Here is a 55,081-nt window from a genome sequence, read left to right as displayed (position 1 = left end):
GAAGCTTGACAGCCAATGGTCCTTTTTGTGAAACAGGTGCTGGACAGCTTACTTTTACTGCGAGTGCAGGAACAGGACCGTTTACAGTTGTATATAATGATGGAACAGCGAACCGAACTGCCAATAATGTTGTAAGCGGTATACCATTTAGTACGGCTGTTACACCAGTCACAGCGACAACCACATATACGCTGGTTTCAGTAACTGGTACCAATACCTGTTCGAGAACTACTAGTTTTACAGTCGGTTCAGCTACAATTACCGTAAATCCATTACCACAGGGAAGCTTGACAGCCAATGGTCCATTCTGTACAACAGGTGACGGCCAGCTGACTTTTACAGCAAGTGCAGGAACAGGACCATTTACAGTTGTTTACAATGACGGAACAGCGAATCGTACGGTCAATAATGTTGTAAGCGGTACACCATTTAATACGGCTGTTACACCAGTCACAGCGACAACCACATATACGCTGGTTTCAGTAACTGGTGCCAATAGCTGTTCGAGAACTACTAGTTTTACAGCCGGTTCAGCAGTGATTACCGTAAATCCATTACCGCAGGGAAGCTTGACAGCCAACGGTCCTTTTTGTGAAACAGGTGCTGGACAGCTTATTTTTACTGCGAGTGCAGGAACAGGACCATTTACAGTTGTATATAATGATGGAACAGCGAACCGAACTGCCAATAATGTTGTAAGCGGTACACCATTTAATACGGCTGTTACACCAGTCACAACGACAACCACATATACGCTGGTTTCAGTAACTGGTGCCAATAGCTGTTCGAGAACTACTAGTTTTACAGCCGGTTCAGCAACGATTACTGTAAATCCATTACCGCAGGGAAGCTTGACAGCCAACGGCCCATTCTGTGGAACAGGAGCTGGACAGCTGACCTTTACAGCAAGTGCAGGAACAGGAAATTATACAATAGTTTACAACGACGGAACAGCTAACCGTACAGTTAATAATGTGGTAAGCGGTACGCCATTCGCAGTATTTACAACTCCGGTCACAAGTACAACAACATATACTTTGGTTTCGGTCACTGGTGCTAATTCTTGTGTCAGAAGCAGCGGGTTTACTGGAGGCTCTGCAACAATTACAGTAACTCCATTGCCTTCTGTACCTGTAATTGGAACAGTTACACAGCCAACTTGTATAACTCCAACCGGAAGTATTGTTTTAACCGGTTTATTTCCAACACCAAATTCTATAATTACTCAATATGGAACTGTTTCTCAAACTCATACATCATCAGGAACAACTTTTACTATTTCAAATTTGAGCCCAGGAAGTTACAATTTTACAATTCAGGAACCTTCTGGTTGTCCTTCAATGCCAACAGTAAATGTAGAAATCTTAGCTCCAGTTACCAATACATGGAATGGAACAGCCTGGTCAAAAGGAAGTGAACCAGTATTAACAGATGCTATTCGGTTTTCAGGAAATTATTCAACAACGGGTGACTTAAATGGTTGTTCTTGTACGGTAGATTCTGGTGTAAATGTTACAGTAAATTCTAATCATACCTTGACGATTACAAATGCGGTTACGAATAGTGGAGGAACATTGACTTTCGAAAATAATTCAAGTTTAGTGCAGACCGCAAATGTGGTGAATACAGGAAATATTATTTATAAAAGAGATACTAAGCCAGTAAGACGTTACGATTTTACGCATTGGTCAACTCCTGTTAAGAGAACCCCAGTTTTTACTTTACATGATTTAACGCCAAATACATTAGCGGATAAATACTTTAAGTTAGATCCTGTAACATTGTGGGTGACGATCTATAACGGAGCAGAAGAAATGGAACCAGGAAGAGGATACAGTGTGAGAGCGCCTCAGTCTTATGATTTAGATGTACCTTCTGTCTATAATTCTCAGTTTATTGGAGTTCCTAATAATGGTGATATTTTAGGACCACCTCCTGTTGCCGATAAATACAATCTTGTAGGAAATCCGTATCCGTCAGCCCTTTATGCAGATCGATTTATTAATGATAATCAGGCGAATATTTATGGAACCATTTATATTTGGACTCACAATACGCTTCCAAAACCATATAATCCTGGAAATGGTTTTTATTATTATAGTAATGATGATTATGCGATTTATAACTTATCGGGAAGTGTCGCAATTGGAATTCCGTCACCAAATCCAGGAAACCAAAGTACCCCGAGTGGTTATATTGCAAGTGGTCAAGGATTCCTTGTAAGAGCAAGAACAAATCAGAGAGTCATTTTTACCAATGCAATGCGGGTACCGGGAGAAAACAGTCAGTTTTTTAGAACCAGTTCTGCAGCTGCCATAGAAAAACACAGGGTTTGGTTAAACTTATCAAACAAAGAAGGAGCGTTTAAACAACTTTTATTAGGATATATAACAGGAGCAACAAATTCCTGGGACAACAATTTTGATGCCGTGAGTCTTGATGCGCATCCAGATATAGATTTTTACAGTGTAAATAATAACAGAAAACTTGTCATTCAAGGTAGAGCACTTCCATTTACAGTGTCAGATACCATTCCATTAGGGTATAGATCTGCTTTAAAAGGTGAGTTCACAATAGCTATAGATCATACCGATGGAAACCTGAGCGATCAGACGATTTACCTACAGGATAATATGACAAAAAAAGTACATAATCTTACTACAGGAGGTTATACTTTTACAACAGAAATAGGAGTTTTTCAAAAACGATTTGTTTTACGATACACCGATCCTAATGGAACTTTAGGAAATGAGGACTTTACAAATTCTGAAAGAAATATTGCTGTTTCTGTGAAAGACAAAAATATAAAAGTCCAATCTTTTTCAGATAATGAAAATCTGGAAGGAGTCTCGGTTTATGATGTTTCAGGAAAATTATTATATGACAAAAAAGGAATTGACAATAAAGAATGGCTCATCACGAATTTAAGGTCTGGACCACAAGTTCTCTTGGTCAAAATAACTTTGGATAATGGTAAAAATGTTACCAGAAAAATAATCTATAACTAATAAAAAAGGCGGTTGAAATTTAAAAAATCAACCGCCTTTTTTACAATTATGCCGTACGTCTCAAATTTTCATTTGTATTGGTAATGGCCTTTTCGTTTTTATAATCAATCCATTTTTGGCCTTTTATTTTTCGCATCATGATATCAAAATGACGCATGATAAAAACATTGTAGGCGGCTTTAGATAAATTAACGATATTTCTTGGAAATGCACGAAGACTCATCGAAAATCCTGGAGTTAAATATTTCATATAATGCCAATAACCTTCAGGCATATACAACATTTCGCCGTGTTTTAGATTGGTAACAAAACCTTCAGCATTTTTTAGAGCGGGAAATTTGTCGTAATCAGGATTGTCAAAATCAATATCTTCTCTCGAGATTAAAGCATGAGGAACTTTGTACATATATTTGGACTGATCTGGTGCAAAAATCATACACTGCTTTTCTCCATGAAAATGAAAATGCAAAATATTAGAGTAATCAATATCATAATGCATAAAGACTCTCGCATTTTCTCCACCAAAAAATAACATGGGTAATTGCTTAACCAATTTTAAACCAATATCCGGCCATAAAAAGTCATTTTTTAAGGTTGGCACCTGTTTCATTAAATTATAAAGAAAAATACGGTAATTGGTAGGTTTTGATTCTAAAAGAGTAATATAATCGCTCATTTTCATTTCTAAATGAGCTTGGTTAAATCCTTCTTCGTGGTTGACAGGACGATCATCGTACAAAGGAACAGTGATGTCTCCTGCAATATCATTAATATAGGATAATTTCCATTTTTGATAAGCGGGCCAGTCTTCAGTCAGCTCTTCAACAACAACTGGAATTTGTTTTTTTACATATTGGGAAATAAAGTCTTCTTTAGAGATTTTTTTAACCCGTTCGATCTGTTTTAATTTCATTTTCTAAATAAAAAAATTGCTTATAACTCTGTGCTACAAGCAATTTAAGAATATTTATTGAGATTTATGAGCTCTATAGACTAAATTTTTGATCTAATCGAAGCTTCAATGTTTCTTTCAATTGTATGTTTTGGTCTTGACCATTTTGGTTTTTCTCCTAAATCATTGAATTGAGAATCTGCCGCTTCAACGGTTTTAGGTTGCATAATTTTTATAAAAGGCTTTTGTGCAACCATTCCTAAAGTTTCAAACATTTTCATGTCGTCATTTACATCCGGGTTTGGTGTTGTAAGTAATTTGTCTCCTGCAAATATAGAATTTGCTCCTGCGAAGAAACACATGGCTTGACCTTCTCGTGACATATTGGTTCTTCCGGCAGACAATCGAACTTGTGTTTCGGGCATCACAATTCTTGTGGTTGCGACCATTCGGATCATTTCCCAAATTTCTACTGGTTTTTCTTCTTCCATAGGAGTTCCTTCAACAGCCACTAAAGCATTAATCGGAACTGATTCTGGTTGTGGATTTAAAGTGGAAAGTGCCACAAGCATACCAGCGCGATCTTCTACACTTTCTCCCATTCCGATGATTCCGCCGCTACAAACGGTTACATTTGTCTTGCGGACATTTTCTATAGTTTGCAAACGATCTTCGAAACCTCTGGTCGAAATAACATCTTTATAATATTCTTCAGAAGTATCCAAATTGTGATTGTAGGCATACAAACCTGCTTCTGCCAAACGTTTTGCCTGGTTCTCAGTCAACATTCCTAGAGTGCAGCAAACTTCCATGTCTAGCTTATTTATAGTTCTAACCATTTCTAAGACTTGATCAAATTCTTCTCCATCTTTTACATTTCGCCAGGCTGCACCCATGCATACACGAGAAGATCCGTTAGATTTTGCTCTTAAAGCCTGAGCTTTTACTTGACTTACAGTCATCAAATCATTTCCCTCAACGCCAGTATTGTATCTTGCCGCCTGAGGACAGTAGCCACAATCTTCAGGGCATCCGCCTGTTTTTATAGAAAGTAAAGTAGAAACCTGAACTACATTTGGGTCATGCTGTTCTCTGTGAATTGTAGCAGCTTCATAAAGTAAATCCATCAAAGGTTTATTGTAGATGGCAATTATTTCGTCTTTTGTCCAGTTGTGTTTTTTAATGCTCATGGATAAATTGTTTTTTGGAACATTAAAAGTAAGTAAATTATGATAACACCTGCCGTACGTGTTTCGAAATGAAGATTTGTGAATCTTTTTCAAAAAAGAAACACTCTAAAATCATAAAATTTCTTAATTCTATGATTTTAGAGTGTCTAAATATTTGTTTTTATTGACTAATTAATCGGCTGCATATTTATTATTCCAATACAACATCATCATTAACGTAACAATTACTGATGAAGCAATTCCTTCAAACAATAAACAAATACAGTAAGTTGGTACAGATGGATTGCCTCCAAACATAAATGTTTCGGATAAAGTTTTTACATAAGCGTCTCCGCCTCGAGCATAACTATAGACTAATAATCCAAATACGCTCATAGATACTCCAACAACAGAAGTTGTCATTGCAGAAACAGCGTTAGATACAAAATTGGTTTCTCCCTCATGAAGGTTCATTTGCATTGTCCTATTGACACCATAAAATATAAAGAATACATTAAGTGTTCTTAAGTAAAACAAATCTGCTAAACCCAAAACATTCATTAATAAAAAATAAATGCCAATTCCGAGAAAAATCAAAAAACCATTGGTAATTTCTTTAGGTAGTTTCATAGTGGTTACTTTTAAAGAAGTTAATAGTAAATGTTTGAAAAACAGTACTCTAAATTTACTAAAAAAATAACTACAATGATTTAAAAATAATAAAAACTATACAGCTTATTTTTTCTAAAGAAGGTTTACAAAGGCCAAAGATTCGGTCTGATCTTGATGAAGCTGAGCTTTCAACGCATCTACTGAACCGAATTTTTGTTCTTCACGAATATAATGAAGTAAGGAAACTTTTATATTTTGCTCGTAAATATCTTTGTCAAAATTAAAAAGATGAACTTCTATAGTTTGTTTTTCTCCATTAACAGTCGGATTAAAACCAATGTTCATCATTCCGTAAACCGTTTCTTCATTCACTAAAGCTTTTACCACATAAACGCCAATTTTTGGAATCAGTTTATAATCTTCTTCAATATGAATATTTGCAGTAGGAAAACCAATCGTTCTACCCAGTTGTTTTCCTTTTACAACTGTACCGTTTAAGAAATATTCGTATCCCAAATATTTATTTGCCAAAGCCATATTGCCTTCATTTAAAGCTTTTCTGATTTTGGTTGAACTTACCGAAACATCTTGAATTTCTTCGGCCGAAATTTGTTCTACTTCAAATCCATATTCTTTTCCAAAAGCAATTAAATCATCGATATTAGCTGTTCGATTACGACCAAAACGATGATCGTGTCCTATAATTATTTTATGAATTTGAAATTTATCTACCAAAATGGTGTGAACAAATTCTTCTGCGGTCAATCGTGAAAAACTTTCGTTGAACGGATGAACCACCAGATTTTCAATTCCAGTAGCTTCAAGAAGTTCTATTTTTTCATTGATGGTATTAAGTAATCTTATTTCCGATTTTTCCTGAAGAACCATTCTTGGATGTGGAAAAAAGGTAAGAACGAGGCTTTCGTATTTTCCGTTTTCAGTATTTTGTGTAATTCTTTCCAGAATTTTTTTGTGACCAATATGCACACCGTCAAAGGTTCCAAGAGTTAAGATTGTTTTCTTGGTTGACTGAAAATCGTTTATAGAATGAAAGAGCTTCAAAACAAATTATTTAAGATGCTGCAAATTTATACTATTCTGTTTTAAATTTAATACTGCTTAAATTGAATTTTAGTCAAGTTGTAATTTCTTTTTGTGAAAATGAGCCAACTCGTCGATCAAATTACATTAATTGTCTTATATATTGCACAATCTAAATTAATTGAAGTAATTTTGATGTTATATCCTACTAGTATGAAAAAACGATTACTTTATATACTTTTTATTTTCTGCAGTTTGTCCATAAATGCTCAAAATGACATTTTATGGCAGAAAGTAACTTCTTCATCATCGCTAGCGCGAAAAGCAAACAGTTCGGATTCAAACAAATTGTATTATAAATTAAATGCCGATTTGTTAAGCGCTAAATTGGCCTCAACGACAAGTAAATTTTCTTCAAAAGCCGAAACAGAAATTACGATTCCAAATACAGATGGTACACTGGAACGTTTTTCGGTTTGGGAATCTTCTAATTTTGATCCGGAACTACAGGCTAAATATCCCGAAATCAGAGCTTATTCAGGAAGAGGGATAGATGATAAAAGTGCTAAAATTCATTTTAGTGTTGCACCACTCGGAATGCAGACAATGGTTTTTCGTGCAGCCAAACCAACAGAATATATTGAACAAAATCCCGATAATAAATCAGAATATGTAGTCTTTAAATCGGCAGATAATGCAGATTCAAAAATGCGTTTAGAATGTAAAACGGCTAATACAATTTCTGAAAATAAAACTTCAACTACTGCAAAAACGGCATCGAGTGCTAAACAGTTTAAGACACTTCGTTTGGCCTTATCCTGTACAGGAGAATATACCGCTTATTTTGGCGGAACAAAAGCAGGAGCATTAGCCGGAATGAATGCTACATTAACAAGAGTAAATGGAGTTTTTGATAGGGACCTTTCTGTAAAAGTAGTTTTAATAGCAAATAATGATGCCATTATTTATTTAGATTCTAGAACAGATCCTTATTCTGATGCTGCCGATGGAGCAAAAGACGGCGGAACCTGGGGTCAGCAAGTTCAGTCTACTTTGACCAGTATAATTGGTAATGAAAATTATGATATTGGACATTTGTTTGGCGCTTCTGGCGGAGGTGGTAATGCACATTGTATTGGATGTGTTTGCGTCGATCCAACGGCGAGTGTGCCTTATGGAAAAGGAAGTGCGTTTACTTCACCAGCAGATAGAAGACCACAGGGAGATACTTTTGATATTGATTTTGTTGCGCACGAAATGGGACACCAATTAGGAGGTTCTCATACTTTTTCGTACGCGCTTGAAGGATTGGGAACAAGTTATGAACCAGGCAGCGGATCAACAATAATGGCGTATGCGGGTGTGACAGATTATGATGTTCAGGATAATTCTGATGATTATTTTTCATATGCAAGTATAAATCAGATTCAGAATAATCTGGCGGGTAAAACGTGTCCTGTAACAACACCAATAGATAATAATCCTCCTGTTATAAATGCAGGAACCGATTATACGATTCCAATCAGCACAGCTTTTGTTTTAAAAGGAACAGGCTCTGATCCAGAAGGAAATCCTATAACGTATACTTGGGAACAATATGATAATGCCACTACAACTTCTGGAGCAAATAGTATCACGTATGCAACAAAACCAAACGGACCAATGTTTAGGTCATTGCCACCAACCAATTCTCCAGTTCGTTATATGCCAGCACTGAGTTCGGTTTTAAATAATACTTTAACAACCAAATGGGAATCGGTTTCTTCTATAGCCAAAACAATGAATTTTACTTTAACAGGAAGAGACAATGCTGCTGAAGAAAAATCTCAAACTGGCGCAGATGCGATGATAGTTACCGTTAGTGCTTCTGCAGGACCTTTTGTAGTAACCTCACAAAATACAGGAGATATTTCATGGGAAAAAGGATCAGCACAAACCATTACTTGGGGTGTCAATAATACAAATACACTTCCTGGTTCTTCAAATGTTAATATAAAATTATCTTTAGATGGTGGATTGACATTTCCCGTTACTTTGGCTGCCAATACTTTAAATGATGGTTCAGAAACTATATTGGTGCCTTCAGATATTGAAGCCTCTACCAATTGTAGACTTTTGATAGAACCTGCAAACAATATCTATTATGCAGTAAACAGTACTTCTTTTGCAATAGGATATTCGGTAGCAACAACTTGTTCAACTTATAATTTTACAGGAGCGTATTCTACAGGTAACAGTAGTACTTATATTAACAGAACAGTTACAGTGCCGGCTTCAACAGGAACAGTTTCAGATGTCAATGTTTCGGTGAATGTTACACACGAAAGATTCTCAGATCTTGAAATGCAAATTACAAGTCCGAAAGGAACAGTAGTAAGTTTATTTAATAAAAGCTGTGGAAATACAAATTCTACATTAGCACTTCAGTTTGATGATAGTGGGGCAAGTTTAAACTGTAGCACAACAACGAGTCAAATTGTGGTTCCTGCGAGTGCATTGGCAGCTTTTAATAACGAAGATCCTCAAGGAACATGGACTTTTGGAGTTCGTGATACTACCACCGGGGCTTTAGGAACTATCAATTCAGCTTCAGTCAATATTTGCAGCAAAACATATACGCTCGAAAATTCCGATTTTGAAAATATTAGTTTTGCCTTATTTCCAAATCCAAATAAAGGAAGTTTTACGATTCAATATGACAGAAATTCTACAAAAGAAGTCAAAGTTTATGTTCACGATATTTTAGGAAAATATGTCTATAGTAATACTTTTGGAGGTTCAGGATATTTTATTCAGGATATTCAATTGCCAAATGTACCGTCAGGCGTTTATTTGGTAACCGTTACAGATGGAGAAAAACGAACGATAAAGAAAATCATTGTGAATTAAAATTTAATGCGCCATTGCCATACAAAGCACACTGACTTTAGCACCAGGAATTTTTAATAAAGCTCTAGAACAAGCTTCAATAGTTGCTCCGGTTGTGAGTACATCGTCTACAATCAGGAAATGTTTGTTGTGATCGGTTTCATCGAATTCGACATCAAAAATATTTTCGATATTTTCAGAACGGCCTAAAAGGTTTTTCTTGGATTGGGTTTTGGAATATATTTTTCGCAAGAGAATTTTTTCGTTAAAAGGAATTTCAAAACCAGAAGCAATTGCCTTTCCAAAAGTGGTAATCTGATTATATCCTCGTTCCTTAAATTTCTTTTTATGAAGCGGAACCGGAATGACATTATCAAATGGAATTTTGAATGGGATTTCTTTTAAATCTTCGACACACCAGTTCCCTAAAACAGTTCCAATTTCTTGATGACCTTTGTATTTTAAATTATGAATGAGTTCCTGCACCATTCCCTTTTTATTAAAATATAAAAATGCTGCTGCAAATTGCATATCCACTTTACCGTAGAACTTTTTTATAGCTTCATTTTTGGGATCTAAATGATATTGAGTGAGAGGCATTTCGTGACGACAGCCAGTACAGAAAACATTTTCATTTTGAAGTAAAATAGAACGGCATCCGTCACAGACTTTAGGGAAAAACAAATTTATTATATAATTAATCACAAAAAGGAAGATTTTATTTACAAAAGTAACAAAATCAATACTTCAATCTTTATTATTTTTCTTTTTTTTAAAGGTACTTTTTATATTTTTGCATCACTATGGCAAAACAAGAAGATATATTTAAGAATGTGGTTTCGCACGCAAAAGAGTACGGATTTATTTTTCCGTCAAGCGAAGTTTACGACGGATTGAGTGCTGTTTACGATTATGCACAAAATGGTGTCGAATTAAAAAAGAATATCCGTGAATATTGGTGGAAATCAATGGTTCAGATGAATGAAAATATCGTCGGCCTTGATGCTGCAATATTGATGCACCCAACTACCTGGAAAGCTTCGGGCCACGTTGATGCATTCAATGATCCATTAATTGATAATAAAGATTCTAAAAAGAGATATAGAGCTGACGTTTTGGTTGAAGATTTCGCTGAAAAAATTCACCAAAAAGCACAAAAAGAAATTGACAAAGCAAAAGCTCGTTTTGGCGATGCATTCAACGAACAGGAGTTTATTACAACAAACGCTCGTGTAATTGAATATTTGGCTAGAGAAAAAGAAATTAGAGAGCGTTTAGGACGTTCTTTAGGAAACGGAGATTTAGAAGATGTAAAAGCTTTGATTGAAGAGCTTGAAATCGCTGATCCTGAAACGGGTTCTAAAAACTGGACAGACGTTAAGCAATTCAACTTAATGTTCGGAACTAAATTAGGTGCTTCTGCAGAAAATGCAATGGACTTATATTTACGTCCAGAAACGGCTCAAGGTATTTTTGTGAACTTTTTAAATGTTCAAAAATCGGGTCGTATGAAAGTTCCTTTCGGAATTGCTCAGACGGGTAAAGCGTTCAGAAACGAGATTGTGGCAAGACAATTCATTTTCCGTATGCGTGAGTTCGAACAAATGGAAATGCAATTCTTCGTTCGTCCAGGAGACGAAATGAGATGGTACGAGCACTGGAAAACAACTCGTTTAAAATGGCACTTATCTTTAGGATTAGGAAAAGAAAATTACCGTTTTCACGATCATGAGAAATTGGCTCACTACGCAAACGCAGCGGCTGATATCGAATTCAATTTCCCATTCGGATTTAAAGAATTGGAAGGAATTCACTCTCGTACAGATTTCGATTTAAAAGCACACGAAGAATATTCTGGAAGAAAATTACAATATTTTGATCCTGAATTAAATGAAAACTATGTTCCTTATGTAGTAGAAACTTCTGTAGGTTTAGATCGTATGTTTTTGGCTGTTTTCGCCACTTCATTAAAAGAAGAAACTTTAGAAGACGGTTCAGAAAGAACAGTTTTAAAATTACCAGCAGTTTTAGCGCCAACTAAAGCAGCAGTTTTACCATTAGTTAAAAAAGATGGTTTACCAGAAGTTTCAAGAAAAATTATTGAAGATTTGAAATGGGATTTCAACGTGGCTTATGATGAGAAAGATGCTGTAGGACGTCGTTACAGAAGACAAGATGCTTTAGGAACTCCATTCTGTATCACAGTAGATCACCAAACTCTTGAAGACGAAACAGTAACTATTCGTCATAGAGATTCAATGAAACAAGATCGTGTAAAAATTACCGAATTGAGAGGTATTATAGAAAACGAAGTTTCGATGAAAAACTGGTTAATGAAAATGTAATCATTTCAAACTATATTATAAATCCCAAATTCCGTAAAAGGAGTTTGGGATTTTTGATTTTTAAAAACAGGCATTTTATCGATGTTTTTTGCATTTCATCATTTTGTATCAACATTTTGGTGTAATGTGTTAACAATGAAATGTTTAAAATTTGAAAATCCGTATTTTTAAATGCGGAAAAATGTCAAAACCAAAACCTTTCGCAAAGGATCCTATTGAATTGTTTTTTTGATTGTGATTGTGAAGTGAGAAAAGCAACAAAACCAAAATTTGAAAAAGTACTCGTATATTATTATTGATGATGATGCTGAAAGTATTTTGAAGACCAAAACAACCGCTTCAGGTTTTTCAGAATTATCTTTTACGGCTTCTGCATCAAATTTTCAAGAGGGTTTGAATTTGGTTTTAGAGCATAAACCGGCTTTAGTTTTTCTGGAAATTGATCCTAAAAACAATGCGAGTCAATTATCTCTTTTATTTATTAGTGAACTTCACCGCTTTTTTCAAGAGATTCCTAAAATTATTATTACTACTCATAAAAAAGACAAAGCTTTTGATGCCATTCAATACGGCGTCTTTGATTATATTTTAAAACCGTTGTCGAATGTTGATCTTCTAAAAACGGTTTTGAAGCTTAAAAAAGCCAATTTAGATACAAAATCAGCTCCGTTTAAAGAAGAGCAGACTTCTATTGTTATTGATAATGTAAATAACGTCACAATTCCTCAGAATATCGAAAAACCATTAACCATTTGCATAAAATCATACGGTGATTACCGGTATTTGAATGCAGATGACATTTGTTATTTTCAGGCCGATAATAATTCGACAGATATTTATTTGAATACTGGTGAAATGATTACGGCATTTAAAACGTTAAAGCATTTTGAGAGTGTTTTAACGTATCCTTTTATCCGGATTCATAACAGTTACGTAATCAATCGAAATTACATTTCCCGAATTCATAGCGGAAACTCAATCTGTTACATAAAAAACTCTTCCAAGAAAATCCCTTTCTCTAAAACCTACAAAGCTAATGTAGATCTGATAATTTCCGATTTTGCTGCAGGAAATTACTTAGAAATCTAAAAACCAGACGTTTACATGGATTTGCTACCCATTGACTATCAATTGGGTATGATCTACCATAAACTCAATTTTTCGTATAAATTTTTTTCGACCTCCGTATTAGTTTTACACCATGATTCGCCAGCAAACAGCGATCATTTTCCAAAAAAAATTAAACGAACATTTAAAACCTCAGGTCATGAAAAAAACAGCTTTAACAATCGGACTATTTTCTTTAGTAATGGTAGCAACTTCTTTTGCAAACCCGGAAGTATCTTCTAAATTATCAGCTTCAATGGCGAAAATTGATCCACCAGTAATGGGTAGTGGTAGTGGAGGTAGCGGTGCTACAAATCAAGGAAGAAAAAAAGTTGATTTTGCTGCAGTTGGAAATGATGCTAACGTAAATAGTCATTTAAGCAGTTTTGATTCAGACAGTCAATCAAAAAGAATGTCTGTAAAAATTGACTAAGAAAAATCAGATATAAATAAAAAAGCTGCCCATTTTGGGCAGCTTTTTTTTTGTGTCTATAGTTTTATTATTTTTGGTAAAACTCTTAGACGATATTGAAAAATACTTTTATAATATTATTTCTTTTTTGTTTTGTTTTTATTGGCTGTGTTGATAAAAATAAAGATCTTAAAAGTTCAGAGCAACAGAAAGATAGTCTTGATATTTATTTATCTATGGCTAGCGATGCCAATTTAACTCGTACAAGTAAAAAGAAATATAATACGAAAGCATTTGATATCATTGTAAATCAGAAAAACGATTCACTAAATAAAGTAAATTTATTTAAAGTAGCTAATCGATATTACAATCTGGATTACCTCAAAGAATATCTTCAAACTACAAAACTGATTTTAGAGAAATCAATAAACTCGAGAGATTCTGTTAATATGGCTAAGGCCTATAGTTATCTCGGAGATTATTATGTCTCACAATCGGTTTCGGATAGTGCTTTCCTGAATTATTTTAAAGCAGAAAAAGTTTACCTAAATCTAAATGACAGACATAATCTGGCAAAGACTTTTTTGAATAAGGCAAATCTTCAATTTAATGGTCGTGATTATTTTGAAAGTGAAACTAGTGTTTTTAAGGCACTTCGAATTTTAAAACAGGAAAAAAATGTTAATGATCTGCTTTACGACTGTTATAATTTATTAGGATTGTTATATAATGAACGGGAAGAATTTGAAAAAGCGATAGACTTTCATAATGAAGCTTTAAGTACTCTTGATGATAAATCAATTCCGTCCGAATATCAATTAAAAGCCACTTCTTTAAACAATATTGGCTTTGTGAATTTAAAGAAAAAAAAATATGGGACTGCAAAATTATATTTTAAAAAAGCCTTAAGTGAACAAAACTTATATAAACAGAATACACTTTTGTATGCTATAATTTTAGATAATTTAGCGTATTCCAGATTTCAATTAAGAGAACCGCAAGATCTATCAGGACAATTTGAAGAAGCATTAAAAATAAGAGATAGTCTCGGCCTTGGATCGGGAGTAGTTTTAAGTAAAATACATCTTTCAGAATATTATGCTTTTAAAAAAGATACTTTTAAAGCTATTCAATATTCTAAACAGGCACTGGAATTATCCCAAAAATCAAATCAGATTAGTAATACACTCGAAGTACTTAAGCAAATTGCTCTTGTGGATCCTGGAAATTCATCTGTTTATTCAAAACAATATATTGAACTGAACGATCAAATGCTTAAAGCAGAACGTAAAATGGGAGAAAAGTTTTCCCGTATTGAATATGAAACCAACGAAATAAAAGATCAGAATTCCAATCTTCAGGAAAAAAACAAAACCTTGATTTATGTTTTTAGTATTTGTACATTGCTCGGATTGTTTTTTTATGTTTACAAAACACAGCAGGCTAGAAACAGAGAGTTACTTTTTAAACAGGAACAGCAGATTGCAAATGAAAATATTTACAATTTGATGATTTCACAACAAAATGAAATCGAGCTTACCCGAATTAAAGAAAAGAAAAAAGTGGCACAGGAATTACATGACGGAGTTCTCGGGCGTATGTTTGGTATTCGTATTAGTTTAGATAGTTTGGACAAGATTGATGAAGCTGAAGCAGCGTCTAAAAGAAAAAAATATCTTGCAGAACTTAAGAATATTGAACAGGATATCCGTGAAATTTCTCACGATTTAAACAGAGAAAAATCGGAATTAATTAATAATTTTGTTGCTATTCTGAATAAATTATTTGAAGATCAGAGAAATACATATAGTTCTAAGTTGATTACCTCTTTTGATTCTGATGTTAAATGGGAATTAATTAGTAATATTGTTAAAATCAATTTGTATCGAATTATTCAGGAAGGACTTCAGAATTGTAATAAGTATGCTAATGCAGATATTATTAAAGTAGAGTTTAAGAATGTCAGCGATAGTTTGATCTTAACGATCGAAGATGACGGAGTTGGGTTTAATACCAACAGAACCAAGAACGGAATTGGTCTGCACAATATCGAATATAGAGCGACAGAATGTAAGGGTACAGTTACTATAAAATCTGCCAAAGGAGAAGGAACGATCCTTATTATAAATATCCCAATAGATCCAAATAATAACCTGCAACATAATGACATTTGATTTAACAGCTCCGGTTCCGCAATTAGTTAAAAAGAATATTTTAATAGTAGATGATCATCCATTTATTATTGAAGGGTATAAAAATGCAATAACTCGTTATAATCCAAAACAATACGAGTTTTTAATTTCGCAGGCGAATGATTGTAAATCTGCTTATGATATAATTGAAAGCAGCAACAAGACAGTGTTTGATATTGCTTTTTTGGATATCAGTATGCCTCCTTATGAAGAAAAAGAACTTTATTCTGGCGAAGATCTGGCGAAATTGCTGTTGACCAAAATGCCTTCTTGCAAGATTATTTTGCTGACGATGTATACTGAACTTCTAAAAATTAAAACCATTATTAGAACTATTCAGCCCAACGGACTTATCATTAAAAATGATCTTACTTTTGACGAATTGCTTTTGGCTTTTGATAAGGTGATGAAAAATGAAAAATATTACAGTCAGTCTGTAGTAAAAATGCTAAATCAGACTACTCATAATGCTATCGAAATTGATCAGTACGATAAGCAGATATTAATTCATTTATCAAAAGGAACAGCTGTTCATGAAATGCTGCAGAATGTTCCGATTTCTCTGAATGCCATCGAAAAAAGAAAAAAACATCTGAAAGAGTTACTGAAAATCAGAAGTGGTTCTGATGATGATTTGATTAGAGAAGCCAAAAGTAAAGGACTTTTCTAAAGATTTTAGATTTTAGAATATAGATTTCAGATTTTAGATTGAATAAAAAAAATACCTAACAGATTTAAAAATTCTGTTAGGTACTGTAAACTGAAACTGCGGCTGAAAACTACTCTGTCAAAGCATCCCATCCGCGGGCTTTTAATGCAATTTTTGTGTTGGCACGGGTTACAAGATGTATTCCTTCATTTTCTTCTGCCATATGACCAATTACAGAGAAATTTGGATTTCCTTTTATCTTATCGAAATCATTGATGTCAATTGTAAATAAAAGTTCATAATCTTCGCCGCCGTTTATGGCAACTGTTGTGCTGTCAATATTAAATTCTTCGCAAGTCGAAATAAACTGAGGGTCTAAAGGCAATTTATCTTCATACAGATTACAGCCTACTTTAGATTGTTTACAGATGTGCATAATCTCAGATGATAATCCGTCTGAAATATCAATCATGGCAGTTGGTTTTATTTCAAGGGCATGCAAAAGTGTACGAACATCTTTTCGCGCTTCTGGCTTTAATTGGCGTTCTACCAAATACGTGTAAGGATCTAAATCGGGTTGATTGTTTGGATTTACCTGAAAAACTTGCTTTTCGCGTTCTAAAACCTGTAATCCCATATAAGCAGCACCAAGATCTCCGGTTACAACAAGTAAATCGGTTTGTTTGGCTCCGTTTCTGTAAACCAATTCATTTTCATCAGCTTCTCCAATTGCAGTAATGCTGATAATCAAACCTTTTTGAGATGAGGTTGTGTCTCCTCCAATAACATCAACTTTATATTCTTTTGCAGCATGAGTAATTCCCGCAAATAATTCTTCTAAAGCTTCAAGCGGAAAACGATTTGAAACCGCTACCGAAACTGTAATTTGAGTTGGTTTTGCGTTCATGGCGCAAATGTCAGAAACATTTACCACAACGGCTTTATAACCTAAATGTTTCAAAGGCATGTAAGCCAAATCAAAATGAACACCTTCAATTAATAAATCAGTAGAAACTACTACTTTTTTCTCCTTAAAATCAAGAACAGCTGCGTCATCGCCGATACTTTTTAAAGTCGATTCCTGAGTAACGTCAAAATTTTTGGTCAAATGGTCAATTAATCCAAATTCGCCCAATTGAGCAATACTAGTTCTCTGCTGATTTTTATCTTCAATCATTTCTGTTAAGTTCCAAAGTTATTAAGGTGCAAAGGTACAAAGGTTTTTTTTAAAGTTGCTAAGATTCTGAGACGCTAAGGTTCTGAGTTCTTTTTCTGACGTTTTTATTTTTTAGAGAAGCATTACAATGTGTCTTAAATTGTATTTTTAAGGATTAGCGCTTTAAAGTAAAATGCGCTTTAAATTCTTCAATTACGCCATTTTGGGTATAGGTTGCTCGAAACCAATAATCTGAAGAAGGAAGTGCAGTACCATCAAAATTACCGTCCCAACCGGCGCCAGAAGGTTTAATCATTTTTATGAGTTTGCCATATCGGTCGAAAATAGTAATTACGACATCTGGCTGATCTGCGAGATCTGGAATGTTCCAAGTGTCGTTGTAACCATCACCGTTTGGTGTGAAAAATTTGGGGTATTTGAGCACTTTGGCAAAAAGAATAAGATTGTCGCAATTGGCTTTTATATCTCTTATCGTAATAGCATGTTCTCCAGATTCTACATCCTGAAATATATTGTTTGTTTGAAAATCGCCATCATCCAGCTGGTATTCGTAAGTTCCAAAACCATTTGTGAGATTTACGATGATATCGATATTGTCTTTAAAAGCATCGGAAACCGAAACTGTTGCAACTGCCTGACTGGATTTTCCGACTGTAACAGTGGTCGGATTGTAACCACAATCATTACCAACATCGGGTATGTTTTTGACTGGTACAACGGTATAAATTCCCTCTTTAGTTGCGGTGTAAGTTGGACCTGTGCCTATTTTATTGCCTTCTAAATACCACTCGACTGTATAATCTGGTGAATTTATTCCAGAATTTAATTGTGCAGAATGCCGTAAAGCACCTGTTTGGTAATCGACACAAATAATTCCGTTTGGTACTGAAAAATTCTTAAGAGGATAAATAGTGATATTAAAATCATCCTGAACAAAACAACTTGAATTTGCAGTTGCTGCCGCATAAATGTACATTTTTTGGCTGGAAGTTATTTTTTGCCCTGCCGAATATTGAGTCCCAGTTGCGTTAGGTTCGCTGTAATAATTTCCGACAGTTAGAGTGGGTAAAGTGTAGCTTCCGCAAATAGCAACATCAGGAGTACTGACCAATATTGGAGTTTTGGAAATTGTAATCGAGAAACTCTTTTCGCTAACACAAGTTAAACGTGTACCAACTATAGCGTAAACATATAGGGTCTGCGAATTGGTTATAACAGTTCCAGCCGGAATGATTGCACCTTTTCCTCCAGGTTGAGTATAATAATTTCCCAATTTTAATGGGGGCAAAGTATAACTGTCACAAACGTTTATATTGCTAAAATTACCAACATCAATTCCGTTGTAATTGACTTTGAAAAAGGTTTCGTTGCTGCATGAAGTAAAATCTGCCCATTCGTTATAAATATAAATAGTTTGGGTTGTGTTAATGATGGTTCCTTCGGCAAGTTGAGTTCCTAAACCCTTTGAGCCTCCAGTAGCAGTGTAGTACTTACCATTTCTTAATTTCGGAAGTTTAAAATCGTTGCAGGTTACTACATCGGTAAAACTGTCAACGGGAGGAAGAGGTCTGATTTCGACAGTAAAACTATGTTCATTTGTACATTTCGGCCCTACCGAATAAATGTAAATAACTTGCGTTGAAGTAATAATATCTCCTGCTTTTAATTGTTTTCCTTTTCCTTTGCTTTGTGTAAAATAGTTACCATTTGTTAATGGCGGTAAAACATAACGATTGCATTCTAACCTATTGGCTGGTGTATCTACTAATGGAAGTGGATCTATGGTAATGACATATTTAAGATTTTCGGTGCAATTGGGCGAAGTGGTAGTAGCAGCATAATAATATACGGTTTGCGAATTGGTAATAACAGTTCCAGCAGGGATATTTTTACCCTGACCACCAGCATTTTCATAATAACCACCAACGGCAATTGGAGGTAAAGTAAAACTTCCACATCTCGTAATCGGAACAAAAATGGGTGAATTAATGATGTCGATTTTAAAAGAATTTTCATTTGTACATCTTCCATCATTTGCAAAAACAAAAACGGTCTGGCTCGAAGTTATTTTGTCTCCAGCTTTGAGTGCTTTTCCTAGACCTCCAGACAAAGTAAAATAATTACCGTTTGTCAAAGGAGGTAGCGTATAAGAATCGCAAGTCACAACATTATCAGGTTTATCTACCAGAGGCAAAGGATAAACAGTAAAAGGTACGGCGATGTCACGACAGACTGCTCCATCGATTACGACATAATAATAAATGGTTTGGCTAGTTGTAAATACAGTTCCCTGTGGTATTGAATCTCCTTGTCCTCCTGATTGTGTGAAAAAACCGCCAGCAGGTACTCGCGGGACAACATACTGACCGCAGGCTTCTTTTTTAAAACCAATTTCATAAATCAGGATTACATTAAAAGTACTTTCATTGGTACAATTGTTTGTATTGGGACCTTTGTAAATATAATATAGACCACTTTTGGTAATAACATCTCCAGGATTTAGTTTAGTTCCTGTTCCGTTTGGCGCTGTATTGTATTCCCCATTTTGAATCGGTGGCAACGTATAACTATTACAGGCAACCACATTCGGAATTTGATCTACAACTGGAAGTGGATTGATAATAATATTGAAACTAACTGTGGCATAACAAGACGCGCTCGAAATATTTTCAATTCGAACCCAAATTGCTTTTGGTGATTGTAATAAAGATGTTCTGAATGCTTTTGGATCTGAAATCTTGTTTGTGTTATTGTTAGCATCAGTTTCACTATTGTAATAACTGATTCTATATTCAGCAGAATTTAATCCGTTCAAAATGGTGGTTTCCTGAGCCGTTAAATCGAAAGTAACATTTTTAGCTAAGTCATCGCAACCACTTAAATCTGGTGGCTTTACAACGTTGATAGGTTGAGTTACCAATAAATTGAATGAAGCGATATTGTTACAAAAGAAAGTTTTATCATAAATCGGAACTGCTTTTATGTATATGGTTTGATTACCAGAACTTGCGTACGATTTTAATTGATTTTCGGGTATAAACGGAGCATTTGCATTAGCTGAAGCTAAAGAATCAAAATAATAAATAGCATATTTTGCAGGATCAATTCCTAATGAAGCTAAGTTATTAACCGTTAAATCATATTGATAAGTACCATTGGTGTTGTAACAAGCCGTCAAGTTTTGAGGAGGTTTAATAATTAGCTGGTCAATAACTACTTCATCTTTAATAACGCAACCAGAAAGTGTTGCTGTAACGCCATAAGTTCCAGGTTTATCAACGGTTAGAGAATTACTGGTTTCATCTGGAATTATTGTTCCATTTAATGTCCACACATAACTGAAATTACCCACAATATCAGATTTAAGAGTGATTTTTTCGCCCTCACAAATTGTTCTGTCTGGACCTAAATTCATCGTAGTCATAAAACTACCTCCTTTTATAAAAACTGCCGAGTCATAATTACTGTCATTGTAATCACCGATAGCGAGTTTAATTCGATAAGTTCTGTTCGGAATTACCGTTGAAGCCGCAGTCAAAACTTTGGTTTCGCCTCTCATGTTAATTGGCGATTGAGTAGGATCGTTAACATTGTAACGATCAAACAAATTAGCATTAGCAGATAAACAGGACGAATTATATTGTTGGTCTCTAATGTTTTTGACAGAAACAGGCGTAGTTGTTCCCGGAACTACCGCAAGATTTGTAGAAGTTCCCGTCGTCAGATCCGTCAATATAAAGGCAAAAACATCACTGAATCCGCATTGAAATTCTCCATATTCATTTGAAGCAAAAAGAAAATCAAAACTGAAATTACTGGATAAAGGAGTAAAATCAAATTGAAGAAAACTGACATCTGTAACCGGTACAGTTTGTCCGTTGTTATCACTGATTACCTGTAGATCACTGTCTGTTGAATTGTTTAATTTGCTGCTTTCATTATTTCCGTTGTACGGACCTTCTGTGTATTTGGCGATTCCGTTTCGTATAATGATTCCGCTTGAAATAGGGAAGTTTGGATTGGTGTTGGTGAATTTACCGATACCCTGATGTGAAGAGAATTTGAAATTACTTTCGTTTGAACAGCCATTTTGCATCAATTCCGTTCGTACCAGTTCAGGTATGCTCATAGTTGTAGTGTCGACTACAATTCCTTGTGATGAAGATAAGGTCGAATACAATAATAAAAGTAGAAATAGAGCAGCTCTCATAATTCATGTTTTATTAGTCCATTATCTTAAAGGTACGAATTATTTTATTTTAATTTTTTGATTATCAGTATTTTATGATTTATTTAATGTGATTTGACCAAAAATTCAGAATAAATTAAATTTTGTTAAAATGAGAAATTTTAGCAGTAATTGTAAAATTATTTTTCCTACTGACAAACTGTTGTCACCGGCCCATTCTACTTTTGAAGTATAGAAATTTAAAACCTTAAAATCATGAAAACATTAGAAGCACAAGTAATCAGTTCAGAAGATTTATTGAAACATTGGCAAGGTCACCGCGCCTTAACACGTCGTGTAATTGAAGTGTTTCCTGAAAAAGATTTCTTCGAATTTTCGATAGGAGGAATGCGAACTTTTGCCAAATTAGTTGACGAACTTCTAGCAATTGGAGGTCCAGCCATGAAAGGAATTGTAAACAGAGATGCTCAGCCGTATACTGAAGGAACAGAAAAACTGATTTTCAAAGCGCAATATCTTGAAAAATGGGATGAAGCTACAGAAGAAATCAATAAATATTGGGAGCAATTATCTGTTGAAGATTTCAACGAAACTTTTAATTTGTTTGGTCAGTATGAATTTCCAATCATTCATAATATTTTATATTTTATTGATAATGAAGTGCATCACCGTGGGCAAGCTTATGTGTATTTAAGAGCTTTAAATATTGAGCCACCGTTTTTCTGGGAAAGATAATTCTCTGAAATGCCAATAAAAAAACTCTCAAAGAAGAAAATTCTCTTTGAGAGTTTTTTTATATAAGTCTTTGTCTGTTGATTTCGAGTAATTCTAAAATTCTTTTTTTTAAACTTTCTGGTTCCAGGATTGTTGCATAATCACCAAACATTAAAAACCATCGCGGAAAACCGTCTTCCATGCTACGACACATAAAAGTCATCTCGATTTTATCATCAACTTCTTTTTCTGCTACAAAACCATGATACTTTCTTTCAGATGTAAGATATCTTGCGATTTTCTTTTCGACTAAAATCCTAACTTTTGTTGTCGGACAATTTTCTGTTTTGTTTAAATAAGTTTCTAAAGCTTCATGTTCGATTGTAAAATCTAACTCTGTTTTTTTCAGGTTTTGAATTCGGTCTGCTCTAAACTGTCTGTAGTCTTTTCTTAAATGACAATATCCAAGAAAATACCAATTGTTATTATCATGAAAAATACCAACAGGTTCCAGATTTCGTTCTGTTAATTCGTCTTTTCCGAAAGTTTTATACGAAAGTAAAATCTGTTTTTTCTCAGCAATACTTTCAAACAAAACGGCGAGCGTATTGGGCGAATTATCATTAAACATCGGTTCTGCATCTTGCATTACAATTCTTGATTCGATGTTTGACAAATAATCTTTATCGTTGCTTCTTAAAACCGATTTCAGTTTGTACATCGCCGAAGCATAATGTGTTCCCAAAGAAGGATCGGTAAATTTTTGCATCAGTTTTTCGGCCGCAATAAAGCTGCTCACTTCTTCGCGTGTAAACATAACTGGCGGAAGTCTATATCCGTCCATTAAAGCATAACCCACTCCAGCTTCACTATAAATAGGAACTCCAGAAGCTTCCAAAGTTCGAATATCTCTGTAAATCGTTCTCAAACTACACTCAAAACGATCGGCTAATTCTTGTGCTTTTACAATTTTTTTAGATTGCAATTGAATAAGAATAGCTACAATTCGGTCAAATCGTTTTGGGGTTTCGTCGAGCATTTTTTTTAAGATTCTAAGATTCTGAGTTGCTGAGGTTCTAAGTTTTTTAATTGAAAACGAGTCAAAGATACAAATGAAAAAATGATGAGAAATAAAAAAAGCTGTCCCAAATTGAGACAGCTTTTGTTTTATAGATTGAATAAACGAATTAGAATCTGTACAACAATCCGAATTGTGGTTGATCGAAGATGTTTTCAAATAAATTGATATTCAACTGAAAAGTATCTGATGACGGACCGTTTTCTGGAGAAACGCTGTTGTAAGAAAGCATATTGGCTAACACAAAAGTAACAGCGACATTTTTGGTAATAAAGTAATTTAAACCAACATTAATATCTGCTGTTATGCTATTTGTAGTATCGTCCAAAACATCACTTTCGTATTTGTTTCTTCCAAATCCTAAACCAGCTTCAGCGTATGCTTTGAAACGCTTTTTATCTAGTTCTAAGAAATAGTAACGAGCAAAAGCACCTACGCCAAATACATTTGTTTTTTCATACGGTGTTTCTTGTTTAATACTAGCATAATCTAATTTTGCTCCGACAGCAAATTTATCATTTAAAAAATAGCCAAATTTTGGACTAAACCCGTAATAATCTTCTTCACCGCCCGTACTTATTTTTATAGAACCTTCAAGAAACATATCTCCTTGCGAAAAAGTAACGCCTTTTGCAGAATTCATTTCAGCTTCTGCCTGATATTCCTGAGCGTTTGCAAAACAAAAAGTAAATAGGGCTAAAATAACTGATAATTTGGTTTTCATAATCTTACATATTTAATTGTTTGTAAGATTAAAATTAGTTTTCTCTAATAAAAGAAGCCAAATATTTGATTTATCGCGTTAAAATTGAGTTAATCAAGTTAATATTTTGATAATTTTGTAAGTTTTATCTTTTTAATTTTTAAGTATAAATCAATAAAAAACCCGATAACGAAAGTTATCGGGTCAGTCTATATTCTATTTTCTGTCCTCTCTTTTCTTAAAAAAGAATTAGTCATTCAGTTTCAAAACAGCCATAAATGCTTCTTGCGGAATCTCAACGTTTCCTACTTGACGCATACGTTTTTTACCTTTTTTCTGTTTTTCCAGCAATTTACGCTTACGCGAAATATCTCCTCCGTAACATTTTGCGGTAACGTCTTTACGAAGTGCTTTAATCGTTTCACGAGCAATGATTTTAGCTCCAATTGCAGCCTGAATCGGAATATCAAATTGCTGTCTTGGAATTAACTCACGTAATTTCTCGGTCATTTTTTTACCGATGTTATAAGCGTTGTCTTCGTGAATCAATGCAGAAAGTGCATCAACAGTTTGTGCATTTAGAAGAACGTCCAGTTTAACCAATTTTGAAGTTCTCATTCCTATTGGCGAATAATCAAAAGAAGCATAACCTTTAGAAACTGTTTTTAAACGATCGTAAAAATCAAATACAATTTCTGCCAAAGGCATATCAAAATTCAATTCAACTCTTTCTGTTGTCAAGTATGTTTGGTTGGTAATTAAACCACGTTTTTCGATGCATAAACTCATTACGTTTCCAACGAAATCAGCTTTTGTAATAATGGTAGCTTTAATAAATGGCTCTTCAACTCTGTCTAATTTTGAAGGCTCTGGTAAGTCAGAAGGGTTGTTTACAATTAACGGAGTTTCAGGATGTTTCTTTGTGTAAGCCAAATACGAAACGTTAGGAACTGTTGTAATTACCGTCATATCGAACTCACGCTCTAAACGTTCCTGGATAATTTCCATGTGAAGCATTCCTAAGAATCCACAACGGAAACCAAATCCTAATGCTGCAGAACTTTCAGGAGTAAAGACTAATGAAGCGTCATTCAGCTGTAATTTTTCCATAGAAGAACGTAAATCTTCGTAATCTTCTGTGTCAACTGGATAAATTCCGGCGAATACCATTGGTTTTACATCCTCAAAACCAGTAATCATATTGGTTGTTGGCACTTTTGCATCTGTAATCGTATCACCTACTTTTACCTCGCGTGCTTCTTTAATTCCAGAAATCAAATAACCAACGTCTCCTGCAGAAACTACAGTTTTAGGAACTTGATTTAGTTTTAAAGTTCCAATTTCGTCAGCAAAATATTCATTGTCTGTAGCCATAAATTTAATTTTCTGGCCTTTTTTGATTTCACCGTTTACAACTCTAAAGATTACTTCAATTCCACGGAATGGATTGTAAACTGAGTCAAAAATCAAAGCTTGTAATGGCTCTTCTGGATTTCCTTTTGGAGCTGGAATTTTTTCGATAATAGCAGCAAGAATGTTCTCTACACCAAAACCTGTTTTTCCAGATGCGTGAATAATATCTTCTAGTTTACAACCAAGTAAATCAATGATGTCATCACTAACTTCTTCTGGGTTAGCACTTGGCAAATCGACTTTGTTTAAAACCGGAATGATTTCTAAGTCGTTTTCAAGAGCTAAATATAAATTTGAAATCGTTTGTGCTTGAATACTTTGTGCAGCATCAACAATCAAAAGAGCTCCTTCGCAGGCAGCAATAGATCGTGAAACCTCGTATGAAAAGTCAACGTGTCCAGGAGTATCAATTAAGTTTAAGATATATTCTTCGCCTTTGTATTTGTATTCCATCTGAATGGCATGACTCTTAATGGTAATTCCACGTTCACGCTCCAGATCCATGTTGTCAAGCAATTGTGCTTTTTCTTCACGGGCTGTCACAGTTTGCGTTGCGGCTAGTAATCGGTCTGCCAATGTACTTTTACCGTGGTCAATGTGTGCAATAATGCAAAAATTACGTATCTTCTTCATTTGTATATATCAGTTCTCTAAAACGAGTTTTAAGTATTTTTGGGTGTAAAAACAGACTAAAGCAATTGCTTTAAAGCATGTTATTAAGGCGCAAAGATAGCGCAAAGTTTTGGATTCTGGAATGTTGATCTACGATAGTTGATGGGAATGAATTAAAATCAAGTCTAAAATTCAAAATTGAATCCTTTTTCTGTTAATTTCTTGTACATTTCGGCGTCAAATTTGTAAAGTTTTGCTGCTCTGTGCGAAACATCTTTTTGCTTTTCATCTAATGCTGTGAGGAGTTTCATATGAAGAATTTTTCGCCTGAAATTTGATTTGTCCAACTCGATTCCTAAAATTTCTTCATACAAATGCATCAATTGCAATAAAGTGAATTTTTCGGGTAAAAGATTAAAACCAATTGGCGCCTGACGAACTCTGTTTCGCAATTGTAATAAACTGAAATCCAGAATTTCATTATGGTCAAAAATTAAATCTGGAATTTCATTTATTTTATACCATTTGGCTTCAAAGACTTTCAAACTGGCCTTAATATTGTAATCTTCTCTGTTGACCAAAGTATAATAACCAATGGTAACAACGCGTCTTTCGAGAACACGTTTCGGATTTGTGAAAGCTTTTAATTGTTCGAGATAAATATCTTCAAGTCCAGTAAGTTCGTATAAAATTCGTTGTGCAGCATCATCGGCGCTTTCTTCGAGTTGTAGCCATCCTCCAAGAAGTCCCCATTTTCCTTTACTTTCGCCTTGAGCGTGCTGAACCAGAAGAACTTCGAGACTCTCCTTATTAAATCCGAAGAAAACACAGTCAATTGTGATTCCGTCAACAGCTGGTTTAGTATTAGTAGTTATTTTTGTCAATTTATTATAGTATTTTGAAGTATAAAAAGGCTTTTGATTTATTATAAATGAAAAAAATCAGAATTCAAAATTGAAACCTTTTTCAGTTAATTTTTCATAGATTTCAGGATCAAACTTATACAATTGCGCAGCTCGATGCGAAACATCTTGTTGTTTTTCGTCCAAAGCGACCAAAAGTTTCATATGAAGAATTTTTCTTCTAAAATTGGGTTTGTCCATTTCAATTCCTAAGATTTCTTCATACAACCGCATCAGTTGTAATAGCGTGAATTTTTCAGGAAGCAGATTAAATCCGATTGGAGTTTGACGCACTCTGTTTCTAAGATGTTTTAAGCTATAATCTAAAATCTCATTGTGATCGTAAATCAAATTCGGAATGTTGTCAATTTTGTACCATTTAGCATCTGAAGCTGTAAAACCTGCTTTGATATTGTAATCTTCTCTTTTTACTAAAGCATAATATCCAATGGTAATAACGCGTCGCAACGGAAAACGATCCGGATCTCCAAACGCTTTCAATTGTTCTAGATAAATATTATCAAGACCAGTAAGTTCATTCAATAAACGATGAGCCGCTGCATCTGTACTTTCTTTTTTATAAATCCATCCTCCAGGAAGACCCCATTTTCCTTTGCTGATCCCTTCTCCGTGTTGTACCAAAAGTACTTCGAGACTGCCTTTATCGAAACCAAAAATTACACAGTCAATCGTGATGGCATTCATGGCACTGTGCTCGTTTTTCGAAGCAGTTTTATCATCTACATTTTCAACCATATTCAAGATAAATTTTGACAAATTAAATAAATAAAATGATTATTAGCCTTCTTCAAAGCCTTATATTTTTTTTAACGAAACAAGAAATTGATAATCAGTGAATTAAAAATGTGTTGAAAAATGGCTTCAAAATCTATAATTCTTAAACGACTGATTGTCAATTTTATAAAACGTTGGTTTTTCTATATTTTTTATTTCATTTTCAATTTGCTTTTTGCGGCATTGATAAAAATGAATTGGTATTTATTAGAAATGAAAAAAATTAACCTTAATATTTTGTTAATATAGAAAATTTGTTTTACACTTGTAGTCAAATTTACCATAAGATAAATTCAAATTGACCATAAGTAAAAAAGAACAAAGCTACGCTTAACTTAAACTTACCACAAATGTTTTTTTAGAAATTGATTTAAAAAGCTTTTTTTGTTGAGATTATCGCCCTTCAATTTTGCAAAAGAATCGATTTTGATGTTTTAAAAACATCTGCTTATAGTCAGCAAGTACTAAATGTTGGAAATGAGATTCAGGCCCTCATTTTTAGCATGACCTGCTTGGGAAGTTTTCCAAAGTTTCTCTTAGGGTAAAAATTACTAACTATAACTTAAACTTAATCAATTCTTATTATGAAAAGCAAAAATTGTATTAAAACAACAAAGCTGTCGTATTTTATGACGGTGCTGCTTAGCGTATTTATGATGCAGTTTGGATTCGCACAAGAATCTAAAACTGTAAGTGGAACAATCACTTCTGCCGAAGACGGATTTGGAGTTCCCGGAGCAACTGTACAAGTACAGGGAACAAAATCGAGTACTGTTACCGATTTTGATGGAAAATATAAAGTGGAAGCCAAAACAGGCGATGTTTTAGTGATCACTTTCGTGGGATTTAAAACACAGAATATTACGGTTGGAACTCAAAAAACAGTCAATGTAGTTTTGAGTCCTGAAACTGCAGAACTAAAAGAGATTGTAGTAATTGGTTATGGTACTCAAAAGAAGAAAGTGAACACAGCTGCAACTTCTTTGGTATCGGGAAAAGACATTCAGCAAGTAGCGAGTCTTGATGTTGTAAATGCTTTACAAGGTCAGGCTTCAGGGGTTTCTGTAACTTCTTCTTCTGGTCAGCCTGGTGCGAATATGGTGGTAAATATTCGTGGTGCGGGTACAGCAGGAAACAGTGATCCGCTTTATGTTGTAGACGGTGTTGTGGTAGATAACGGAATCGGATATTTGGATCCTTCTGTTATTGAAAGGGTTGACGTTTTAAAAGATGCTTCTGCCGCTTCTATCTACGGAGCAAGAGCAGCAAACGGAGTTATCTTAGTTACTACTAAAAAAGGAAAAGATGGCAAAATGAATGTGTCTTTAAGTTCTTATACAGGTTTTCAGCAGATTGCTAAAAAACTGGATTTGATGAATACACAAGAATACACAACGATTATTAACGAAGCTCGTGTAAACTCTGGTTATGCACCATTGTATACAAAAGCTCAAATTGCTGGATTTCCAAATAATGACTGGCAGAAAGATTTGTTTTACGAAGGAGCAATCAAACAAAACCATTCTCTTTTAATTACAGGTGGTGACGAAAAATCTACTATTGCGACTGGTTTATCTTACTATGGACAAGATGGTATGATTGGAGGTTCTACTAACCAATCTCAATACGATCGTATAACTTTTTCTGTAAATTCTACTTCAGAAGTTATTAAAGGATATTTGAAAATTGGTGAAAACTTTACTTTGTCAAACATCAAATCTAAAGGTGTTGCAGATGATGGTATTTACGGAAATGCAATCAGAAGTTTCTTAAATGCCGCTCCAATTGATCAACCTTATGACGAAGATGGAAATTTTGCTCGTTCAATTGTTTCAAATGACGTAACAAATCCAGTTGGATCTTTATACTACAATAACTTCAATCAAACAAAAACAAATCGTTATGTCGGAAATGTTTTTGCTGAATTGAAAGTTATAAAAGATTTGACTTTTAGAACAAGCTTTGGTGTTGATATGACAGACAGTAACTACCGTGCTTTTAGACCAGTGTACTCTCTTTCTTCAAATGATAACAATACTGTTTCTAGTGTTACTCAAAGTGCGACCAAATCTATGGGATGGATTTTTGAAAATACACTTCAATACAAATTCGATATCGCAGGTTCTCATAATTTTGATGTATTGGCAGGTACTTCTGCAAAAAAGAATACTTCTGATTACATGGAAGGGCAAGGAAGAAACTTAATTTTTGACGATTTCGAACATGCTTATTTGGATAATGCAAAAGATCCTACATCAAATGTGGTAAAAGGAAATCGTAAAGATTATGCCATTCAGTCTTACTTCGGACGTTTATTGTATGATTACAACAACAAATACTTGTTTTCTGCAACAGTTCGTCGCGACGGTTCATCAGAATTTGGTCCAGATAATAAATATGCTATTTTCCCTTCGTTCTCTGCGGGATGGAATTTAGATAAAGAAGCTTTCTTCAAAGAAAATAAAGTTTTAAATAGTTTCAAATTAAGAGCAAGCTGGGGACAAAATGGTAACGACCAATTTGGTAGAAGATTTGCATACTTATCAACTGTAAACTCAACAGACAAAACATATCATTTCGGAACAGGTGACGAAACTTTATTAGTAGGTTCAAGCCCTGATCAATTAGCAAACCGTAACTTAAAATGGGAAACTTCTGAGCAGTTAGATTTAGGTTTTGATGCTACCTTGTTCAATAATTTTATTTTAACGTTCGATTACTACGACAAGAAAACTAAAGATTGGTTAGTATTGGCTTCTATTCCAACTTATGCTGGAGCAACTGCACCATATGTTAACGGTGGAGATGTAAGTAACAAAGGTTTTGAGATTGGATTATCTTACCGTACTCGTATCGGACAAGATTGGAATTTTGCAGTAAATGCTAACCTTTCTCGTAACCAAAATCAAGTGTTGAGAATTGCAAACAACGAAGGTATTATTCACGGAGAAGCAAATATTTTATTTCAAGGTTTAGACGAAATGAACCGTGTTGAGGTTGGAAAACCAATGGGTTATTTCTACGGATTAAAAACAGCTGGAATTTTCCAAAATGCAGCTGAAGTTTCGGCAGGAGTTCAGCCAAATGCTGTTCCTGGAGATGTTCGTTTCGTAGATTTAAATGGTGACGGCAAAATAGATGCAAATGATAAAACTCAAATTGGAGATCCAAATCCAGATATTAACTACGGGATTAATTTAGAATTATCATACAAAGCTTTTGATTTTTCTATTAATACTTATGGAATCGCCGGAGGACAGAACGTTTTCGGAATTCATGACTACACTCGTGCTTACACAAACAACACTACAGATGTGTTGAACAGATGGACAAGTGAAGGAACTTCAAACAGAATTCCTAGAGTAACTTATGGGACAGATGATAACGGTAACTACACTAAATTCTCTGATTTGTATATTCAGGATTCAGATTTCTTCAGAATTAAAAATGCAACAATCGGATGTGATTTAACAAAGTTAACAGACAAATTAAAATTCTTCTCTAAATTCAGATTGTACGTGGCAGGAAATAACATTTACACTTTCACGAAATACAAAGGAATGGATCCAGAGATTGGTTTCGGAAACGTAAATCAATCTTGGGCAAAAGGAATCGATGTCGGATATTATCCACAGCCAAGAACCTACATGATGGGTCTAAATGTTAACTTTTAATTTTTAAAAACGATGAAAACATATATAAAATTATTTGCTCTTTCAAGCCTTCTTGTTTTAGGTTCTTGTTCGGAGGATTTTTTAGAAAACGAGCCATATACAGATAAAGTAACAGAGAATTTTTATAAAACTCCATCTGATGCTTTTGAAGGTTTGGTTGCCGTTTATGACGTATTGCAGAGAGAAGCTTATGGTACACAATTGATTGTAAGCGAGCAGGCATCTGATAACTGTTTCGGTGGATTTGGTCTTGCAGATCCAACAGTAGATTTACAATGGGACCGTTTTCAGTATAATACAGATAAAGATATGAACGCTCCAACATGGACAAATTCTTATCTTGGAATTTACAGAGCTAACATTTTACTAGAAAACTTAGACAAAGTAAATTGGGGAGCCGATGCTGCATTGAAAACACGTTACGAAGCAGAAGCTCGTTTTTTAAGAGCTCACTTTCACTTTCAGGCTGCAAAAATGTTTGGTGATATTGTTCCGTTAGATCATACCGTAACCACAAGCGAATTCCAATTACCAAGACAAGCACCAGAAGTTACTTATGCTTTAATTGCTAACGATTTGAAATTTGCTGCAGATAACTTAAATAATGACAATTATTCAAAAGCGGGAAATGCCAACTTCGGGCGTATTACAAAATGGGCTGCAGAAGCATATTTAGCTAGAACATTCTTGTTTTACACAGGAGCTTACAACAAACCAGATTTAGCTGGAGTAATTACAAAAGCACAGGCAACAACTTATATTAATGATGTTGTAAGTAATAGTGGTCATGATTTAGTTCCTGATTTTGCTAATCTTTGGCTGGCTGCTTCTTTAGATAATTTTGTTGGAGAAGATAATACAGAAATGGTCTGGGCCGTACGTTTTAATGGTTCAGGAAAAGGAAACTGGGATCTTCACGAAGGAAACCGTTTTCAAGTAAATATTGCACCACGTGGAGGAGCAATTGGAAGATATGCTACAGGATGGGGAGGAGCAACAGTAAACCCGAAATTGGTTGCAGCGTATGATCTTGCTGATACCAGAAGAAAAGCCTCATTTATAGATTATGCTGGAGAAGGATTAAATTTTGATCCGCAAGCTAGAGAACAACGCCAATATACTGGATATTCTTGGAAAAAATATTGTCCGATTACCAATGCAGCAGGAACAGCTGTTGTAGAAGCAAATGGAGGAAACTTTCAAATTGACAACTACCAAGATTACGCTATTATTCGTTTTGCAGATGTTTTACTTATGGCTGCTGAATTGAATTTAGATGGAAACGCAGGTTTAGCCCAGACAGATTTAGACAGAGTTCGTGATCGTGCTTTTAAAAATACAACTCACAGAGTTACGGCAACAAAAGCCAATATTATGGAAGAGCGTCGTTTAGAATTAGCCTTAGAAGGATCGCGTTATTTTGACTTAATCAGACAAGGAATGGGAGTTATGAAAGCGGCAATCGATAATAATACAGGAGATTCTCAGTTTGCTGTAACCTTCAGACCAGAAACTCTAGGTTGGTTTGCTTTACCACAATCGCAAATCGTACTTTCAAATGGTACGATTCAGCAAAATCCAGGTTGGAATTAATATTTAAACTAATTGATTATGAAACGTATATTATATATAGTATTAGCGGCTGTAACAATCAGTTCGTTTTTATTCTCTTGCGAGCCTGTTGAAGATCGTGAAAGTTTGCCAGCAGTAACACTGACACCAGAAACACTTAAGTTTTCTATTACACAAAATACAGCAAAAAAGAATGAAGTAGTTTTAAAGAATGATGACCCAACGGTAATTCCATTCTGGAGATACGTTGATGGTAATGGAAATGAACTGGGACATTCTAACAAAAGTGACGATAAAGTAACTTTTCCTTTTGCTGGAAAATACACTGTTTTTTATACCGCTTTCGTACGCGGAGGTTCTGTTGAAGCAGCTCCAGTAACAATAGATGTCCCTGAAAATGACAATGCCTTTTTCAGCGATCCAAGATGGAACAAATTGACAAACGGACAAGCGGGAAAAACTTGGGTATTGTACATGACTGCTCCATTAGAATTTATTGGAAATACTCCTAGTTATGTAAATAGAGCGGTTAGTGGTCCAGGTTGGTGGCCAAATCTTACTGATATTTCTTGGGCTGGTTTAGAAAACAAAGATTGGGGAGAAATTACTTTTAATCTTGATGGAGGTTACAATGTTTCGGTAACGCAAACAAATCCGACATTAGGAAGTACAGCTAAAACAACAAAAACGGGAACATTCAATTTTAGTTTGACAAATGGTGAAACAAATGATAGAATTTCATTTAACGGAGGAACAGAAATGCTTCATCCAAATGAATCAAGTTACTTTAGTCCATCGTTTAGTTTTACTAATGTAAAAATTGTTGAACTGACTGATACAAGTTTATGCTTTATCGCCATTAGAGCAGATAACGATTACTTGATTTATCATTTAGTTCCAAAATCGTAAGTTAGTTAGTTTGAAGTCTCAGTTTTAAACATGTGCATCTAACGTGCTTTAAAACTGGGACTTAAATTATTTTAGTGAGGAATAAATGAAATCGATTTTTATTTCTATCTTCAAATTCCAAAAAATAAAAATGTACCTATGCATATTAGAAAAAACATAAAAAACATAAGTTTATGGGCGCTTACGGCCGGAGTTCTTTTCTTGAATTCTTGCGTAAAAAAAGAAGATGCATTTGTAAATCGAAAAGTTTCTTTCAATTCAGATTGGAGTTTTCATCTTAATGATAGTTTGGTTGACAAAGACACTATCGGAACTGCAACAAAATGGAGAACTTTAGATGTTCCACATGATTGGAGTATCGAAGGAAAATTTGATGAAAAAAGTCCTGCAGGTTATGGCGGAGGATCGCTTAACGGTGGTTTAGGCTGGTACAAAAAAACATTTAAAGTTGCTTTAGAAGACAGTACAAAAATAACTTCAATCACTTTTGATGGCGTTTACAGAAACAGCGAAGTTTGGGTAAACGGTCATTATTTAGGAAAACGTCCAAACGGATATATTGGTTTTCAATATGAAATTTCTCCATACTTAAATTACGGAGATAAAAACAACGAAATAATTGTTAAGGTTGACAATTCAAAACAACCGAATTCACGTTGGTATTCGGGTTCAGGAATTTTTAGAAATGTCTGGCTAGAAACTACAGATAAACTTCACGTTGGACAATGGGGAACGTATATTACAACTCCAAAAGTTACGGCTGAAAAAGCTTCGGTAAATATTGAAACAACGATAAAAAATCAATATGCAGAAAGTAAAAAAGCAAAAGTAACGACAACTATTTTTAAAGAAGACGCAAAAGTAACATCGGTTACTCAAGATATAACAATCAACGCAAACGGAAATCAAATTGTGAAGCAATCCGCTGAAGTTGAAAATCCTGCTTTATGGTCAGATGAAAATCCAGAATTGTACACGGCAGTTACGGAAATTTCGCTTGACGATAAAATCATTGACCAATACAAAACCACTTTCGGAATTAGAGATTTTAAATTCGATTTGAACAAAGGTTTTATTTTGAATGGAAAACAAGTCAAAATAAAAGGAGTTTGTATGCACCACGATTTAGGTCCTTTGGGATCTGCAATCAATACGCGCGCTATCGAACGTCAGTTGGAGATTCTGAAAGAAATGGGCGTAAACGGAATCAGAACTTCTCACAATCCGCCTGCTCCAGAACTTTTACAGCTTTGCGACAAAATGGGTTTCATCGTTATGGATGAAGCTTTTGATATGTGGAAACAAACGAAAACCAAATACGATTATGCAAATGATTGGGACAAATGGCACAAACAAGATCTAATCGACCAATTGTTACGCGACCGCAATCACGCCAGTATTTTTATGTGGAGTATTGGAAACGAAATTCCAGAACAATGGAATGAAACAGGTATCGAAATCGCAAAAGAATTAGCTACAATCACACGTCAATACGATAAAACTCGTCCGCTTACTGCTGGAATGAATCCGCCAGTAAATATGAATATTGATGAAGTGACTTTGCAATTCGAAAAAAAGAATGTTTCGATTAATCCGCTTGCTGGATCTGGAATTTTAGATTTGATCGGATACAATTATGCGCATCAAACATTCGAACATCATTTGAAAAATTTCCCAAAAACCCCTTTTATCGCAACCGAAACTACTTCAGGTTTACAGACAAGAGGATATTATGATGCTGTTTCAGACACTATAAAAAAATGGCCTGTTAGTTGGGATAAAAAATTTGATGGAGGAAATCCAGGAAACACTGTTTCAGCTTACGATCAGGTGCAAACGCCTTGGGGATCTACGCACGAAGCTACTTGGAAAATCATTAAAAAACACGATTTCTTAGCAGGAATGTACGTTTGGACAGGTTTCGATTATATCGGAGAACCAACTCCATACGAATGGCCATCAGTAAGTTCGTATTTCGGAATTGTTGATTTAGCTGGTTTCCCAAAAGACGTGTATTATATGTACCAAAGCGAATGGACAAACAAAACAGTTCTTCACGTTTTCCCACATTGGAACTGGAAAGCCGAACAAACTGTTGATGTTTGGGCTTACTATAATAATGCTGATGAGGTTGAACTTTTCGTAAACGGAAAATCAGTTGGAAAAAGAGCTAAAAAAGGAGATGATTTACACGTAATGTGGAGAATTCCTTTTGAAGCAGGAACTTTAAAAGCTATTTCTAGAAAAGGCGGAAAAGTAGTTCTAGAAAAAGAAATAAAAACAGCTGGAAATCCTTCACAATTAAAATTAACGGCTGACAGAAGTACTATCAAAGCAGACAAAAATGATTTGTCATTTGTAACGGTAGATATTTTAGATGACAATGGAACAATAGTGCCAAATGCCAATAACGAAATCAACTTTTCATTAAAAGGAAATGGAAAAATCGTAGGCGTTTGCAGTGGAGATCCAGTAAGTCACGAACCGTACAAAGGAACAAAACATACGGCATTGGCAGGAAAATGTTTGGTGATTGTACAATCTGGAGATAAATCTGGAAGGCTGGAACTGACGGCAAGTGCAAACGGATTGAAATCATCAACAATCGTAATTACAACAGAATAAGTTTTCTAATTTTTGAAATTTTAAATATAGATACAGTTTAAAAGATTTTATGCTCTCGCAGATTTAGCAGATCATGCAGATTATTTTTCCAAATCTGTGACAAAAAATAGCCACAGATTAAAGGATTAAAAAGATTTAAATCTGCTCAATCTGCAAAATCTGCGAGAGAAAAGAAAAAAAATCCTTTCGAATCTTTTTAATCTGTGGCAAAAAAATAACTAACTAATGAAAAAATCACATTTAAAAACCTTGCTTTCGATTTGCGCTTTTGGACTTCTTACGATTCCAAATGCCTCAGCGCAGATTCAAAATGCAGATGTGCTGAATGCACCAATCGATATTAGTAAAGATTTTCAGAACTATCTGAACACTTTTTATTTCGCAGACGAACTCGCTTCTTTTGATCCTGCAACAGGAAAAGGAACAATTAAATATTTGAGATACAACTATAAAACACGTCAGGCTTTCAACAACATGATGATGAAACCAGATGTAGAAAAAGCAAACGAGTTCCCAACAACAGAATATGCAGAATCTCCGGTTTTGCCATTCGAAATTCAGTTTGTTTCAGACAGAACCCTTCGTATCAAAACAACTTCTGGACCACAATTTCATCCACAGGCAGCATCTTTAATGTTGGTTGACGGAGTGGCTCCGAATCACCCGGAATTATGGAAATATGCTAAAATTGAAGGCGGTCACAGCTATACAAGCAAACACGGAAGAGTCGAAATTTTGACCAAACCTTGGCACGTAAAAATCTACGATGAAAAAGGAAAATTGCTAACAAGCACGCTTCACGATACTGATTTTAAAAGTACCTATACGCCAACACTTCCGTTTTCTTATGTTCGCAGAAACAGCGATTATTCAAGAAGTATGGGCGCTGCGTTCAGTTTAGAACCAGACGAAAAAATATTTGGATGTGGAGAATCATTCACACAATTCAACAAACGCGGTTCAAAAGTAGTTTTATGGGCAGATGATGCAAACGGAATCCAAAATGAAACGATGTACAAACCGATTCCGTTTTATATGAGTAGTCGTGGTTATGGAGTTTTCATGCATCACTCAACTCCAATCACAGTTGACTTCGGAAAATATTTCTCAAGTGCTAACGAAATGTACATTGGAGATGACGAAGCCGATTTGTTTTTCTTCATCGGAGAACCAAAAGACATTTTAGATCAATACACTAATTTGACTGGAAAAGCTGCCATGCCACCACTTTGGTCGTTTGGTTTTTGGATGAGCCGTATTACCTATTTCTCAGAAAAAGAAGGACGCGACGTTGCAAGAGATTTGCGTAAATATAAAATTCCAACAGACGTAATTCACTTTGATACAGGTTGGTTTGATGTAGATTGGAGAAACAATTACGAGTTTGCAAAATCTCGTTTCCCAGATGCCACAAAAATGATGTCTGATTTAAAGAAAGACGGTTTCCAAGTTTGTCTTTGGCAATTACCTTATTTCACGCCAAAGAACACTTTGTTCCCAGAAATTATGGATAAAAACTTGGCAGTAAGAGACAGAAAAGGAAATCTTCCGTACGAAGATGCGGTTTTAGATTTCTCAAATCCTGAAACAATTTCTTGGTACCAAGGAAAATTGAAAAAGTTATTTGACGAGGGAGTTGCGGTTTTCAAAGTAGATTTTGGAGAAGCAGCACCGCCAGAAGGAATCTATCATTCAGGAAGAACAGGCTTTTATGAGCACAATTTATATCCATTACGATACAACAAAGCTGTTGCTGAAATCACTCAGAAAGAAAAAGGATATACTTTAATCTGGGCTAGAAGTACTTGGGCAGGTTCTCAGCGTTATCCTTTGCATTGGGGAGGAGATTCTGAAACCACAAACGGGGCAATGTCGGCAGAATTACGCGGTGGACTTTCATTAGGTCTTAGCGGATTCAGTTTTTGGAGCCATGATGTTGGAGGTTTCGCAACTAAATCGCCAGAGAATATTTACAGAAGATGGACACCATTCGGAATGTTTACTTCACACGTAAGAAGCCACGGAGAACCGCCTCGCGAACCTTGGTTGTACAGCAAAGATTTCTTGGAAGGATTTAGAAAAGCAGATAATATGCGTTACGAATTAATGCCATATATCTACGCTCAAGCAAAAGAAAGTTCAGAAAAAGGATTGCCAATGATGAGAGCTTTATTTGTTGAATATCCAAACGATCCAGGAGCCTGGTTGGTTGATAATGAATATTTATTTGGTTCAAGCATGTTGGTTGCACCACTTTTCGAAGAAGTGGAAGAAAGAGATGTTTACCTTCCAGAAGGAACTTGGATTGATTACCAAACTAAAAAAGTATACCAATCAGGCTGGCATAAAATCAAAGCTGGCGAAGTGCCAATCGTAGTTTTAGTAAAAGACGGAACAGCATTGCCACACATCGGTTTAGCGCAATCTACAAAAGATATGGATTGGAGTAAATTGACTTTAAAAGTATTCGCTAGCGATAAAACAACTTCGGCTTCAGCCAAAGTTTATTTACCAAGCGGAGAGGCGCTACAAGAAATAAAAGTGACAAAAACAGGAAACAATTTTGAAGTAAAAACAAATCCATTAAACGGAAAAACCACTTTCAAAACCGAGTGGGCTAAGTAAAAAAGTTAGCCACAAATTACACGAATTTCCACGAATTGAATTTGAGATAATTTGGGGAATTTGTGGTGAAAAAAAATAATGCCACAGATTAAAGGATTAGAAAAGATTAAAATAAAATCTGTAAAATCTGCGTGAAAAAATAAACGTAAAAAAGAGAAAAAAATCCTCTCTAATCCTTTAAATCAGTGGCAAAAAAATAAAAATTTAAACACATAGAAACATAGGTTTTTGTTTGTGAATAAAAGAACTGGGAAAGAAACTAGTTTCTAACACATAGAATACTATGTGAATTGAAGTAAGTGAAACGCCTTTTTTTTAAGACTCCAATAAGCTATGTTTCTATGTGTTAAAAAAAACGCAACCACAAATTGCACAAATTTCCACAAATTCAATTTGTGGAAATTCGTAGGATTCGTGGCAAAAAAATCATAATACCAAAAAAACATGAAAAACTATCTAATTCTCCCAGCCGTTCTGTTTTCAATAACAATTGGCTACAGCCAAAAAACGAAAAGCGCTTACGAATTGGCATCGCCAAACGGACAAAACAAAATCAAATTTGAGTTGGTGAAAAACGCTCCAAAATATGCTGTTTCTCACGGAAAAACCGAAGTGATTTCTCCATCAGAAATGGGATTTGTATTAAAAGGAAACGAAGACTTAAGCACCAATTTCGAAATCAAAGGAGCCAAAACTTCTACGTTTGACGAAACTTGGGAACAAGTTTGGGGAGAAAAGAAAAACATCAGAAATCACTACAATCAATTGGTAGTTGATTTACAGCAAAAAATTGGAAACAAAAGAAAATTACAAATTCAGTTTCGTGCTTTTGATGATGGAGTAGCTTTTAGATATGTTTATCCAAAACAAAATGTAAAAGACAGTATTTTCATCATGGATGAAAAAACGACTTTCAACTTAAAAGAAGACGGAAAAGCATGGTGGATTCCGGCAAACAGAGAAAACCGCGACGAATATTTATTTGAAGCAGCGCCAGTAAGTAAATTAGATACCGTTTTAACGCCACTGACAATCGAAAGTAAAAGCGGATTGGCTTTGAGTTTTCACGAAGCAAACTTGTACGATTTTGCAAGTATGACTTTGGTAAACACAAAAGGAACAGAATTAAAATCGGATTTAGTGCCGTGGGCTGACGGAGTAAAAGTTCGTGTGAAAGATTCGTTTACTTCTTCTTGGAGAACCATCCAGATTGGAGAAAATCCAGGAGAATTAATTACTTCTTATTTGGTTTTAAATTTGAACGAACCGAACAAATTAAAAAATACAAACAGCTATTTCAAACCATATAAATATTTAGGAATTTGGTGGGGAATGCACATTGGGAAATATACTTTCTGGGAAAGCGACAAACAAGGTGCCACTACAAAACACGCTGAAGAATACATGGATTTTACAGCAAAAGAAGGTTTCCATCATTTACTAATCGAAGGATGGAATAAAGGTTGGACTCCGGGTTGGTACGAAAACCGTATGCACATGTTCAGTTTCACAAAAAACGCTGACAATTTCGATTTAGAAAAAGTTGTGGCTTACGGTAAAAGCAAAAACATCGAATTAATCGGATATCATGAAACAGGTTCAAATTTAATTAACTACTTAAAAGAAGTTGATGAAGGATTTGCTTTATACAAAAAATTAGGAATCCACACGGTAAAAATCGGTCATGTTGGTTCTAAATTAAATATGAAACAAATGCATTTCGGACAATTTGGAGTGAATTATTTCAGATACATTTTAGAAAAAGCAGCACAATACGATTTAGCCGTTTTATACCATGAATCAATTAAAGATACAGGAGAAAGAAGAACGTATCCAAACATGGTTTCGAGAGAAGCAGCACGTGGACAAGAATACAACGCTTGGAGCGAAGGAAATCCGCCAAACCATTTAAGCATTATTCCATTCACAAGATTACTTTCTGGACCAATGGATTTCACGCCTGGAATTTTTGATGTTGAGGTAAAACAAGGTTATCCAGGAAAAAGAATTCAAGGAACAGTTGGGCAGCAATTGGCATTGTATGTTACGATTTATTCTCCAATCCAGATGTTAGCCGATCTTCCTGAAAACTACGAAGGAAAACCAGCTTTACAATTCTTAAAAGATGTTCCAACAGATTGGGAAGACACAAAAATCTTAGAAGGAAAAATTGGCGAATACATCACAACAGCAAGAAAAGACAGAAACAGCGCCGATTGGTATTTAGGAACTTTGACAAATGAAAATCCAAGAAACGTAAATGTTTCATTATCATTCTTAGATCCAAATGCAACTTACGAAGCTCAGATTTATGTGGATGCAGAAGGAACAAATCAAAAGAATAATCCGGAAGCTGTGGCAATTTCTAAGAAAACAGTAAAATCTACAGATTCTCTAAAACTGAATTTAGGTGGTGCTGGCGGTGGAGCAGTGAGATTTAAGAAATTGTAATTCGCAAAGATTTTATGCTCTCGCAGATTTAGCAGATCATGCAGATTTATTTTTCCAAATCTGTGTAAAAAATATAGCCACAGATTAAAATGATTAAAAAGATTTAATCTGCATGATCTGCGAGAGAAAAGAAAAAAATCCTTTAGAATCCTATTAATCTGTGGCAAAAAAATAAACAAAACCATTTTCAGATGAAAAAACTTTTAATATTAGCAGCAGTTTTATTTAGTTCAATCAATATCATTGGACAAAATGAAAACCGTACCATAAAAGTAGATTTCAATAAAACGGCTGGCAAACTAAACACCATGTTCAAAGAATGTATTGGTGCGGGAAGAGCAAATGAAGGTCTTCGTGCCGATTGGCAGCAGCAATTGGCATTGGTAAAAAAAGAATGCGATTTTAAATACATCCGTTTTCATGGTTTATTGACCGATGATATGGCCATTTACCGTGAAGATGAAAAAGGAAATCCAGAATACAACTACCAATATGTTGATGTTTTGTTCGATTATATTGTGAGTCTGAAAATGAAACCTTTTGTTGAATTAGGTTTTATGCCGAATGCTTTGGCAAGCGGAAAAGAAACTATTTTTTGGTGGAAAGGAAATGTAACACCTCCAAAAGATTATAAAAAATGGGAAGATTTAATTAGAAATCTAACAGCCCATTTTAAAGAACGCTACGGAGATGAAGAAGTAAAAACATGGTATTTTGAAGTGTGGAACGAACCCAATCTTTCACCTGGATTTTGGAGCAGTACACAAGACGAATATTATAAATTATATGATTATGCAGTTCGAGGTGTAAAAGCTGTAAATCCTGTGTACAAAGTAGGTGGGCCTGCAACAGCTGGAGCAGCTTGGGTTCCTGAAACAATTGCTTTTTGCGAAAAAAATAATGTGCCAATCGATTTTATTTCAACTCATACTTATGGAGTAAAACATGGTTATTTGGACGAATTCGGAACTTCGGGAACAATCTTAAGTAAAGATGAATTTAGCGTGAGCGGTGAAGTGATAAATTCTCGCAAACAGATTACAGAATCGGCTAAGCCAAATTTAGAATTGCATTACACAGAATGGAGCGCGTCTTATACGCCTGCAGATCCAATTCACGACAGTTATCATTCGGCTGCTTATATATTGCAGAAATTGAAACAAGTTGGTAACGCAGCAAATTCCATGTCATATTGGGTTTTCACTGATATTTTTGAAGAAGCTGGGCCAAGATTCACACCTTTTCATGGCGGTTTCGGATTATTGAATACGCAAGGAATTAAAAAACCGGCTTATTTCTCTTATTTTTTAATGAATAAATTGGGAGAAACAGAACTTCAAAATGCAGATAAATCGTCTTGGACTTCTAAAAATGCAAAAGGCGATGTTCAAGTTTTATTATGGGATTTTACGAATACGCATCCGGGTGATAAAGAACTGAATCAGACGTATTACATTAAAGACCTTCCATCAAAAGAAAAAGGAAAAGTCAAAATCGAAGTGGATGGAATGCAGAAAGGAAAATATGTACTAGAAATATATAAAGTAGGCTATAAAGTAAACGACGCTTACGCTGATTATTTAGCAATGAATAAACCAAGTCAGTTAACACGCGAGCAAGTCAATTCAATAAAAGAGAAAAACAACGGAGCGCCAATTTCGACAGAAAAAATTACAATTGATGCAAAAGGAATTTTTAGCAAAGAATTAAAAATCAATGAAAATGATGTGTTTTTTCTTAATCTGATACAACAATAAACTAAAAACAAAAACCACAAACAATATAATTATTAACTGGATTTAAAGATGACGTGTGAGGAATCAAAAATCTTCAAATCTAAAAACACCTAACTATCTATGAAAAACAAAATGATATACCTTTCGGCAGCTTTGGTTTTTTCAATATTTACTTCTTGTAAAAATGATGCACAAACTACGGCTTCAAATTCGGCGGAGACCGAAGAATATGTTGGAAAAGAAATAGGTACTGAACATGATGCAGAAATCGACAAATTGATTTCGCAAATGACATTAGAAGAAAAAGTCGGAATGCTTCATGGTAACAGCATGTTCGCTAATGCGGGTGTAAAACGTTTAGGAATTCCAGAATTAAAAATGGCCGATGGTCCTTTGGGAGTTCGTGAGGAAATCTCAAGAGACAATTGGGCTCCAGCAGGATGGACAAACGATTTTGCAACCTATTATCCAGCGGGTGGCGCTTTAGCTGCTACTTTTAATGCTGAAATGGCACATACTTTCGGAACCAGTTTAGGAGAAGAATTACGCGCAAGAGACAAAGACATGTTGCTTTCGCCAGCGATTAATATGGTGAGAACACCGCTTGGAGGAAGAACGTACGAATACATGTCGGAAGACCCGTTTTTGAATAAAAAAATTGCGGTGCCGTTGGTTGTTGGTTTACAGGAAAAAGATGTAATGGCGTGTGTAAAACATTATGCAGCAAACAATCAAGAAACGAATCGTGATTTTGTAGATGTACAAATTGACGAGCGTACACTTCGCGAAATTTATCTTCCAGCTTTTGAAGCGACTGTAAAAGAAGGAAAAGCATACAGCATTATGGGCGCTTACAATAAATTCAGAGGAGAATATTTATGTGAAAATGATTATATGCTGAACAAAATCCTTCGTGACGAATGGGGATTTAAAGGTATTGTAGTTTCAGATTGGGCAGCAGTGCACTCTACAGCAAAATCATTGAAAAGTGGTTTAGATATTGAAATGGGAACACCAAAACCATTCAACGAATTTTTCTTAGCTGATAAATTAATCGCAGCGGTTAAATCTGGAGAAGTTTCAGAAAAAGAAATTGACCTTCACGTAAAACGTATTTTACGCGGTTTATTCCATATTAAAGCAATGGGAGGCGGAACACGTGCTAAAGGAAGCATCGCAACAGAAGCACATTACCAAGACGCATACAAAATCGCTGCAGAAGCAATTGTATTATTGAAAAATGAAAACAATGCTTTGCCATTAAAATTAGACGGAGTAAAATCTATTGCAGTTATCGGAAACAACGCAACAAAGAAAAACGCTTTAGGCGGATTTGGAGCTGGAGTGAAAACAAAAAGAGAAGTTACACCTCTTGAAGGTCTTAAAAACAGACTGCCTTCTTCAATTAAAATCAATTATGCGGAAGGATATTTAGAGCGTTACGATGAGAAAAACAAAGGAAATCTAGGAAATATTACTTCTACAGGACCAGTTACAATTGATAAATTAGACGATGCAAAAGTAAAAGAAGCAGTTGAAGCAGCTAAAAACTCAGATGTTGCCATCATTTTTGCGGGTTCAAATCGCGATTACGAAACTGAAGCATCAGACCGTAGAGATTTACATTTACCATTCGGACAAGAAGAATTAATCAAACAAGTATTGGCGGTTAACCCAAAAACGATTGTGGTTATGGTTGCCGGCGCTCCATTTGATTTGAATGAAGTAAGCCAAAAAACTTCTGCTTTAGTTTGGAGTTGGTTTAATGGTTCTGAAGGAGGAAATGCTTTAGCCGATGTTATCTTAGGAAAAGTAAATCCGTCAGGAAAATTACCTTGGACAATGCCAAAACAACTAAAAGATTCTCCTGCACACGCAACAAACAGTTTCCCTGGAGACAAAGCGGTAAATTATGCAGAAGGAATTTTGATTGGATACCGTTGGTTTGATACTAAAAATGTTGCGCCGTTATATCCTTTTGGTTACGGATTATCATACACGACTTTTGCTCTTGATAACGCTAAAGCGAATAAAGATTCGTATGCTCAAACAGATGTAATTGAAGTTTCTGTTGAAGTTAAAAACACAGGAAAAGTAGACGGAAAAGAAGTGGTTCAATTATACACTTCAAAACCAGATTCTAAAATTACTCGTGCCGCAAAAGAATTAAAAGGATTCAAAAAAGTGGATGTAAAAGCTGGAAGTTCAGAGACAGTTACGATTAAATTGCCAGTAAAAGAATTGGCTTATTATGATGTTGCTGCTAAAAAATGGACAGTTGAGCCAGGAAAATATACTATCAAAGTTGGAACTTCTTCAAGAGACATCAAAAAAGAAATTCAGGTAACTGTTAAATAAATATTTTTTACTACAAATAACCACTCGATCAACGCCAGCCCATTTAAAAGCTGGCGTTGATTTTAAAAACTTACACTTAACTTAAACCAAACCAAATGAAAAAAACAATCAAAGATTATATCTTGAGCTTTGTATTATGCTTTGCTTTTTTAGGCGTTTTAGCTTGCAGTTCAGATAAAGAAAGCACGCCAGAAACAACTATAAAAGTACTTACTGTAAATACGAGTAAAATTGATTTTGACAGCAAAGAAAACACCTCAGATGTCACTATTAATTCTGAAGCTACAGCATGGACACTAACCAGTTCGGCAAGCTGGGTAAAAGTGAGTCAGACAACAGGAACTAAAGGAAGTATAATTGTTAGAATAACGGCTTCTGCCAATACAGAAACTGCAGCTAGAACCGCTTCAATTACTTTAAGTTCCAATGAGGCAAAAACGATTACCATAGCAGTTTCGCAAACGGCAGCAGCGGTTGTGACAGGTTTATATCCAAGTTACAATACCAATCCAATTGCGGCAGATGCGACAGGAATGGGAAGTTCAGCAGTTGAATTGGCAGCAAAAATCAAATTAGGATGGAATATCGGAAATACTTTGGAAGCAACAGGTGGTGAAACCGCTTGGGGAAATCCAAAAGTGACTAAAGCTCTAATTGATGCTGTAAAAGCAAACGGATTTAATGCCATCAGAATTCCGTGTTCTTGGAATCAGAATTTAGAGAATGCTACTACAGCAAAAATCAAATCGGATTGGCTAAACCGCGTTAAAGAAGTGGTGCAATATTGCGTAGACAATGATATGTATGTTGTAGTGAATATTCACTGGGACGGTGGTTGGTTGGAAAATAATATCACCGAAGCTAAAAAAGTAGAAAACAACGCCAAACAAAAAGCGTTCTGGGAACAAATCGCAACACATTTAAGAGGTTTCGACGAACATTTACTTTTTGCAAGTGCAAACGAACCAGCAGTTGAAGATGCTGCACAAATGGCCGTTTTGACTTCGTATCATCAAACGTTTATTGATGCCGTTCGTTCTACTGGAGGGAAAAATGCAACCCGTGTTTTAGTTGTTCAAGGGCCAACGACAGATATTGAAAAAACAAATAAATTAATGACTACATTGCCAACAGATAAAGTTTCTGGTAGAATGATGGTCGAAGTACATTATTACTCTCCATGGAATTTTGCTGGTTTAACCAAAGACGAATCTTGGGGTAAAATGTTCTATTATTGGGGAGCTGGTTTCCATTCCACAACTGATACAGAAAGAAATGCAAATTGGGGAGAAGAAGCCGATTTAGAAAAGAATTTCAAATTGATGAAAACGCAGTTTGTCGACAAAGGAATTCCAGTTCTTTTAGGAGAATTTGGCGCAATTCGAAGAACAACTTTAACTGGAGATGCTTTGACTTTACATTTAAATTCAAGAGCGTATTATTTAAAAACGGTGGTAAAAACAGCAAAAGCAAACGGATTATTACCTTTTTATTGGGACGAAGGAAGTTTGCAAAATAACGGTTTCGGAATCATAAATAGAACTAATAATACCGTCTTCGATACACAAGCTTTAAACGCTTTAAAAGAAGGATTACAGTAGAAAAAACCTTTAAAACCATATAAGTGATATAAGTAAATTTAAGAAATAGGTAAATTCAAAACTTAAAATATCTTATATCACTTGTATGGTTAAAAAATATTTAAACTAGAAAAAATGAAAAAAGTATTTCTTTTTATTTTATTGATATTTAGTATAATATCCAATGCTAATGTAAGAATGCCTTTAATATTCTCTGATGGAATGGTATTGCAAAGAGACAAACAAATTCCGATTTGGGGTTTTGCCGATGCTAATGAGAGTGTAGAAATTCATTTCAACAAACAAATCAAGAAAACTACAGCTGATAAAAACGGAAAATGGACAGTAAATTTAGCAGCAGAAAAAGCTGGTGGTCCATTCGAATTAATCATTATCGGAAAAAATAAAATTACCATCAAAAATGTTTTGGTCGGAGAAGTTTGGATTTGCAGCGGACAATCGAATATGGAATTTCAGGTTTTCAAAACTATGAATTCCGAAAAAGAAATTACCGATGCTAATTATCCAATGATTCGTCATTTTGGTGTAGCGCAAGATTTAAGCGGTACTCCAAAAGACGATTTAAAACAAGGAGTGTGGGAAGAAGCAAATAAAAAATATACGCCCGGTTTTACAGCAGTTGGTTATTATTTTGCCAGAAAATTATATTCAGAATTAAAAATCCCAATCGGAATCATTAATACTTCTTGGGGCGGCACCAATGTAGAAACCTGGACAAGTCGTGAGGCTTTTGAAAATAGTCAGGAATTCCAGTCGATGATTGCCGATGTTCCAGTTGTAGATATCAATGCAGTTTTTGAGAGATATAAAAAATCGGTTTTAGACAATCTGAAAAAAGTTCAAGGTTTTGAGGTTTCAATGAAAAACGAAGAGCAGTTTAAAAAGCCAAATTTTCAGGATAAAAACTGGCCAGAAATAAAAGTCCCTTCACTTTGGGAAAATCAACAAATAGGAAATATTGACGGAATTGTCTGGATGCGAAAAACTATTACTTTAACAGCCGAACAGGCCAAAAAAGAAGCTATTTTACATCTCGCAAAAGTAGATGACGAAGACAAAACCTATGTAAACGGAGTAGAAGTTGGAACCAATAATCAATGGGATAAATTGCGAGTGTACAAAATTCCTGCAAATGTTTTAAAAGAAGGTACCAATGTAATTGCCGTTCGAATTATCGATTATAGCGGCGGTGGCGGTATCTACGGTGATTCAGAAGATTTAAAAATCGATTTTAAAGACTCCAGTTTAACGCTTGAAGGACTTTGGAAATTCAATGTAGTAACCGTAAAAATAGGCATTTCGCCAAACAGTTATCCGTCGTTATTGTACAATGCCATGGTAAATCCGCTGGTTCCTTATGCGATGCAAGGCGTTTTATGGTATCAAGGTGAAGCAAATGTTTGGAGAGCAAAACAATATAAAACAGCATTTCCGTTAATGATCAACGATTGGAGAACCAAATTCAAACAAGGTAATTTTCCATTTTATTTCGTCCAATTATCGACTTTCGACGAATTTGGTGGAAACAGCCAAAAAGGAAGCCGTTGGGCAGAACTTCGCGAAGCACAATCCGAAACTTTAAAATTGCCAAACACCGGAATGGCCGTTACGACCGATATCGGAAATGCAAAAGACATTCACCCAACCAACAAACAAGACATTGGTTTGCGTTTGGCAGCTATCGCAATGAACGATATATATGGCAAAAAACAAGTTCACAGCGGACCAACTTACAAATCACAAGAAATAAAAGGAAACCAAATTATCCTAACTTTTGATAACATCGGCACTGGGCTTTCGACGCCAAACAACGATGAATTAAGAGGTTTTGAAATCGCAGGTGCAGACAAAGTTTTTCATTCCGCGAAAGCGATAATAAAAGACAACAAAATAATTGTTTCAAGTAATGAGGTTCAAAATCCAGTTGCGGTACATTACGGCTGGGCAGACGACGATACGGTAATCAATCTTTTCAACAAAGAAAAATTCCCAGCGTCTCCATTCAGAACCGACAATTGGGAAATGATTACGGCAAACGAGAAATACAGCGTTAGTAAATAATATTAGAACGTGACTGCATCTTGATAAGGGAGACACTAAACCCGACAGATTTTTAAAAATCTGTCGGGTTTACTATTTGAATTATTCTTTTTCTGAATTCTCTTTTTCTTCTGGTTTTTGAGAATGTTCTTTTTTAAAATTCTCATACCATTTTTCGATTGATGGATACACAAAAGCAGCCACTTTTTTTACTGGATTATAAAAAATGTAACTATCTAAAGTTTCCTTTTTTGCAAAAGTATTGTTGAAGTTAATCTTTTCAAACAGAGCAATAAAAATACTTAGAATCAGAATGGTTTTTAAAACCCTGAAAAAACCGCCACCCAATTTATTCATCCAACCTAACATGGCAAAATCGGCAATTCCGGTTAAAATTTTGGCTAAGAAATAAACGCCAATTACCACCAAAATAAAAGTTAAGATAAAAGCTGTAATCTGAATATTAGTTGGATTCCAAGAAACATGTTTTGAAATCATTCCGGTCATTAGCGAAGAAAACTTAATCGCAAGATAAATTCCTAATAACAGCGAAATGAAAGAAGCCACTTCTACAAAAAGACCATTTTTAATGCCTTTGTATAAACTGTAACACAAAAGGGCTCCTACGATAATATCAAAAAAACTCATGTTTAGTTTTGGTGTTTAATGAGGCGCAAAGATATATCTTTTTTTAGGTTCAAAGGTTCAGAGTTACAAAGGTTCAAAGGTTTTTATTTTGATTTACTTGAATATATTTTAAACATATAGATTCATAGTTTTTCTTTGTGAAAAGGCGTTTCACTTAGTTAAACAAACATAACTATGTGTAAAAACTTGTTTTTTTAAATTTCTCTTCTTAATTATTTTTTAAACTATGTTTCTATGTGTTTAAATTTTTTAATGGGTTTGAATTTGAACTATGTATCTTTGCAAATCAAAATTTAGAGTTCAGATTGCGATTCTGCCCCTTCAGAATAGATTTTTAATCAGCAATCAACAATCAAAAATCATAAATTAATGTCTAGAGATACACAATTAAAAGAGCGCTGGGAAAAGCTCGTTGATATACTTTCAAACCAATTTTCACAAGGAGAAGATTTAGATTTAGATTCTATAATTTACCTTATCGGAGTTCAGGAATACGGAAAAGTGCACCGCGAATACAAAAAAGACGAAAAACTGAATTTAATGCACATCGCAATCTGCAGATTGCTGGAACCGTACGGATTTTACGAATTCGAATATTTTGACGAAGAAGGTTGGCCGCATTATAAAATAAAAGAGCAATTACCACCGTTAAAAGCCGGAGAACAATCGGTTTTAATGAAAGAAGCGATTGTGAATTATTTTTTAGAAAGAAAATTGATAGAGTAGTTTTTTAGTTTTCAGTCGCGGTTTTCAGTCTCAGTTTACTGTTGACGGTCACTGCAAACCGCGACTGCAAACCGCGACTGCAAACTTTTAAAAAAATGTGCCGATACGGATTAGCAACATACAAACCTCATTATGCCTGTTTTAATTGCCGAAAGACATTTAAAAGAAGGCTTTTTAGAGATATAAAAACTGGTGAATCTGGTTTTGAAGCCAAATGTCCGCAATGTGGTGAGTTAACAGCAGATATGGGATTGGATTTTGAATCGCCTAAAAAAGACGATTTAAAAAAATGGAAACATATTAAAAGTTTGTATTCTGTTGGAATTACATTTCACTCCTGCGGTTGTAGCGGTCCAGGATATATTCCGAATTCAAAAGAAAAATTAATCGAATATTTTGATGAGATCAAAAAGACGTATTTAAAAAATATGGACTTTTGGCGAACTAGAATAGAACCTTCTACTAAAAAAGAAAAAGAACAGGATTCTAATAGAAATTGGTCTAAGTTAGGGCAGATTTCTTCAAGCTATAAAAAAGAGACGGTTACTAATCAAGAAGGTCTGGATTATTGGCATCAAAAAGTAAAACAAATCGAAGAAAAAATAAATCTTGTAAAATAATTACAAGTCAAGTATAAATAATAATCAGTTAAATATTAGCTGTGATTCGTTAAATAGGTTTGCAGAATTCTTAAAACTGCAACTGCAACTAACGACTTTCAACTAAAAGTACTAAATTTGTATTTCAATTATTGAAGGAAAATGATAGACAAGATAAAACAACACATAGAGGAAGCGAAGGCCTTTAATGAAAAAAACAAAGAATCTTTAGAGCAATTCCGTATTAAATATTTAGGTAGTAAAGGATTATTGAAAGAGCTTTTTAATGAGTTTAAAAATATTCCAAACGACCAGAAAAAAGATTTTGGGCAGGTAATCAACACTTTAAAAGCTGTTGCTGAAGAAAAAGTAAAGCAGATTCAGGAAGAACTTGAAAGCAAAGAAGAATCAAAAGGAGTTTTTGGCGATTTGACACGTGCTGCAGAACCGGTAATTATTGGTTCGCGTCATCCGATTTCTATCGTAAAAAATCAGATTATAGATATTTTTGCTAATATCGGATTTAACGTTTCTGAAGGTCCAGAAATCGAAGACGATTGGCATAATTTTACAGCATTGAACTTGCCAGAATACCATCCGGCGCGTGATATGCAGGATACGTTTTTCATTCAAACAAACCCTGATGTGTTGTTGCGTACGCATACATCATCGGTTCAGGTGCGTTATATGGAAAATCACAAACCGCCAATTCGTACGATTTCTCCGGGGCGTGTTTTCCGTAACGAAGCAATTTCATCTCGTTCGCACTGTATTTTCCATCAAGTGGAAGGATTGTACATAGACAAAGATGTTTCTTTCGCCGATTTGAAGCAGACTTTGCTTTATTTCACTAAAGAAATGTTCGGAAAATCTAAGATTCGTCTTCGTCCATCTTATTTCCCATTTACAGAACCAAGTGCTGAAATTGATATTTATTGGGGACTAAAAACCGAAACTGATTATCGTATTACAAAAGGAACTGGCTGGTTAGAAATTGGAGGTTGCGGAATGGTAGATCCAAACGTTCTTAAAAACTGTGACATCAACCCAGACGAATACAACGGATTTGCTTTCGGAATGGGAGTAGAGCGTATCGCGATGCTTTTATACCAAATTGGAGATATCCGTATGTTCTACGAAAATGATGTTCGTTTCTTAGAGCAGTTCAAAGCAAACATATAAAATTTTAGATTTCTGATGTTAGATTTTAGATTGATTCTGAAATCTGAATTATAATCATAACAATAAACCTTTGTTGAAGTTTTAGGCTTTGACAAAGGTTTTTAAAATTTAATACATGAAAAAAGATATAATAATTCCAGAAGTTGAAAACGTGTTTCTTGCAGCCGTGCAGGAATGGAGCGACGATTTTATGGAAAAAGTTTGGTACGCATATTTAGTTAACGACAGTGATTTTAACTTAGACAGCGTAATGGTGGTTTCAAAAGCTTTTGGAACTATTGATGGCGAAATGAAAAAAACATCGATTCTACGTCATGCTTTTGTTGAAGTTCCGAGTGTTTCTGTTGTTAAAATCGAAATGATTGAGAAAAGTCTTTTGGTTTTAAATAACGAATTCATGGTAACTTTCTTCATAGGAAATACTTTGTACGACAAGAAATTTATTTTTAAATCGAATTTAATCAACGAAAATGATACCGAAGAAGTGCCTATTCTTTTTGTTGAAGGGGTGATGGTGAAGTAAAAAGAAGAAAGAAAATAGAGTAAAGAATATAGATTTTACTTAGAATAAAAAAGAGAATCAAGACAAAATAATACCTGTGTCATGATTCTCTTTTTTTAGTCTATTTTCTTTGCTCTATACTCTATATTCTAAAAAAACTTACTGCGGTAAAACAGGCGGTCTCATTCTATAAGCTCCACTTGATAAACTCATAATAAAATCTTCTAAAGCGATTAGTTCTGATTGGCTTAAATTTAATTTTTTGATCAGTTTTGATGTTGTTGGAAACAAAGTATCGTTTAGCTGATTTTCTTTTCTTTTTGGTTGAGGCATTCCAGCATTGTAAATATTTAAAACGCCTCGTAAATTCGGAAATAAACCATTGTGCATATATGGCGCATTTTGAGAAACGCCTCGTAAAGATTGTGTTTTAAATTCACCTACATTTTCGGCTTTTCCAGTAACATTGTATCTTCCTAAATCTTCGTATTGTCTTCCGTAATAGGTTAAACCTACATTATGAAATTTATTATCAGCAAAATTGGCGGTGTTGTGACAATTGATACAACGCGCTTTGGTACGGAACAAATGCAATCCCTGAACTTGTCTGTTCGTTAATTGAGTAGAATCTCCTTCAATGAATCTATCAAATTTACTTTTCGGACTAATTAAGGTTCTTTCGAAAGTGGCAATCGCTTTTAAAATTTCTTCCTGTGTTAGTTTTTCTTTGCCAAAAGCCTTTTTAAAATACGGTTTGTAACCTTTAATTTTGTTCAAACGTTTTGTTGCTAAATCGATATGAAAGTTCATTTCTTTAGCATCTTGTATCGGGAAACTCGCTTGATCTTCCAAAGTTGAAGCTCTTCCATCCCAAAAGAAAACTTTAGAATAGGCAATGTTCATTAAGCTTGGTGCGTTTCGGTTTCCTTGTTGTCTTCCTTCTCCGTAAGAAACTCTTCTCGCATCGCCCCAGTTCAATTCGGGATCATGGCAGTTGGCACACGAAATTTGCCCAGATTTGGATAATCTCGGATCAAAGAAGAGTACTTTACCCAATTCGGCTTTTTCTTCGCTATACGGATTGTCTTTTGGAAATTCAGGTTTGCCTAAAAGTCCGATGTCTTCAAAACCTTGGGTATAAACTATAGAGTCAACTTCAGGCTTTGGCCATTTTTGATAATCGCCACTGCTGTAAAGCGCTTTTAATTCTGAAATTGAAAACTCGGGTTCAATTTTAGAATAAGATAAAAGTAATATTGAAAATAACATTGCCGAAACAGCAATCAATTTTGTTTTCATTTTAATAATTTAATTGTACACCCATTTGAATCCAATAGGTGGTATTCGTGTTAATGCTGACTGGATAATCAGTTTGTTTTTTAAGCGCGATTTTCTCTTTTAAATTGGTAAAGAAAACCACTGTTTTGTTCTTTTTTGTTGGATAGCTGTATTGTAAACGTAATGCTGGAGCAAAATAATTTGTGGTGTTTACGGCGTAATCGTAAACAATCACTTCATCAAAAAATCTAATATTAGTTCCACCCGAAGTATCGTAATATTCCAGTTTTGACGGAAGCGAGAAATACATATTGAAGCTTGTAGTTACATTTAATTTACTTTTATTGAAAGCAAAATCTTTACTTCCGAATATTCCCGTATTCAACGAATTTAATTCGATATGCGATGTGGCCAAAACATCATCATATTCGTTTTGTTGATAAAGTAAATCTAAACCAACTAAGTAATCAATTGTAGAACCTGTTTTTTTAGAAAGAGATGTTGTCCAGTTTATTTTATTTGATGAATTGGTATAATTGTAACCATTACTTTGTTTGTCAAAATTTTTTGCGTCGCTTTGATCGAATTTTAAAGTAGACTGTATTTCTTTTTTATTCCATTTATGAAAAGCAAACAATTCTGCATGGTTGCTTTTTGTTTTGATTTTCATTCTTTCA

37 protein-coding genes are annotated in these 55,081 nt (G+C 34.8%); 22 read left to right on the top strand and 15 right to left on the bottom strand.

Annotation, left to right across the window (positions count from 1 at the left end):
* Positions 1–3,008: T9SS sorting signal type C domain-containing protein (locus tag VGE71_RS03260; protein ID WP_331137015.1), on the top strand; the 3,008-nt coding region annotated here is incomplete at its 5' end.
* Positions 3,009–3,054: 46 nt separating this feature from the next.
* Here VGE71_RS03260 and VGE71_RS03255 read toward each other — a convergent pair.
* The 4 genes from VGE71_RS03255 to VGE71_RS03240 form a co-directional block, all read right to left on the bottom strand.
* Positions 3,055–3,921, bottom strand: coding sequence for a cupin-like domain-containing protein (locus tag VGE71_RS03255; RefSeq protein WP_331137014.1), 867 nt, complete (start codon positions 3,919–3,921; stop codon positions 3,055–3,057).
* Between the two features lie 80 nt (positions 3,922–4,001).
* Positions 4,002–5,090, bottom strand: a complete 1,089-nt coding sequence (gene bioB / locus VGE71_RS03250; RefSeq protein WP_331137013.1) for a biotin synthase BioB — start codon at positions 5,088–5,090, stop codon at positions 4,002–4,004.
* A 171-nt stretch (positions 5,091–5,261) separates the two neighbouring features.
* Positions 5,262–5,699, bottom strand: coding sequence for a hypothetical protein (locus tag VGE71_RS03245; RefSeq protein WP_331137012.1), 438 nt, complete (start codon positions 5,697–5,699; stop codon positions 5,262–5,264).
* A gap of 114 nt (positions 5,700–5,813) precedes the next feature.
* Complete coding sequence (locus VGE71_RS03240) at positions 5,814–6,743, bottom strand: bifunctional riboflavin kinase/FAD synthetase (protein ID WP_331137011.1); 930 nt, start codon at positions 6,741–6,743, stop codon at positions 5,814–5,816.
* Positions 6,744–6,842: 99 nt separating this feature from the next.
* Here VGE71_RS03240 and VGE71_RS03235 point away from each other — a divergent pair, with 99 nt between their 5' ends.
* A complete protein-coding gene (locus tag VGE71_RS03235) occupies positions 6,843–9,611 on the top strand; it encodes a reprolysin-like metallopeptidase (RefSeq protein ID WP_331137010.1) in 2,769 nt (922 codons plus the stop codon).
* Positions 9,612–9,614: 3 nt separating this feature from the next.
* Here the strand turns inward: VGE71_RS03235 and VGE71_RS03230 are convergent, their stop codons facing one another.
* Complete coding sequence (locus VGE71_RS03230; protein WP_331137009.1) at positions 9,615–10,295, bottom strand: ComF family protein; 681 nt, start codon at positions 10,293–10,295, stop codon at positions 9,615–9,617.
* Between the two features lie 98 nt (positions 10,296–10,393).
* On the opposite strand from VGE71_RS03230, the gene VGE71_RS03225 reads away from it, so the two are divergent.
* From VGE71_RS03225 to VGE71_RS03205, 5 genes are all read left to right on the top strand, one after another.
* The gene (locus VGE71_RS03225) at positions 10,394–11,935 is read left to right on the top strand and encodes a glycine--tRNA ligase (protein WP_331137008.1); all 1,542 of its coding nucleotides are present in this window, start codon (positions 10,394–10,396) and stop codon (positions 11,933–11,935) included.
* A 270-nt stretch (positions 11,936–12,205) separates the two neighbouring features.
* Entirely contained in the window at positions 12,206–13,024 is an 819-nt protein-coding gene (locus tag VGE71_RS03220) for a LytR/AlgR family response regulator transcription factor (protein ID WP_144216823.1), read from the top strand.
* A gap of 178 nt (positions 13,025–13,202) precedes the next feature.
* Positions 13,203–13,475 (top strand): hypothetical protein, encoded by a 273-nt coding sequence (locus tag VGE71_RS03215; protein ID WP_331137007.1) that lies wholly within the window; start codon positions 13,203–13,205, stop codon positions 13,473–13,475.
* A 95-nt stretch (positions 13,476–13,570) separates the two neighbouring features.
* Positions 13,571–15,628, top strand: a complete 2,058-nt coding sequence (locus VGE71_RS03210) for a tetratricopeptide repeat-containing sensor histidine kinase (RefSeq protein WP_331137006.1) — start codon at positions 13,571–13,573, stop codon at positions 15,626–15,628.
* The gene (locus VGE71_RS03205; protein ID WP_331137005.1) at positions 15,618–16,316 is read left to right on the top strand and encodes a response regulator; all 699 of its coding nucleotides are present in this window, start codon (positions 15,618–15,620) and stop codon (positions 16,314–16,316) included. The genes VGE71_RS03210 and VGE71_RS03205 overlap by 11 nt, the downstream gene beginning before the upstream one ends.
* Before the next feature lie 109 nt (positions 16,317–16,425).
* Here the strand turns inward: VGE71_RS03205 and thiL are convergent, their stop codons facing one another.
* Entirely contained in the window at positions 16,426–17,472 is a 1,047-nt protein-coding gene (thiL, locus tag VGE71_RS03200; protein WP_331137004.1) for a thiamine-phosphate kinase, read from the bottom strand.
* 154 nt (positions 17,473–17,626) lie between these two features.
* A complete protein-coding gene (locus tag VGE71_RS03195) occupies positions 17,627–21,682 on the bottom strand; it encodes a choice-of-anchor L domain-containing protein (protein ID WP_331137003.1) in 4,056 nt (1,351 codons plus the stop codon).
* Between the two features lie 234 nt (positions 21,683–21,916).
* Between VGE71_RS03195 and VGE71_RS03190 the strand changes: the two genes are divergently transcribed.
* Positions 21,917–22,396 carry a DinB family protein gene (locus VGE71_RS03190; RefSeq protein WP_331137002.1) on the top strand — a complete coding sequence of 160 codons (480 nt, stop codon included), beginning with the start codon at positions 21,917–21,919 and terminating at the stop codon, positions 22,394–22,396.
* A gap of 58 nt (positions 22,397–22,454) precedes the next feature.
* Here VGE71_RS03190 and VGE71_RS03185 read toward each other — a convergent pair whose 3' ends face one another.
* The 5 genes from VGE71_RS03185 to VGE71_RS03165 all read right to left on the bottom strand — a co-directional run bounded on the left by VGE71_RS03185 (position 22,455) and on the right by VGE71_RS03165 (position 27,839).
* Complete coding sequence (locus VGE71_RS03185) at positions 22,455–23,414, bottom strand: YafY family protein (protein ID WP_331137001.1); 960 nt, start codon at positions 23,412–23,414, stop codon at positions 22,455–22,457.
* 148 nt (positions 23,415–23,562) lie between these two features.
* Positions 23,563–24,177, bottom strand: a complete 615-nt coding sequence (locus tag VGE71_RS03180) for an outer membrane beta-barrel protein (RefSeq protein WP_144216841.1) — start codon at positions 24,175–24,177, stop codon at positions 23,563–23,565.
* A 228-nt stretch (positions 24,178–24,405) separates the two neighbouring features.
* Complete coding sequence (lepA, locus tag VGE71_RS03175; protein WP_331137000.1) at positions 24,406–26,202, bottom strand: translation elongation factor 4; 1,797 nt, start codon at positions 26,200–26,202, stop codon at positions 24,406–24,408.
* A gap of 164 nt (positions 26,203–26,366) precedes the next feature.
* Positions 26,367–27,065, bottom strand: a complete 699-nt coding sequence (locus VGE71_RS03170) for an NUDIX hydrolase (RefSeq protein ID WP_331136999.1) — start codon at positions 27,063–27,065, stop codon at positions 26,367–26,369.
* A 57-nt stretch (positions 27,066–27,122) separates the two neighbouring features.
* Positions 27,123–27,839, bottom strand: a complete 717-nt coding sequence (locus tag VGE71_RS03165) for an NUDIX hydrolase (RefSeq protein WP_331136998.1) — start codon at positions 27,837–27,839, stop codon at positions 27,123–27,125.
* A gap of 623 nt (positions 27,840–28,462) precedes the next feature.
* On the opposite strand from VGE71_RS03165, the gene VGE71_RS03160 reads away from it, so the two are divergent.
* The 10 genes from VGE71_RS03160 (at position 28,463) to VGE71_RS03115 (ending at position 49,490) form a co-directional block, all read left to right on the top strand.
* Positions 28,463–31,552 (top strand): TonB-dependent receptor, encoded by a 3,090-nt coding sequence (locus VGE71_RS03160; protein WP_331136997.1) that lies wholly within the window; start codon positions 28,463–28,465, stop codon positions 31,550–31,552.
* 12 nt (positions 31,553–31,564) lie between these two features.
* The gene (locus VGE71_RS03155; protein ID WP_331136996.1) at positions 31,565–33,145 is read left to right on the top strand and encodes a RagB/SusD family nutrient uptake outer membrane protein; all 1,581 of its coding nucleotides are present in this window, start codon (positions 31,565–31,567) and stop codon (positions 33,143–33,145) included.
* Between the two features lie 18 nt (positions 33,146–33,163).
* Positions 33,164–34,033 carry a hypothetical protein gene (locus tag VGE71_RS03150; protein ID WP_331136995.1) on the top strand — a complete coding sequence of 290 codons (870 nt, stop codon included), beginning with the start codon at positions 33,164–33,166 and terminating at the stop codon, positions 34,031–34,033.
* A 138-nt stretch (positions 34,034–34,171) separates the two neighbouring features.
* Positions 34,172–36,658 carry a glycoside hydrolase family 2 TIM barrel-domain containing protein gene (locus VGE71_RS03145; protein ID WP_331136994.1) on the top strand — a complete coding sequence of 829 codons (2,487 nt, stop codon included), beginning with the start codon at positions 34,172–34,174 and terminating at the stop codon, positions 36,656–36,658.
* Positions 36,659–36,883: 225 nt separating this feature from the next.
* A complete protein-coding gene (locus VGE71_RS03140; protein WP_331136993.1) occupies positions 36,884–39,283 on the top strand; it encodes an alpha-xylosidase in 2,400 nt (799 codons plus the stop codon).
* Between the two features lie 444 nt (positions 39,284–39,727).
* Positions 39,728–41,734 carry a glycoside hydrolase family 97 protein gene (locus VGE71_RS03135; RefSeq protein ID WP_331136992.1) on the top strand — a complete coding sequence of 669 codons (2,007 nt, stop codon included), beginning with the start codon at positions 39,728–39,730 and terminating at the stop codon, positions 41,732–41,734.
* A gap of 191 nt (positions 41,735–41,925) precedes the next feature.
* Positions 41,926–43,491, top strand: a complete 1,566-nt coding sequence (locus VGE71_RS03130; RefSeq protein WP_331136991.1) for a GH39 family glycosyl hydrolase — start codon at positions 41,926–41,928, stop codon at positions 43,489–43,491.
* A gap of 99 nt (positions 43,492–43,590) precedes the next feature.
* Positions 43,591–45,828, top strand: coding sequence for a glycoside hydrolase family 3 C-terminal domain-containing protein (locus VGE71_RS03125; protein ID WP_331136990.1), 2,238 nt, complete (start codon positions 43,591–43,593; stop codon positions 45,826–45,828).
* A gap of 95 nt (positions 45,829–45,923) precedes the next feature.
* Entirely contained in the window at positions 45,924–47,429 is a 1,506-nt protein-coding gene (locus tag VGE71_RS03120) for a cellulase family glycosylhydrolase (RefSeq protein ID WP_331136989.1), read from the top strand.
* A 114-nt stretch (positions 47,430–47,543) separates the two neighbouring features.
* A complete protein-coding gene (locus VGE71_RS03115; protein ID WP_331136988.1) occupies positions 47,544–49,490 on the top strand; it encodes a sialate O-acetylesterase in 1,947 nt (648 codons plus the stop codon).
* A gap of 81 nt (positions 49,491–49,571) precedes the next feature.
* Here the strand turns inward: VGE71_RS03115 and VGE71_RS03110 are convergent, their stop codons facing one another.
* Positions 49,572–50,117 carry a CvpA family protein gene (locus VGE71_RS03110; protein ID WP_331136987.1) on the bottom strand — a complete coding sequence of 182 codons (546 nt, stop codon included), beginning with the start codon at positions 50,115–50,117 and terminating at the stop codon, positions 49,572–49,574.
* A gap of 369 nt (positions 50,118–50,486) precedes the next feature.
* Between VGE71_RS03110 and VGE71_RS03105 the strand changes: the two genes are divergently transcribed.
* The 4 genes from VGE71_RS03105 (at position 50,487) to VGE71_RS03090 (ending at position 53,147) form a co-directional block, all read left to right on the top strand.
* A complete protein-coding gene (locus tag VGE71_RS03105) occupies positions 50,487–50,843 on the top strand; it encodes a hypothetical protein (RefSeq protein WP_144216869.1) in 357 nt (118 codons plus the stop codon).
* 95 nt (positions 50,844–50,938) lie between these two features.
* Positions 50,939–51,463, top strand: a complete 525-nt coding sequence (locus VGE71_RS03100; protein WP_331136986.1) for a hypothetical protein — start codon at positions 50,939–50,941, stop codon at positions 51,461–51,463.
* A gap of 141 nt (positions 51,464–51,604) precedes the next feature.
* Positions 51,605–52,624 (top strand): phenylalanine--tRNA ligase subunit alpha, encoded by a 1,020-nt coding sequence (gene pheS / locus VGE71_RS03095; protein ID WP_012022856.1) that lies wholly within the window; start codon positions 51,605–51,607, stop codon positions 52,622–52,624.
* A 115-nt stretch (positions 52,625–52,739) separates the two neighbouring features.
* Positions 52,740–53,147, top strand: coding sequence for a hypothetical protein (locus tag VGE71_RS03090; protein ID WP_331136985.1), 408 nt, complete (start codon positions 52,740–52,742; stop codon positions 53,145–53,147).
* 138 nt (positions 53,148–53,285) lie between these two features.
* On the opposite strand, the gene VGE71_RS03085 is transcribed toward VGE71_RS03090, so the two are convergent.
* Entirely contained in the window at positions 53,286–54,425 is a 1,140-nt protein-coding gene (locus tag VGE71_RS03085) for a cytochrome-c peroxidase (RefSeq protein WP_331136984.1), read from the bottom strand.
* Between the two features lies 1 nt (position 54,426).
* On the bottom strand, positions 54,427–55,081 hold a 655-nt coding region (locus VGE71_RS03080; RefSeq protein WP_331136983.1), incomplete at its 5' end, for a DUF6850 family outer membrane beta-barrel protein.

Source organism: Flavobacterium sp., from assembly GCF_036405015.1.
Taxonomy (GTDB): Bacteria; Bacteroidota; Bacteroidia; order Flavobacteriales; family Flavobacteriaceae; genus Flavobacterium.
The sequence above is the reverse complement of the archived record's forward strand: the minus strand, read 5'-3'. Positions and strand labels throughout refer to the sequence as shown.

What these genes read in the sequence shown, in the direction of transcription:
- bioB (WP_331137013.1), bottom strand. Translation starts at nt 5,090, where the DNA reads ATGAGCATTAAAAAACACAACTGGACAAAAGACGAAATAATTGCCATC.
- VGE71_RS03115 (WP_331136988.1), top strand. Translation starts at nt 47,544, where the DNA reads ATGAAAAAAGTATTTCTTTTTATTTTATTGATATTTAGTATAATATCC.
- VGE71_RS03105 (WP_144216869.1), top strand. Translation starts at nt 50,487, where the DNA reads ATGTCTAGAGATACACAATTAAAAGAGCGCTGGGAAAAGCTCGTTGAT.
- VGE71_RS03085 (WP_331136984.1), bottom strand. Translation starts at nt 54,425, where the DNA reads ATGAAAACAAAATTGATTGCTGTTTCGGCAATGTTATTTTCAATATTA.
- VGE71_RS03125 (WP_331136990.1), top strand. Translation starts at nt 43,591, where the DNA reads ATGAAAAACAAAATGATATACCTTTCGGCAGCTTTGGTTTTTTCAATA.
- VGE71_RS03110 (WP_331136987.1), bottom strand. Translation starts at nt 50,117, where the DNA reads ATGAGTTTTTTTGATATTATCGTAGGAGCCCTTTTGTGTTACAGTTTA.
- VGE71_RS03205 (WP_331137005.1), top strand. Translation starts at nt 15,618, where the DNA reads ATGACATTTGATTTAACAGCTCCGGTTCCGCAATTAGTTAAAAAGAAT.
- VGE71_RS03135 (WP_331136992.1), top strand. Translation starts at nt 39,728, where the DNA reads ATGAAAAACTATCTAATTCTCCCAGCCGTTCTGTTTTCAATAACAATT.
- VGE71_RS03195 (WP_331137003.1), bottom strand. Translation starts at nt 21,682, where the DNA reads ATGAGAGCTGCTCTATTTCTACTTTTATTATTGTATTCGACCTTATCT.
- VGE71_RS03245 (WP_331137012.1), bottom strand. Translation starts at nt 5,699, where the DNA reads ATGAAACTACCTAAAGAAATTACCAATGGTTTTTTGATTTTTCTCGGA.
- VGE71_RS03145 (WP_331136994.1), top strand. Translation starts at nt 34,172, where the DNA reads ATGCATATTAGAAAAAACATAAAAAACATAAGTTTATGGGCGCTTACG.
- VGE71_RS03185 (WP_331137001.1), bottom strand. Translation starts at nt 23,414, where the DNA reads ATGCTCGACGAAACCCCAAAACGATTTGACCGAATTGTAGCTATTCTT.
- VGE71_RS03140 (WP_331136993.1), top strand. Translation starts at nt 36,884, where the DNA reads ATGAAAAAATCACATTTAAAAACCTTGCTTTCGATTTGCGCTTTTGGA.
- pheS (WP_012022856.1), top strand. Translation starts at nt 51,605, where the DNA reads ATGATAGACAAGATAAAACAACACATAGAGGAAGCGAAGGCCTTTAAT.
- VGE71_RS03150 (WP_331136995.1), top strand. Translation starts at nt 33,164, where the DNA reads ATGAAACGTATATTATATATAGTATTAGCGGCTGTAACAATCAGTTCG.
- VGE71_RS03120 (WP_331136989.1), top strand. Translation starts at nt 45,924, where the DNA reads ATGAAAAAAACAATCAAAGATTATATCTTGAGCTTTGTATTATGCTTT.
- lepA (WP_331137000.1), bottom strand. Translation starts at nt 26,202, where the DNA reads ATGAAGAAGATACGTAATTTTTGCATTATTGCACACATTGACCACGGT.
- VGE71_RS03235 (WP_331137010.1), top strand. Translation starts at nt 6,843, where the DNA reads ATGAGCCAACTCGTCGATCAAATTACATTAATTGTCTTATATATTGCA.
- VGE71_RS03090 (WP_331136985.1), top strand. Translation starts at nt 52,740, where the DNA reads ATGAAAAAAGATATAATAATTCCAGAAGTTGAAAACGTGTTTCTTGCA.
- VGE71_RS03130 (WP_331136991.1), top strand. Translation starts at nt 41,926, where the DNA reads ATGAAAAAACTTTTAATATTAGCAGCAGTTTTATTTAGTTCAATCAAT.
- VGE71_RS03180 (WP_144216841.1), bottom strand. Translation starts at nt 24,177, where the DNA reads ATGAAAACCAAATTATCAGTTATTTTAGCCCTATTTACTTTTTGTTTT.
- VGE71_RS03225 (WP_331137008.1), top strand. Translation starts at nt 10,394, where the DNA reads ATGGCAAAACAAGAAGATATATTTAAGAATGTGGTTTCGCACGCAAAA.
- VGE71_RS03155 (WP_331136996.1), top strand. Translation starts at nt 31,565, where the DNA reads ATGAAAACATATATAAAATTATTTGCTCTTTCAAGCCTTCTTGTTTTA.
- thiL (WP_331137004.1), bottom strand. Translation starts at nt 17,472, where the DNA reads ATGATTGAAGATAAAAATCAGCAGAGAACTAGTATTGCTCAATTGGGC.
- VGE71_RS03215 (WP_331137007.1), top strand. Translation starts at nt 13,203, where the DNA reads ATGAAAAAAACAGCTTTAACAATCGGACTATTTTCTTTAGTAATGGTA.
- VGE71_RS03160 (WP_331136997.1), top strand. Translation starts at nt 28,463, where the DNA reads ATGAAAAGCAAAAATTGTATTAAAACAACAAAGCTGTCGTATTTTATG.
- VGE71_RS03165 (WP_331136998.1), bottom strand. Translation starts at nt 27,839, where the DNA reads ATGGTTGAAAATGTAGATGATAAAACTGCTTCGAAAAACGAGCACAGT.
- VGE71_RS03190 (WP_331137002.1), top strand. Translation starts at nt 21,917, where the DNA reads ATGAAAACATTAGAAGCACAAGTAATCAGTTCAGAAGATTTATTGAAA.
- VGE71_RS03255 (WP_331137014.1), bottom strand. Translation starts at nt 3,921, where the DNA reads ATGAAATTAAAACAGATCGAACGGGTTAAAAAAATCTCTAAAGAAGAC.
- VGE71_RS03100 (WP_331136986.1), top strand. Translation starts at nt 50,939, where the DNA reads ATGTGCCGATACGGATTAGCAACATACAAACCTCATTATGCCTGTTTT.